Origin of the sequence: Pararhizobium sp. (genome assembly GCF_035497515.1) — a bacterium.
Classification (GTDB): Bacteria; Pseudomonadota; Alphaproteobacteria; order Rhizobiales; family Rhizobiaceae; genus Pararhizobium.
This window is the reverse complement of the sequence record NZ_DATJDJ010000071.1, coordinates 1-45,558: the sequence shown is the minus strand read 5'-3', so window position 1 is coordinate 45,558 and position 45,558 is coordinate 1. Positions and strand designations below refer to the sequence as shown.

Annotated in this window: 49 protein-coding genes; 31 read left to right on the top strand and 18 right to left on the bottom strand. The window is 62.0% G+C overall.

Going from position 1 to position 45,558, the window contains the following annotated elements; all coding sequences use genetic code 11:
• From VL202_RS08360 to VL202_RS08335, 6 genes are all read left to right on the top strand, one after another.
• A partial coding sequence (locus VL202_RS08360) for a TIM barrel protein (RefSeq protein ID WP_325463666.1) occupies nucleotides 1-571 on the top strand: 571 nt, incomplete at its 5' end.
• 254 nt (nucleotides 572-825) lie between these two features.
• Nucleotides 826-1,626, top strand: a complete 801-nt coding sequence (iolB, locus tag VL202_RS08355) for a 5-deoxy-glucuronate isomerase (RefSeq protein ID WP_325463665.1) — start codon at nucleotides 826-828, stop codon at nucleotides 1,624-1,626.
• Nucleotides 1,627-1,662: 36 nt separating this feature from the next.
• Nucleotides 1,663-2,067, top strand: coding sequence for a GFA family protein (locus VL202_RS08350; RefSeq protein ID WP_325463664.1), 405 nt, complete (start codon nucleotides 1,663-1,665; stop codon nucleotides 2,065-2,067).
• Between the two features lie 9 nt (nucleotides 2,068-2,076).
• A complete protein-coding gene (locus VL202_RS08345) occupies nucleotides 2,077-2,874 on the top strand; it encodes an AraC family transcriptional regulator (protein WP_325463663.1) in 798 nt (265 codons plus the stop codon).
• Between the two features lie 79 nt (nucleotides 2,875-2,953).
• Nucleotides 2,954-3,565, top strand: a complete 612-nt coding sequence (locus VL202_RS08340; protein ID WP_325463662.1) for a LysE family translocator — start codon at nucleotides 2,954-2,956, stop codon at nucleotides 3,563-3,565.
• A gap of 103 nt (nucleotides 3,566-3,668) precedes the next feature.
• Nucleotides 3,669-4,343 (top strand): HAD-IA family hydrolase, encoded by a 675-nt coding sequence (locus VL202_RS08335; protein ID WP_325463661.1) that lies wholly within the window; start codon nucleotides 3,669-3,671, stop codon nucleotides 4,341-4,343.
• Nucleotides 4,344-4,355: 12 nt separating this feature from the next.
• Here the strand turns inward: VL202_RS08335 and VL202_RS08330 are convergent, their stop codons facing one another.
• The 3 genes from VL202_RS08330 to VL202_RS08320 form a co-directional block, all read right to left on the bottom strand.
• Entirely contained in the window at nucleotides 4,356-4,712 is a 357-nt protein-coding gene (locus VL202_RS08330) for a VOC family protein (protein WP_325463660.1), read from the bottom strand.
• 3 nt (nucleotides 4,713-4,715) lie between these two features.
• The gene (locus VL202_RS08325; RefSeq protein ID WP_325463659.1) at nucleotides 4,716-5,765 is read right to left on the bottom strand and encodes a 2-dehydropantoate 2-reductase; all 1,050 of its coding nucleotides are present in this window, start codon (nucleotides 5,763-5,765) and stop codon (nucleotides 4,716-4,718) included.
• A 196-nt stretch (nucleotides 5,766-5,961) separates the two neighbouring features.
• Nucleotides 5,962-7,545 (bottom strand): peptide chain release factor 3, encoded by a 1,584-nt coding sequence (locus VL202_RS08320; RefSeq protein ID WP_325463658.1) that lies wholly within the window; start codon nucleotides 7,543-7,545, stop codon nucleotides 5,962-5,964.
• Nucleotides 7,546-7,643: 98 nt separating this feature from the next.
• On the opposite strand from VL202_RS08320, the gene dut reads away from it, so the two are divergent.
• The gene (gene dut, locus VL202_RS08315; protein WP_325463668.1) at nucleotides 7,644-8,114 is read left to right on the top strand and encodes a dUTP diphosphatase; all 471 of its coding nucleotides are present in this window, start codon (nucleotides 7,644-7,646) and stop codon (nucleotides 8,112-8,114) included.
• Nucleotides 8,115-9,002 carry a GNAT family N-acetyltransferase gene (locus tag VL202_RS08310; RefSeq protein ID WP_325463657.1) on the top strand — a complete coding sequence of 296 codons (888 nt, stop codon included), beginning with the start codon at nucleotides 8,115-8,117 and terminating at the stop codon, nucleotides 9,000-9,002.
• A gap of 4 nt (nucleotides 9,003-9,006) precedes the next feature.
• Here the strand turns inward: VL202_RS08310 and VL202_RS08305 are convergent, their stop codons facing one another.
• The gene (locus VL202_RS08305; RefSeq protein WP_325463656.1) at nucleotides 9,007-9,450 is read right to left on the bottom strand and encodes an Lrp/AsnC family transcriptional regulator; all 444 of its coding nucleotides are present in this window, start codon (nucleotides 9,448-9,450) and stop codon (nucleotides 9,007-9,009) included.
• A 134-nt stretch (nucleotides 9,451-9,584) separates the two neighbouring features.
• On the opposite strand from VL202_RS08305, the gene VL202_RS08300 reads away from it, so the two are divergent.
• Both VL202_RS08300 and VL202_RS08295 read left to right on the top strand, forming a co-directional pair.
• Nucleotides 9,585-10,487, top strand: coding sequence for a DMT family transporter (locus VL202_RS08300; protein ID WP_325463655.1), 903 nt, complete (start codon nucleotides 9,585-9,587; stop codon nucleotides 10,485-10,487).
• Between the two features lie 15 nt (nucleotides 10,488-10,502).
• Entirely contained in the window at nucleotides 10,503-10,808 is a 306-nt protein-coding gene (locus VL202_RS08295; protein WP_325463654.1) for an NIPSNAP family protein, read from the top strand.
• A gap of 1 nt (nucleotide 10,809) precedes the next feature.
• Here VL202_RS08295 and VL202_RS08290 read toward each other — a convergent pair whose 3' ends face one another.
• Complete coding sequence (locus VL202_RS08290; RefSeq protein ID WP_325463653.1) at nucleotides 10,810-11,367, bottom strand: cysteine hydrolase family protein; 558 nt, start codon at nucleotides 11,365-11,367, stop codon at nucleotides 10,810-10,812.
• Between the two features lie 227 nt (nucleotides 11,368-11,594).
• Between VL202_RS08290 and VL202_RS08285 the strand changes: the two genes are divergently transcribed.
• Entirely contained in the window at nucleotides 11,595-12,212 is a 618-nt protein-coding gene (locus tag VL202_RS08285) for a LysE family translocator (protein WP_325463652.1), read from the top strand.
• A gap of 132 nt (nucleotides 12,213-12,344) precedes the next feature.
• Nucleotides 12,345-13,313 carry a cysteine synthase A gene (gene cysK / locus VL202_RS08280; RefSeq protein ID WP_325463651.1) on the top strand — a complete coding sequence of 323 codons (969 nt, stop codon included), beginning with the start codon at nucleotides 12,345-12,347 and terminating at the stop codon, nucleotides 13,311-13,313.
• 427 nt (nucleotides 13,314-13,740) lie between these two features.
• Here the strand turns inward: cysK and VL202_RS08275 are convergent, their stop codons facing one another.
• The 3 genes from VL202_RS08275 to VL202_RS08265 all read right to left on the bottom strand — a co-directional run bounded on the left by VL202_RS08275 (nucleotide 13,741) and on the right by VL202_RS08265 (nucleotide 17,551).
• Entirely contained in the window at nucleotides 13,741-15,273 is a 1,533-nt protein-coding gene (locus VL202_RS08275; RefSeq protein WP_325463650.1) for a YifB family Mg chelatase-like AAA ATPase, read from the bottom strand.
• Between the two features lie 252 nt (nucleotides 15,274-15,525).
• Nucleotides 15,526-16,473 (bottom strand): glutathione synthase, encoded by a 948-nt coding sequence (gene gshB, locus VL202_RS08270; protein WP_325463649.1) that lies wholly within the window; start codon nucleotides 16,471-16,473, stop codon nucleotides 15,526-15,528.
• Nucleotides 16,474-17,023: 550 nt separating this feature from the next.
• Nucleotides 17,024-17,551, bottom strand: coding sequence for a dihydrofolate reductase family protein (locus VL202_RS08265; protein ID WP_325463648.1), 528 nt, complete (start codon nucleotides 17,549-17,551; stop codon nucleotides 17,024-17,026).
• Between the two features lie 283 nt (nucleotides 17,552-17,834).
• Between VL202_RS08265 and VL202_RS08260 the strand changes: the two genes are divergently transcribed.
• On the top strand, nucleotides 17,835-18,539 hold the full coding sequence (locus tag VL202_RS08260) for an SDR family oxidoreductase (protein ID WP_325463647.1): 705 nt from the start codon (nucleotides 17,835-17,837) through the stop codon (nucleotides 18,537-18,539).
• Nucleotides 18,540-18,909: 370 nt separating this feature from the next.
• Here VL202_RS08260 and VL202_RS08255 read toward each other — a convergent pair whose 3' ends face one another.
• The 8 genes from VL202_RS08255 to VL202_RS08220 form a co-directional block, all read right to left on the bottom strand.
• On the bottom strand, nucleotides 18,910-20,019 hold the full coding sequence (locus VL202_RS08255) for a sn-glycerol-3-phosphate import ATP-binding protein UgpC (protein WP_325463646.1): 1,110 nt from the start codon (nucleotides 20,017-20,019) through the stop codon (nucleotides 18,910-18,912).
• A gap of 11 nt (nucleotides 20,020-20,030) precedes the next feature.
• Complete coding sequence (gene ugpE / locus VL202_RS08250) at nucleotides 20,031-20,873, bottom strand: sn-glycerol-3-phosphate ABC transporter permease UgpE (protein ID WP_325463645.1); 843 nt, start codon at nucleotides 20,871-20,873, stop codon at nucleotides 20,031-20,033.
• A gap of 13 nt (nucleotides 20,874-20,886) precedes the next feature.
• Nucleotides 20,887-21,711 (bottom strand): ABC transporter permease subunit, encoded by an 825-nt coding sequence (locus tag VL202_RS08245; RefSeq protein WP_325463667.1) that lies wholly within the window; start codon nucleotides 21,709-21,711, stop codon nucleotides 20,887-20,889.
• Between the two features lie 339 nt (nucleotides 21,712-22,050).
• Complete coding sequence (locus VL202_RS08240; RefSeq protein ID WP_325463644.1) at nucleotides 22,051-23,349, bottom strand: extracellular solute-binding protein; 1,299 nt, start codon at nucleotides 23,347-23,349, stop codon at nucleotides 22,051-22,053.
• A 104-nt stretch (nucleotides 23,350-23,453) separates the two neighbouring features.
• A complete protein-coding gene (locus VL202_RS08235; RefSeq protein ID WP_325463643.1) occupies nucleotides 23,454-23,822 on the bottom strand; it encodes a YraN family protein in 369 nt (122 codons plus the stop codon).
• Nucleotides 23,812-24,756, bottom strand: a complete 945-nt coding sequence (gene rsmI, locus VL202_RS08230) for a 16S rRNA (cytidine(1402)-2'-O)-methyltransferase (RefSeq protein WP_325463642.1) — start codon at nucleotides 24,754-24,756, stop codon at nucleotides 23,812-23,814. The genes VL202_RS08235 and rsmI overlap by 11 nt, the downstream gene beginning before the upstream one ends.
• A gap of 114 nt (nucleotides 24,757-24,870) precedes the next feature.
• Complete coding sequence (gene arsC, locus VL202_RS08225) at nucleotides 24,871-25,302, bottom strand: arsenate reductase (glutaredoxin) (RefSeq protein ID WP_325463641.1); 432 nt, start codon at nucleotides 25,300-25,302, stop codon at nucleotides 24,871-24,873.
• Nucleotides 25,299-25,634: a metalloregulator ArsR/SmtB family transcription factor gene (locus VL202_RS08220; RefSeq protein ID WP_325463640.1), complete on the bottom strand. Its 336-nt coding sequence runs from the start codon at nucleotides 25,632-25,634 to the stop codon at nucleotides 25,299-25,301. Before VL202_RS08220 ends, arsC begins: the two co-directional genes overlap by 4 nt.
• Nucleotides 25,635-25,676: 42 nt before the next feature.
• On the opposite strand from VL202_RS08220, the gene VL202_RS08215 reads away from it, so the two are divergent.
• The 8 genes from VL202_RS08215 (at nucleotide 25,677) to VL202_RS08180 (ending at nucleotide 31,708) form a co-directional block, all read left to right on the top strand.
• Nucleotides 25,677-26,198: a DUF6428 family protein gene (locus tag VL202_RS08215; protein WP_325463639.1), complete on the top strand. Its 522-nt coding sequence runs from the start codon at nucleotides 25,677-25,679 to the stop codon at nucleotides 26,196-26,198.
• A gap of 320 nt (nucleotides 26,199-26,518) precedes the next feature.
• Nucleotides 26,519-27,637, top strand: coding sequence for a DNA polymerase III subunit beta (gene dnaN / locus VL202_RS08210; protein ID WP_325463638.1), 1,119 nt, complete (start codon nucleotides 26,519-26,521; stop codon nucleotides 27,635-27,637).
• Nucleotides 27,638-27,901: 264 nt separating this feature from the next.
• Nucleotides 27,902-28,498 (top strand): phospholipid N-methyltransferase PmtA, encoded by a 597-nt coding sequence (pmtA, locus tag VL202_RS08205; protein WP_325463637.1) that lies wholly within the window; start codon nucleotides 27,902-27,904, stop codon nucleotides 28,496-28,498.
• Between the two features lie 8 nt (nucleotides 28,499-28,506).
• Entirely contained in the window at nucleotides 28,507-29,097 is a 591-nt protein-coding gene (locus tag VL202_RS08200; protein WP_325463636.1) for a histidine phosphatase family protein, read from the top strand.
• Nucleotides 29,094-29,792, top strand: coding sequence for an orotidine-5'-phosphate decarboxylase (pyrF, locus tag VL202_RS08195; RefSeq protein WP_325463635.1), 699 nt, complete (start codon nucleotides 29,094-29,096; stop codon nucleotides 29,790-29,792). Before VL202_RS08200 ends, pyrF begins: the two co-directional genes overlap by 4 nt.
• A 117-nt stretch (nucleotides 29,793-29,909) precedes the next feature.
• Complete coding sequence (locus VL202_RS08190; RefSeq protein WP_325463634.1) at nucleotides 29,910-30,197, top strand: DUF1330 domain-containing protein; 288 nt, start codon at nucleotides 29,910-29,912, stop codon at nucleotides 30,195-30,197.
• Nucleotides 30,198-30,318: 121 nt separating this feature from the next.
• Nucleotides 30,319-31,299, top strand: coding sequence for a complex I NDUFA9 subunit family protein (locus VL202_RS08185; protein WP_325463633.1), 981 nt, complete (start codon nucleotides 30,319-30,321; stop codon nucleotides 31,297-31,299).
• Between the two features lie 250 nt (nucleotides 31,300-31,549).
• A complete protein-coding gene (locus VL202_RS08180) occupies nucleotides 31,550-31,708 on the top strand; it encodes a hypothetical protein (RefSeq protein WP_325463632.1) in 159 nt (52 codons plus the stop codon).
• A 97-nt stretch (nucleotides 31,709-31,805) separates the two neighbouring features.
• Here VL202_RS08180 and VL202_RS08175 read toward each other — a convergent pair whose 3' ends face one another.
• Nucleotides 31,806-32,612 carry an undecaprenyl-diphosphate phosphatase gene (locus VL202_RS08175; protein WP_325463631.1) on the bottom strand — a complete coding sequence of 269 codons (807 nt, stop codon included), beginning with the start codon at nucleotides 32,610-32,612 and terminating at the stop codon, nucleotides 31,806-31,808.
• 178 nt (nucleotides 32,613-32,790) lie between these two features.
• Between VL202_RS08175 and VL202_RS08170 the strand changes: the two genes are divergently transcribed.
• From VL202_RS08170 to VL202_RS08125, 10 genes are all read left to right on the top strand, one after another.
• Nucleotides 32,791-33,483, top strand: a complete 693-nt coding sequence (locus VL202_RS08170; protein WP_112409262.1) for a glutathione S-transferase family protein — start codon at nucleotides 32,791-32,793, stop codon at nucleotides 33,481-33,483.
• Between the two features lie 60 nt (nucleotides 33,484-33,543).
• Nucleotides 33,544-34,704, top strand: a complete 1,161-nt coding sequence (queG, locus tag VL202_RS08165; RefSeq protein ID WP_325463630.1) for a tRNA epoxyqueuosine(34) reductase QueG — start codon at nucleotides 33,544-33,546, stop codon at nucleotides 34,702-34,704.
• The gene (locus VL202_RS08160) at nucleotides 34,704-35,576 is read left to right on the top strand and encodes an SDR family oxidoreductase (protein ID WP_325463629.1); all 873 of its coding nucleotides are present in this window, start codon (nucleotides 34,704-34,706) and stop codon (nucleotides 35,574-35,576) included. Before queG ends, VL202_RS08160 begins: the two co-directional genes overlap by 1 nt.
• Nucleotides 35,577-36,044: 468 nt before the next feature.
• Nucleotides 36,045-36,407: a septal ring lytic transglycosylase RlpA family protein gene (locus tag VL202_RS08155; protein ID WP_414692822.1), complete on the top strand. Its 363-nt coding sequence runs from the start codon at nucleotides 36,045-36,047 to the stop codon at nucleotides 36,405-36,407.
• A 232-nt stretch (nucleotides 36,408-36,639) separates the two neighbouring features.
• On the top strand, nucleotides 36,640-37,929 hold the full coding sequence (locus tag VL202_RS08150) for an RsmB/NOP family class I SAM-dependent RNA methyltransferase (RefSeq protein WP_325463627.1): 1,290 nt from the start codon (nucleotides 36,640-36,642) through the stop codon (nucleotides 37,927-37,929).
• A gap of 292 nt (nucleotides 37,930-38,221) precedes the next feature.
• Nucleotides 38,222-39,502 (top strand): imelysin family protein, encoded by a 1,281-nt coding sequence (locus VL202_RS08145; RefSeq protein WP_325463626.1) that lies wholly within the window; start codon nucleotides 38,222-38,224, stop codon nucleotides 39,500-39,502.
• Nucleotides 39,503-39,706: 204 nt separating this feature from the next.
• Nucleotides 39,707-41,212: a di-heme oxidoredictase family protein gene (locus tag VL202_RS08140; RefSeq protein WP_325463625.1), complete on the top strand. Its 1,506-nt coding sequence runs from the start codon at nucleotides 39,707-39,709 to the stop codon at nucleotides 41,210-41,212.
• Nucleotides 41,212-42,345 carry an imelysin family protein gene (locus VL202_RS08135; protein ID WP_325463624.1) on the top strand — a complete coding sequence of 378 codons (1,134 nt, stop codon included), beginning with the start codon at nucleotides 41,212-41,214 and terminating at the stop codon, nucleotides 42,343-42,345. Before VL202_RS08140 ends, VL202_RS08135 begins: the two co-directional genes overlap by 1 nt.
• 226 nt (nucleotides 42,346-42,571) lie before the next feature.
• The gene (locus VL202_RS08130) at nucleotides 42,572-43,558 is read left to right on the top strand and encodes a magnesium transporter CorA family protein (protein WP_325463623.1); all 987 of its coding nucleotides are present in this window, start codon (nucleotides 42,572-42,574) and stop codon (nucleotides 43,556-43,558) included.
• Between the two features lie 165 nt (nucleotides 43,559-43,723).
• The gene (locus tag VL202_RS08125) at nucleotides 43,724-44,821 is read left to right on the top strand and encodes a DUF1513 domain-containing protein (RefSeq protein ID WP_325463622.1); all 1,098 of its coding nucleotides are present in this window, start codon (nucleotides 43,724-43,726) and stop codon (nucleotides 44,819-44,821) included.
• Nucleotides 44,822-44,828: 7 nt separating this feature from the next.
• Here the strand turns inward: VL202_RS08125 and VL202_RS08120 are convergent, their stop codons facing one another.
• The gene (locus VL202_RS08120) at nucleotides 44,829-45,365 is read right to left on the bottom strand and encodes a GNAT family N-acetyltransferase (protein ID WP_325463621.1); all 537 of its coding nucleotides are present in this window, start codon (nucleotides 45,363-45,365) and stop codon (nucleotides 44,829-44,831) included.
• Nucleotides 45,366-45,558: the final 193 nt, after the last annotated feature.

The window sequence follows — 45,558 nt, the reverse complement described above, 5'->3', positions numbered from 1 at the left end:
GCCGCTTGCCACCAAGCCGCGCCTCGGCGATGACGAGATGAAGGCCTATGCCCGCCGCGTCACGGAATTCGGCGAATGGTGCGCCGATCAGGGCATGCCGCTCTCCTATCATCACCACATGGCCGCCGTCGTCGAAACCGAGCCGGAACTCGACGCCTTCATGAAGAATTCCGGCGAAGGCATTCCGCTGCTGCTGGACGCCGGCCATCTGTTCTTCGCCGGCGGCGACGTCCTGCGCGCCATCGACAATCACCACGCCCGCATCAATCACGTGCATGTGAAGGACATCCGCAAGTCGGTCATCGACGGGCTGGACCGCTCGAAACAGTCCTTCCTCGATGCCGTGGCGCTCGGCGCCTTCACCGTACCGGGCGACGGCTCGCTCGATTTCGGCGCGATCGTGAAGCGCTTCGCCGATTACGGCTATGAGGGCTGGTTCGTGGTCGAAGCCGAGCAGGATCCGCGCAAGGCCCCGCCGCAGAAAATGGCCGAGATCGGCTATGCCGAACTGATGCGCGTGATGACGGCGGCCGGGTATACGGTGGAGACGGAAGGCTTTCCGAAGGGGTGATCCCGTTCGTGGCTACCCCCTCACCAAGTTCGTCCAACCGATCGGCTGCGCCTCTCGGGGACGAACTATCCTCTCCCACAAGGGGAGAGGTGGGGCGCGCGATCTCCGTCCTTTCCATCTGGTGAGGTCGGTGCCGTGAGTTTTTTCCTCTCCCCTTTTGGGAGAGGATAGTAAGCCCGCGTGAGACGCAGTCGAAGGCATGGGCGCACTTGGTGAGGGGTTCAAACGCTCCTCGAACACATTAGGAGAACACCATGCCGAACCTGCTCGTAAAACCCAAGGGCGACCAAGGCCGCGTTACGCATGTGACGCCGGAAAACGCCGGCTGGACCTATGTCGGCTTCGATCTCAACCGGTTGAAGGCTGGCGAGACGGCTTCGGGCCAGACCGGCGCTCGCGAGGTCTGCCTCGTCTGGGTTAGCGGCAAGGGCGAGACGAGCGTCGACGGTCAGGATTTTGGCTTGGTGGGCGAACGCATGAGCCCGTTCGAAGGCGCGCCACATGCGCTGTACGTCGCACCGGGCGCGACATGGCAGGTAAAGGCCGTCACGGATCTCGAACTTGCCGTCTGCTCCGCGCCGGGTGGTGGCGACTTCAAGACCAAGCCCATTCCGGCAGGCACCCATCCGCAGATGACGCGTGGCAAGAATACCAACACCCGCTACGTGACCAACATCATGCCGGAAGACGACAATGCCGCGCATGCGCTGCTGGTCGTCGAAGTCATCACCCCAGGTGGCCATACCTCGTCCTATCCGCCGCACAAGCATGACGAGGACAATCTGCCGGCCGAAAGCTTCCTCGAGGAAACCTATTATCACCGCCTCAACCCCAGCCAAGGCTTTGCCATGCAGCGCGTCTATACCGACGACCGATCGCTGGACGAGACGATGGCTGTCGAGGACGGCGACGTGACGCTGGTGCCGAAGGGCTATCACCCGGTCGCCGCGATCCATGGATACGACCTCTATTACCTCAACGTCATGGCCGGGCCGTCGCGGGTCTGGAAATTCAACAACGCCAAGGAACATGCCTGGCTGTTCACCGGCGTCTGATGCGCTAGTTTCCTCTCTGAGTTGGGAGGAACGCATATGCATATTGATGGACATTGCCATTGCGGCGCCATCCGCTTTGAGGCTGATGTCGACCCGGAGCGGGTCGGCATCTGTCATTGTACCGATTGCCAGCACCTGACCGGCTCGGTCTATCGGGTCACGGTTTCTGTTCCGAAGCACAATTTCCACATCACCGCCGGCGAGCCGAAAACCTATCTCAAGACCGGTGATAACGGCCGGACGCGTTTCCAGATGTTCTGCGGCAATTGCGGCTCACCGATCTACACCACCGGCACCGATGAGGACGCGGAGATGATCGGCATCCGCTGGGGCAATATCCGCCAGCGCGCCGCGCTTGCGCCAAGGCATCAGATCTGGTGTTCTTCGGCAATGAACTGGTTTGGCGAGCGCGACGCTCTGCCGGGCCTGGAGCGGGATTGAGGAGCGACGATGAAGACCGGACAATTCCGGATGCGGTTATGCGTGCTTGCGGGCGTCGAGGCGGTGGAGGCCGACAGCGCCCACAGTTTCGGCCGGCACACGCACGACCAGTTCGGTATCGGCATCATCATTCGCGGCGCGCAGAAATCCGCAAGCGGACGGGGACCGGTCGAGGCCGGCCCGGGCGATGTGATCACCGTCAATCCCGGCGAGGTGCATGACGGCTGTCCGATCGACGAGGCCGGCCGGGCGTGGCGCATGCTCTATCTCGATCCGGCGCTGATCGGTCGCGCCAGTCTCGATATCAGCGACGGCCAGTCGGCGGATTTCGTCTTTTGTGATCCCGTCATGACCGATGCCGCGATGGCCCACAGGCTTCAATCCGTCTATTCCGCCATGCTGGCGCCGGAGGGCGGAGAAACGCTGCTGGCCGAGACGGAACTGCTCGACCTCGTCGCCTCGCTGCTCGGTGCGCGCGCCTCCAGAGCGGTTCCTTCTTCCATCTCTCGCGCCAAAAGCCTGATCGACGATGATCCGACTTCGGATGTGACACTGACCGACCTCGCCGAGGCAAGCGGGCTCAGCCGGTTCCAGATGCTGCGCGGCTTCACTCGGGCGACCGGCATGACGCCGCATGCCTATCTCATCCAGTGCCGCATCGGCATCGTCCGCCGGATGATCGCCAGGGGTATACCGCTGGCCGAGGCTTCGACCGCCGGCGGTTTCGCCGACCAGAGCCATATGACGCGCCATTTCGTGCGCGCCCATGGCGTCACGCCCGGCGCCTATGCGCTGGCCTTCGGCTGACATTCTGCAATTTCGTTCAAGACCCGGACGGTGCGATCCGCTTTGCTGCGGTTTTCCATGTCGTGAACGGAGCCATGTCTTGACCCTCGACTATCTGCTGACATCCATCATCGTCATCCTGCTGCCGGGCACCGGCGTCCTCTATACGCTGGCGACGGGGCTCAATTCCGGCGCCCGTGCCAGCGTGCTCGCCGCCTTCGGCTGCACGCTCGGCATCCTGCCGCATATCATCGCCAGCGTCGCCGGGCTCGCCGCCCTGCTGCACACCAGCGCCATGGCCTTCGAGGTCATCAAATATGTCGGCGTCGTCTACCTGCTCTACATGGCCTGGAGCGTCCTGAAGGACACCGACAGCCTGCGGATATCACAGGAGGCAAAGCCGATGCCGGCGCTGCGCATCATCGGGACGGCGATCCTGCTGAACAGCCTCAACCCGAAACTGTCGTTGTTCTTCCTCGCCTTCCTGCCGCAGTTCGTGCCGGCCGACACGACGGCACCAACCGTCTTCATGCTGGGCCTTGCCGCCGTCTTCATGGTCCTGACTTTCATCGTCTTCGTCATCTATGGTGTCTTTGCCTCCGCCACGCGACGCTATGTGATCGCCCGGCCGGGCGTGACGACCTGGCTCCGACGCGGCTTTGCCGGCGCCTTCGGGCTGATGGGGTTGCGTCTCGCCCTGTCGGCGCGCTGAACGGCAGGATTTACGGTATGTCCAGGAGCATATCCGTTTGATCTGAACAGGGAATCCGCCTATTCGAACGGGTATCGCTGCCAGACAATCAAAGGAGCCGCCCTTGTCTTCCGCCTCGTCGCCCGTCTTCGGCAAGAAATATTCCGCCTTCCTGTTCGACATGGACGGAACGCTGCTCAGCTCCATCGAAGCGGCCGAACGCGTCTGGGGCCGCTGGGCGGAAAGCCATGGCCTCGACGTCGCCACCTTCCTGCCGACCATGCACGGCAAGCGCGGCGTCGATACCATCCGCCAACTCGGCCTGCCGGGCGTCGATCCGCAGACCGAGGCCGACAAGATCACCCAGGCCGAAATGGAGGATGTCGAGGGCGTGAAGCCGCTGCCGGGCGCCATCGAATTCCTGAAGAGCCTGCCGCCGGAGCGCTGGGCAATCGTCACCTCCTCGCCGCGCGAACTGGCCAAGGTGCGCATCGCCGCCGCCGGCTTGCCGGAGCCGAAGTTCATCGTCATCGCCGAGGATGTCTCGCGCGGCAAGCCGAGCCCGGAATGCTACCTGCTCGGTGCCAAGCGCGTCGGTTTCGCCGCCAAGGACTGCCTCGTATTCGAAGACGTGGCTGCAGGCGTCATCGCCGGTGAATCGGCCGGATCCGACGTCATGGTCATCACCGCCACCCATACTCACCTCTTCGAGACGGCGCACCAGACGATTCCCGGCTATATCGGCATCGAGGTTTCGGTCGATGAAAACGGCGACCTCACCCTGACGGATCGCCGCTGAGAGGGACGGGCGTCAACCCGCTCGGTGCGAGAGGATGTTGACGACCGTGCCGAACGGATCGCGCACATAGAAGCGGCGCACGCCCCACGGCTCGTCGGTGATATCGTAGACGATGGCAAAGCCCATCTCGCGCGCTTTCGCGTAGACCCCGTCGACATGATCGACTTCGATCGAAAGCTGCGGCACCGGCGTGCCGGAGCCGCCTTCGCTGGCAATGGAAACCTGTGCGGCGGTCTGTTCACCCGATGCAAAAGTGACGATCCAGCCGTGATCCATGGCGAGATCGAGACCGAGCAGATCACCATAGAAGGCCCGTGCGGCCTTCGGGTCGGGCGCATGCAGGTTGGCGACGATCCGACGGACGGTCATCGGTCAGGCCTTGTCCGCACGTGCCTGCGCCATCGACTGATCGAGTTGCGAGATCAGCAGGAGCAGCATGTCGTTTGCCGGCGTCGGCACGTCGGCCATGCGCGCCAGCTGGGTGATCGCGCGGGTGAGCGGCATGATCTCCATCAGTCTTCCCTGTTCGAGGTCCTGCAGCATCGACGTCTTTGCGCTGCCCAGCGTGCGGGTATGCTCCAGCCGCTGATCGATCGTCGATTCGACATGGCAGCCAAGCCGTTCGGCAACGGTTTTGGTCTCGATCATGATCGTGCGCACGAGGGGTTCCAGAGGCCCGTCGACAATCTCGCCGATCCGGGCGCGGGTAAGGGCGCTGATCGGATTGAGGGCGGCGTTGCCAAGCAGCTTCAACCAAAGCTCGTCGCGAATCCGGCCTGTCGTCTTGATGGCCCAGCCGCTCGCCTCGAAGAGACCGGCGATTTTGGTTAAGGCCGGAGATAGCCCGCCAGAGGGCTCGCCCAGATGGAGGAGGCCGCCGCTGGTCAGGCGGATATGGCCCGGCTCGATCATCTGCGCGCCCTGATAGATGACGCCACCGATCACCCGTTCGGGGCCGATCCGCTGCCAGATGAGGCCGCCCGGATCGAGCGCCTCGATCTGCCGGCCTTCAAGGCCGCTCGCCGTGTCGCCATGGAAATACCACCACGGAATGCCGTTCTGGATCATCACCACCCGGCCGTCCGGCTTCAGCAGGCGGGCAATGTCGGCGCTGGCCGAGGTCAGCTGGTGGCCTTTCAACGTGACGATCACCAGATCCTGCGGCGGCAGGTCGGCGGCGGTATCGGTGGCGGCAAACCTGGCGATCAGTGGCCCGGTCTTGTCCGGCTCGTGCAGATGCAGGCCGTTTTTCCGGATTGCCTGCAGATGCGCGCCGCGGGCGATCGCCGAAACCGTCGAGCCTGCAAGGGCCGGGGAAGCGGCAAGCCGTGCTGCCAGCGCACCACCGATGGCGCCGGCGCCGAAAATGCAGATGCTCCGGAACTGCGCCGAAATATCCGTATCCTGTGCGGCATGTTCCATGAAATCTCCTCCTCTGGGCTTTCGAATGACCGTGACGTTAGTAGCAATGCCGACGGTCCGGGGCCAGAAGAGTCGCTTGGGGAGCTGGATATTTCATCGCTTCAGGAAGAACTGGGGCGGCCGGGGGCACGGATCCGATAAGGCATGCGGCAAGCTCCGACTTCTTCCCGCTGGGGAGAAGTCGGACAGCCCCTCATCACGCCGCCTTGGCGACGTGATATTCCTTGATGGCGATCATCTTGATGGCCGGGTAGCGTTCGGCCTCATAGCGCAACGAAAAACTGTCCTGCGCCAGGAAGACCGGGTCGCCATCGAGATCGCGGGCGATATCGCCGCGCCGCGCGGTGATGAATTTGTCGAGATCAGCCGGGTTGTCGGCAGAGATCCAGCGGCAGACGGAGAAGCGGGCCACGTCGAATGAAACCGGCAGCCCGTATTCGGAGCTCAGCCGTTCCTTCAGCACGTCGAGTTGCAGCGCGCCGACGACGCCGACGATCGCCGGAGAACCGTCTTCCGGCGAGAACAGCTGCACGACGCCTTCCTCGGCCATCTGCTGCAGGGCTTCCTTGAGCTTCTTGGCCTTCATCGCATCTTCCAGGCGCACGCGGCGCAGGATTTCCGGCGAGAAGTTCGGCACGCCCTGGAACACCAGCTGTTCGCCTTCCGTCAGCGTGTCGCCGATGCGCAGCGTTCCGTGGTTGGGAATGCCCACCACGTCGCCGGCATAGGCGGTGTCGGCCAGTTGGCGCTGCGAGGCGAAGAAGAACTGCGGCGCCGTCAGTCCCATCTGCTTGCCGGTGCGCGCCAGCCGCGCCTTCATGCCGCGTTCCAGCTTGCCGGAGCAGATGCGGGCAAAGGCGATGCGGTCGCGATGGTTCGGGTCCATGTTCGCCTGGATCTTGAAGACGAAGGCCGTCATCTTGTCATCTGTCGCGTGAACCGTGCGGGTGTCGGCCACCTGGTCGCGCGGCGGCGGGGCGAAATCGCCCAGCGCATTGATAAGATCGCGCACGCCCAGATTTCGAAGCGCCGAACCGAAGAAGACGGGCGTCAGATGGCCTTCGAGGAAAGCCTTCCTGTCGAACGGCTTGCAGGCCTCGATCGCCAGCGAGGTTTCCTCGATGAAGGCTTCCCGCTCGTTTTCGGGCAGGCGGTGGGCTGCCATTTCCGGGCCGTTCACCTTGGTGGGGATTTCCTGCGTATCGGCGCCGCGCACCGTATTGTCGGCGAGATTGTAGGAACCGCAGAAGGTCTTGGAACGTCCGATCGGCCATGTGATCGGCGCGCAGTCGAGCGCCAGCTTCTCCTCGACTTCATCGAGAATTTCAAACGGATCGCGGCTTTCGCGGTCCATCTTGTTGATGAAGGTGATGATTGGAATGTCGCGCATGCGGCAGACTTCGAAGAGCTTCAGCGTCCGCGGCTCGATACCCTTGGCTGCGTCGATGACCATGACGGCGGCATCGACTGCCGTCAGCGTGCGATAGGTATCGTCGGCGAAATCTTCGTGACCGGGCGTGTCGAGAATGTTGAAAACATTGCCGTGATACTCGAACGTCATCACCGAGGTGACGACCGAGATGCCGCGCTCGCGTTCGATCTTCATCCAGTCGGACCGCGTCTGGATCCGGTCCTTCTTGGCCTTGACTTCACCGGCAAGCTGGATCGCGCCGCCGAACAGCAGCAGCTTTTCGGTCAGCGTGGTTTTACCGGCATCCGGGTGCGCGATAATAGCAAAGGTGCGGCGGCGGGAGACCGCCTCGGCGAGACTTTCGGCCATATGTCGAGATTCCTGTGAGTTGCCGCGTATGTAGCGGAGCCGTGGATAACTTGCAATTCGCATTGGCCATGTCGGGCCTCGAATTGCTAATGAAAGGCATGACCCTTCATGCCAAGACCAGACCGTCCCTCAGCCTTGTCCGCCTGCCGCATGGTACGGATATTGCCCTGCCATCCTACGAGACGGCGGGAGCCGCCGGCATGGATCTGCGCGCCGCCGTTGCCGCGGACCGGCCGATGATCCTTTCGCCGGGCAAGCGAGCCCTGGTGCCGGCCGGCTTCATCTTCGAGATCCCGGCCGGATACGAGGCCCAGATCCGCCCGCGCTCCGGGCTCGCCTTCAAGCATGGCATCACCTGCCTCAACACACCCGGCACGATCGACAGCGACTATCGCGGCGAGGTCAAGGTGCTGCTGGTCAATCTCGGCGACGAGGATTTCGTCATCGAGCGCGGCATGCGCATCGCCCAGATGGTGATTGCCCCGGTGACGCAGGTCACGGTCCACGAAGTCCGGGAAACGAGCGAGACAGCGCGCGGCGCTGGCGGGTTCGGCTCGACGGGCATCTAGGTGATTGCCGTCTCTGGCCAGCCGGTTTTCCGCCAGGATTATTTCGGCGATTCTGCCGCCTGGTCGGCGCTGGTTTCACTGTTGCAGGACACGTTCGATATCGATGTCGGCATTCAGGATCGCTTCGGTGGCCCGGACCCGACAAGCATGCCGTTCGGCTATTTCGACGCCGATGGTAAATGTGTCGCCAATTTCAGTGTTTTCTCCATGCCGGTCGTTATTGGCGGGCGGTCCGTGAAAGCGGCGGGCTTTCAGTCCGGCGCGGTGCGGCCCCAATGGCGGGGGCGGGGTCTTTATCGCGACCTGATGAACCGTGCGTTTGCATGGAGTGACGCACAGGGTTTCGAACTTGGTCTGCTTCTGACCGACAAGCCTGCACTTTACGAGCCGTATGCTTTCCGGGTTCTTCCGCAGTATCGGTTCGTGGGTGCGCCGCCGGAGGCGAAACCCTGGACAACGGCGCGGCGTCTCTCGCTGGAGAACGATGGCGACATCGCCCTGCTCAAGGAATTGCTGCGGAACAGGACACCGGTTTCGGAGCGTTTCGCCGTCCTTTCCCAGATGGAGATGTTCCTGCTGAACGGCGTCTTTGATGGTGACATCAGGCTCCACCATCTTGAAGCATCCGATGTGGTCGCCGTTTGGAAAGAGAATGGCAAGACTGTTCAACTGCTTGATATCGTTGGGCGGGCGATCCCATCGCTTGCGGATATCCTCGCGGCGCTACGGTTGACGCCGGATCGCGTCGAGGTCTGCTTTCCGCGGGATCGGCTGGGCTGGCAGGGGATACCGGAAATGTATCCGTCCGGTACGAGCCTGATGGTGCGGGGTGCGGCGATCGAGGCCTTCGGCAACCACGTCATGCTGTCGCCGATGGCCGAGTTCTGACGTCCTATTTGCCCAGCAGCGGCGGCAATCGCCGCTTCACCGGGGTCGACTTGACGATCGAGGTGTTGGTCTGGGCGCGTTCGGCGACCTTGTCGAGGATCGTGTCGAGTTGTTCCATGTCGCGCACCAGAAGCTTGGCGATGAAGCAGTCGTCGCCGGTTACCTTGTCGCATTCAACGAATTCCGGCGTCTCCTGGATGAGTTTTTCGACGATATGCAGCATGCCCGGCATGGGCCGGACGCGGACGACAGCCTGCAGCGCATAGCCGAGTGCGACGGGATTGATGCCGACGGTAAAGCCGGTGATCACACCGCGATCCTCCAGACGGCGCAAGCGGTCGGCGGTGCTGGGCGAAGACAGGCCTGCTTCCTGCGCCAGTTCCTTCAGCGAGATCCGGGCATTGAGGGAGAGGATGTCGAGAAGCCGGCGGTCGAGATCGTCGAGCAAGGAAGCCTCCGTTAGGGAAGATGGCTGTAATACCTTTTTCAGTAAGGCAATATACGGCAATCACCTCTGATAATCCATATTTTTGCACCTGTTGTCGCGATATTCTCCGTTCGCGTTCAATGGAGTGGATGAACATGGACAAGGATATCAAGACCGGCAGTCTCGAAATGACCGCGGCGATGCTGATTTCCGGCACGATCGGCTGGTTCGTGCTGATGTCCGGGCAGCCGGTGGTCGATGTCGTGTTCTGGCGATGCCTGTTCGGCGCGCTGACGCTGCTCGTGATCTGCGCGGCGCTCGGGGATTTCCGTCGCGATATCCTGGCCTGGCGCCTGCTGGGGCTTGCTGTGCTGGGCGGCGTGGCGATCGTCGTCAACTGGCTCTTGCTGTTCGGCGCCTATTCTCGTGCCTCGATCTCGATCTCAACCATGGTCTACAACACCCAGCCGTTCATGCTGCTGGCGATTGGCGGGCTGTTCTTCAAGGAGAGGATCACCGCGATCAAGTTCGTCTGGCTCGGCGTCGCCTTTGCCGGCATGATTGCCATCGTCGAGGCGAAGCCGGCGGGTGAGTTTACCGGCGCTGCCTATTTGACGGGCATCGCGATGGCGCTCGGCGCCGCCTTGTTCTATGCGCTTGCCGCCATGGTCGCCAAACAGCTCAAGGGAACGCCACCGCATCTGATCGCGCTGATCCAGGTCGTCACCGGCCTCCTGATGCTGGCACCGCTCGCCGGCGGATCCGGCCTGCCGGCCGAGCCACGTCAATGGGCCTTGCTGATCGCCATGGGCGTCCTCCATACCGGGCTGATGTATGTACTGCTCTATGGCGCCATCCAGAAGCTGCCGACGCATCTGACCGGCGCCTTGTCCTTCATCTATCCGGTGGCCGCCCTTGCCGTCGACCGGATCGCCTTCGGCCATCAGTTGCAGCCGGTCCAGATCATAGGCTCGGTCGCGATCCTGATTGCGGCGGCGGGCATGACATTCGGCTGGACATGGCCCCGTCCGGTGCGGCATCAGGCAAGCAAGACCTGATCCAGGGAGACCCGCATGATCACCTGCACCCTTCGTTACGTCATCGATCCGTACAAGCTGGCGGACTTCGAGGACTATGCCCGGCTCTGGATCCCGCTGGTCAACCGGCTGGGCGGCACGCATCACGGCTATTTCATGCCGCATGAAGGCGCAAACAACATCGCGCTTGCCCTCTTCAGCTTTCCGAGCCTGGCGGCCTACGAGACTTATCGCGAGCGCATGGCCAGGGACGCCGAATGCCAGGCGGCTTTTGCGCTTGCCGAGCGCACGCGCTGCATCCTCAGCTATGAGCGCAGCTTCATGCGCCCGGTCTTCGAATAGCTCAGAAGCTGATTTCGTTGGCGCGGCGCAGTTCGACGTGATGGGCGCCGGCATCGAAACCGCTCAGGAGCCGGTTGTGATGGGCGATGATCTGCGGGAAGGTCAGTTCGCCCATGTCACCGGTCGCGTGACCGTCCGATAGCAGCGTGACGTGGTAACCGAGCGAGACGGCACGGCGCACCGTGGTGTCGACGCAGAACTGCGTCATGCAGCCGCCAATGACGAGGTGGGTAATGGAGCGTTTTGCCAGTTCGTCCTGCAGGTCTGTCTGGAAGAAGCTGTCGCAGGCCTTCTTGTGGACGACGGTTTCGCCGGGAACCGGCGCGATCTCGTGGCGCAGGCCCCAGCCGTGCGACGAACGCGCCAGCCGGTCTCCGGGGCCGCCATCATGCTGCACCAGGATGACCGGGATATGGGCGGCACGGGCGCGGGCCTGGAGCGACTGCAGGCGGCCGACCGTCTCGGTGAGCGCGGCGTCGATGGCCGGCTGACGATCCGGCGTCCCTTCGTTTTCGAGGATGGCATTCTGGACGTCGATGATGAGCAGGGCAGTGGTCATGTTTGTCGCCGATCGATGTTTGGAAGAGCGTTGACCTCTTCGAGGACAGGGGCGGTGATACCGCGCCGGGTCATGCTGAGCCGGACGTTATCGAAGCGCCGCCGTTCGCACAGGCGGCCTGATTAGACCGATCGATGCAGCCGATCAATACAGTCGATCAATACAAGGAAAATTGCCTCGATCAGAAAAAGCCGATACATGTCGGCGGCACAAATTCCGGAGCTCCAATGACGATCGCCACCCTTCTTGCCTATTCCACGGCGCTTTTCATCGCGGCCGCGATCCCGGGGCCGGGAATGACGGCGATCGTCGCGCGCGCTCTCGGCTCCGGATTTCGCGAAACCTTCTTCATGGGGCTTGGTCTCGTGCTCGGCGATCTCGTCTATCTGACCGCCGTCATCCTCGGCCTCGCCTTCGTCGCGCAGACGTTCACCACCGCCTTCCTGGTCATCAAGATCCTTGGCGCGCTCTATCTGGTCTATATCGCCTGGAAGCTGTGGACCGCCGGCCTGCTGCCGCAGGATATCCAGGCGCGCAAGAGCACCAGCCTTGGTCTTTCCTTCCTCTCCGGCCTGCTGATCACGCTTGGCAATCCGAAGACCATGCTGTTCTACGTGGCGCTGGTGCCGACGCTGATCGACCTGCACGCCATCGGCATCAATGACTACGCGTTGCTGGTCGGCGCCACTTTCATCGTGCTGATGTCGGTTTTGATCCCCTATATCCTGCTTGCTTCCCGCGCCCGGCTGCTGCTCAAGCAGCCCCGCGCGCTGAAATCTCTGAACCGGGCCGCAGCCAGCATTCTGGGTGTCACGGCCGCCTATATCGCCGCTCGCGCAACCTGAAAAAATCATCCTGCGCTTGGTAGTTCCGCAACAGTTTATTCCAATGGAACACGGCGCGCGGTCGGCATCACTCTGGCCAGTGCGCTGCTTTGCCCCTATTGTTCACGCAACTGAATGAAACGGGAGAACACCATGTCTGAACAGCGCAAGCCCGGCCGCGGCCGTATCTATTCCTCGATCACCGAGACGATCGGCGATACCCCGATCGTGCGCCTGGACAAGCTCGCCAGGGAGAATGGCGTGAAGGCCAATCTTCTGGCCAAGCTCGAGTTCTTCAATCCCATCGCCTCCGTCAAGGACCGCATCGGCGTGGCGATGATCGAATCGCTGGAAGCGCAGGGCAAGATCACCCCCGGCAAGACGACACTGGTCGAGCCGACCTCGGGCAATACCGGCATCGCGCTCGCCTTCGCCGCCGCTGCCAAGGGCTACAAGCTGATCCTCACCATGCCGGAGACCATGTCGGTCGAGCGCCGCAAGATGCTGGCGCTGCTCGGTGCTGAACTGGTGCTGACGGAAGGTCCCAAAGGCATGAAGGGCGCGATCGCCAAGGCTGAGGAACTGGCGTCTTCGCTTCCCGACGCGATCATCCCACAGCAGTTCGAGAACCCGGCCAATCCGGAAATCCACCGCAAGACGACGGCCGAGGAAATCTGGAACGATACGGACGGCAGCGTCGATATCCTCGTGTCGGGTATCGGCACCGGTGGCACGATCACCGGTGCCGGCCAAGTGCTGAAGGCGAAGAAACCGTCGATCAAGGTCGTGGCCGTCGAGCCGGTCGAATCCCCGGTCCTGTCAGGCGGCGCTCCCGGTCCGCACAAGATCCAGGGCATCGGCGCCGGCTTTGCCCCCGCCGTCCTCGACACCAAGATCTATGATGAAGTCGTCACCGTCTCCAGCGCGGAATCAATCGAGACCGCCCGCCACGTCGCCCGCCTCGAAGGCGTCCCGGTCGGCATCTCCTCTGGCGCGGCCCTGGCGGCGGCGATCAAGGTCGGCCAGCGCCCGGAAAACGAAGGCAAGACCATCGTCGTCATCATCCCGTCCTTCGCCGAGCGCTATCTTTCGACGGCTCTGTTCGACGGGTTGGGCGGTTGAGGTTGGCATGAGGTCATTCGGGGCCGATTTTGCCGGCCTTGGACTGCCGACGAGGTCATTTGGGTGGTCATTTTGGACATGATACAGGCGCCAGATTTCCCGTCATTCCTCTGCTCGTCACAGGAATCCATTCAGATCACGTCTTTGATCTGAATGGATCTTTTGACCCGACGAATGTCGGGTCGCTGGATTCCCGCCACAAGGGCGTGGAAGACGGAGAGTGGGATGTCGACCTTGCCCGGCATCCGGGCCGGAACGGTCGGCTTCATTCCTTATAGATGCTGAAAACACAGGCCGCGTGTTCGATCTCCCGGCCAAAATACAGTGATAAAACCACGGTATCAAAAATCCTGTCAAAGAACTGCCAGCACCTTTTCCGAGACACTCGCCCTCACATAATAGCCCATCCGGAATGGCCGGGGAAATCTCACGCGGCCGCCGTCAGCCGTTCGCTGGCGATGCGGTAGGAGATGGCTTCGGCCAGATGGATGCGGCCGACGGTCGGTTTTTCGTCGAGATCGGCGAGGGTGCGGGCGACCTTCAGGATGCGGTGATAGCCGCGCGCTGAGAATTTCATCTTTTCGGCGGCATCGCGCAGCAATTGCAGGCCACCGGCATCGGGCTCGGCCATCTTTTCGATCATCGCCGTCGAGCAGCGGGCATTGGACAGGACCCGCGGCGTGCCGAAGGCGATGAAACGGTCCATCTGGATTTCGCGGGCCTTCGCCACCCGCCGGGCGACGACGGCACTGGTCTCTGCCGGCGCCGGGCGGATGAGGTCGGCGGCGGTGACGGAGGGCACGTCGATACGGATATCGATCCGGTCCATCAGCGGGCCGGAAATGCGGCCCTGATAATCGGAAACACAGCGCGGGCCACGGGCGCAGCTATGGCCGGGTTCTCCAGCCATGCCGCAGCGGCAGGGATTCATGGCGGCGACCAGCTGGACGGCAGCGGGATAGGTGACGCGGTGATTGGCGCGGGCGATGATGCATTCGGCCGTTTCCAGCGGCTGGCGCAGCGCGTCGAGCACCTGCGGCGTGAATTCCGGGAACTCGTCGAGAAAGAGCACACCGTTGTGTGCGAGGGACGCTTCGCCCGGCTTGGCGCGCATGCCGCCCCCGATCATCGCCGCCATGGTGGCGGAATGATGTGGCGTGCGGAACGGCCGACGGTCCGACAGCTTGCCGCCGGCGAGCTGTCCGGCGATCGAATGGATCATCGAGACCTCGAGCAGTTCCGATGGCGACAGCGGCGGCAGGATGGAGGGCAGGCGGGCAGCCAGCATCGACTTGCCGGAACCGGGCGGGCCGACCATCAAGAGGTTGTGATTGCCGGCGGCGGCGACTTCCAGCGCCCGCTTGGCGCTTTCCTGCCCCTTGATCTCGGCGAGATCGGGCATGTTGGCGGCAGTGGCGCGCACCGAGGCCTCCGGCCGCGACAGGACCTGCGTGCCGCGAAAATGGTTGGCGAGCGCGATCAGGCTGCGCGGCGCGAGAATATCGATCTCGGAACCGGCCCATGCGGCTTCCGCGCCGCTGTCGGCGGGGCAGATCAGGCCCTTGCCGAGCCCGTTGGCGCCGATGGCGGCGGGCAGGGCGCCGGCGACGGCGGCGATCGTGCCGTCGAGATTGAGTTCGCCAATGACGACATAGCCGTCCAGCGCATCGCCGGGAATGGCGCCGAGCGCCGCCATCAGGCCGAGCGCGATAGGGAGGTCGAAGTGACTGCCCTCCTTGGGAAGATCGGCAGGCGCGAGGTTGATGGTGACCTTCTTGGCCGGCAGCGACAGGCCGGAGGCGTGCAGCGCGGCCTGGACACGTTCTCGGCTTTCGGCCACCGCCTTGTCCGGCAGGCCGACGATCTGCATGCCGACCTTGCCCGGAGCGACCATGACCTGAACATCGACCGGAACGCCTTCTATGCCTTGAAATGCAACCGTACTGACACGCGCGACCATGATTGCCCCTCTTGCCGCGCGACGGGCTGATAACCCGCCGCCACAACCTTCATCGGTTGTGACGGGAAATCTTGCACGAATACCGGAATAAAACAAGAACAATCATCGAACATAACGGACGATGTCAAACGCCTGGGTTGCGATTGGTTGTATTGTGTGAACGAAGCAGAACAACCGCGAACATCCGGAGCGCGAAATGGGTTGTATACGCAGCGGGCCGGGACGGCGAAGCCCCGGCCGCGGGTGTGGCGATCAGGCGCGCTTGCGCTCGATCGCATCCCAGAGAAGTGCCGCGATATCGGCACCGCCGAATTTCTTCACTTCGCGGATGCCGGTTGGCGAGGTGACGTTGATCTCGGTCATGACGTCGCCGATCACGTCGATGCCGACGAGCAGGAAGCCGCGTTCACGCAAAGCCGGGCCGATGCGGGCGCAGATTTCCCTTTCGCGCGGCGTCAGTTCCGTCGGCGTGGGTGTGCCACCGGCATGCATGTTGGAGCGGGCGTCATGTTCGGCGGGCACGCGGTTGATCGCGCCGACCGGCTCACCATCAACGAGAATGATGCGTTTGTCACCCTTGCGCACCGCCGGCAGGTATTCCTGGGCGATGAAGGGTTCGCGGAACATCTGGCCGAACATTTCCAGGAGTGACGACATATTGCGATCGTCGCGGGTCGAATGGAACACGCCGGCGCCGCCATTGCCGTAGAGCGGCTTCAGGATGATATCGCCCATTTCGGCGCGGAACGCGGCGATTTCGGCGGGATCGCGGGTGATCAGCGTTTTCGGCATCAGGTCCGGGAATTCGGTGACGAAGATCTTTTCCGGCGAATTGCGCACCCAGGCGGGATCGTTGACCACCAGCGTCTTCGGGTGGATGCGCTCAAGCAGATGCGTCGAGGTGATATAGGCCATGTCGAAGGGCGGATCCTGGCGCAGCAGCACCACGTCCATGGTCGACAGGTCGATGCGCTCGGCGTCACCCAGGGTGTAATGATCGCCCTTGACGTCGCGCAGCGTCATCGGCTGGACGGTGGCATAGACCTTGCCGTCTCGCAGCGACAGCTGGTTGGGCGTATAGTGGAAGAGCTTGTAGCCGCGGCCTTGAGCTTCCAGGCTCATGGCGAAGGTACTGTCGCCGGCGATGGTGATGCCGGAGACATGGTCCATCTGGACCGCGACATTGGTGATCTTCGCCATGGGTGGTTTCCTGTTGATCGTGGGCGTCATGATATGCAGGCCGTTGTATAGCAATCGGGCCGGCGGGAGCCTACAGATTTCTATCCGCGCTGCGCCCGAAATGCGGAACGGTTTTCTCTCTTCATATCGAGGGCACGCGGCGGCCTTCACGCGGCGCGGTGCGTCCGTGGTTTGAACACTGAACTCGGCGGGGACACATCGGGTGCCTGGTTGAGTTGGTCAAAAATGACACGCGATGTGTCCCGTCTCGGTGGTTTTTACCTGCAACTCCGGTTTCTCTGCCAGAACGGAGAACCCACGGGATCAGGGGCAATTGCGCCACCAGCCGTTCTGTTGTGTGCCTCGCCGGCAACGCTTTCCGGTGTATCCGATGGCGGGACGGGAGGATTGTGGCATGAGATTCTGACGCGGGGATTCTGGTTCGGAGCGGAGATCCCCTCACCAACAAAATCTGACACTGAACCTTGGCTAAGATGTTGATTTCGTGTCCTCTCCCACTGGGGGAGAGGTAAGGGTGTCGAACCTTCCGGATAAGGCCACGTCCCCGTTTTCAGGCGGGGACATAGGTCAGGCGGACGACATCCTCGATCCGGTCATGGGCGACGAGCTTGAGCGGCGGGCGAGGGCCGGCAAAGTATCGTTTGCCGTGGGCGATCACGACGGGGCAGAGATAGAGCCTGTATTCATCGATCAGGCCGAGATCGGTGAGGCTTTTGGCGATATCCGGGCCGGCGACCTCGATCTCGCCATCGAGCCGGGCTTTCAGGTCGCGTATCTCGGCCTCCAGGTTCTCGCCCAGGATCGAGGCATTGGGGCCGGCCTCCGTCAGCGTGCGCGAGGCGATCCATTTATGCTGCCGGCGCCAGGCTTCGGCGAATTCCCGCTCGGCGTCACCCCATTCCGGATGTTCGTCGTCCCAGTAGCGCATGACCTCGTACATACGGCGACCATAAAGGCTGCCGGTCTGACCGCGCGCTTCCTCGATGAAATGGCGGAAAAGCTTTGGCGTCGGCGCGAATTCCATATGGTCGACATAGCCATCCAGCGACACCAGCATTCCGAAGACGAGTTTTGCCATGCCTCATTCTCCTCCCATGTCATTCCGATTGCATTTTGCAATCGGTTTAAGTGGTAATTGAACTGCTCTTCGATTGCAATCAGTTTTCGGGTGCCCGAACCTGATGACGCGGCAGCCGGCAGGCCGTTGAGGCAGGGAAGCACGCCGAGCGTGGCGGGTAATCCAACAGATTTTCTATTGGCGGATCATAGGAGAACGGTGTCGATATCGAATGATTTCGGTGATATTTCAAGCCACACGATAGACGGCAGTTCGAAGCCAAAACCACAGGAAGGAAGAGATGATGACGATGGAAAAGGTAGCGATCGTGACGGCGGGCGGCAGCGGCATGGGGGCGGAGAGCGCGCGGCGTCTGGCGGCCGACGGCTTCAAGGTGGCGATCCTGTCTTCGTCCGGGAAGGGCGAGGCGCTTGCCCAGGAACTCGGCGGCATCGGCATTACCGGCTCCAACCAGTCGAACGATGACCTGCAGCGGCTTGTGGACGCAACGGTGGAGAAATGGGGACGTATCGACGTGCTGGTCAACAGCGCCGGCCACGGACCGCGCAAGCAGATCCTCGAACTGACCGACGAGGACTGGAAGGCCGGCCTCGATGTCTACTTCCTCAATGCAGTGCGGCCGACCCGTCTCGTCACGCCGATCATGCGGAAGCAGAAGGCAGGCGTCATCATCAACATCTCGACGGCCTGGGCTTTCGAGCCGTCGTCGATGTTTCCGACCTCGGCGGTGGCGCGGGCGGGCCTTGCATCCTTCACCAAGATCTTCGCCGACACCTATGCGGCGGAAAATATCCGCATGAACAACGTCCTGCCCGGCTGGATCGACAGCCTGCCCGCCACCGACGAGCGCCGTCAGGGCGTGCCGATGCAGCGTTACGGCACCAGCGCCGAGATCGCGGCAACCGTCGCGTTTCTTGCCTCGGAAGGGGCTGCCTATATCACCGGCCAGAACATCCGCGTCGATGGCGGCATTACCCGCTCGGTGTGAGCGCGCCGTAAGGCTCGATTGCCTTGCCGCTCCGGGCCTGATCCGGGGCGGCCGTTATCGCTTGCCGCACAGTGTCGTTTCCGGCCTTCAAGAGGCCCCTGATTTCCCTGTGGTGAATATTTACTTCTGGCGCCGCATGAATTCGGCGAAAACAGGCTCGGTAAAATCCAGATAGCTCAAGTCCTTGAGCTGAAATGGTCTTTTGACCCGACGGATGTCGGGTCGCTGGATACCCGCCCCAAGGGCGGGTATGACGGAGAGTGAGGATTCCACGCCCTCAAGCAACCACCTTGAGCCAAATTTCCAAGACTTGTCGGTCCGAAATGCCAACTCGGAAGGCTGCTTCACGAACGCGGCCTCGCGTTCGGAGCTATCCAGCAACTGCTTCCAGCACCTCCGCCACCTCGCGTTTGCCAACTGCGCCGCCCTGCGCCAACCGCTTGCCCGTCGTCGTGTCGAAGAAGTGCAGTCGCGACGGGGCGATGGTGAGCGCGATCGTATCGGTGATTTCGATCTCCGGCGAGAGGGCGGCGGTGAGGGCCTTGCCGTCGATCGTGCCGTGGACAAGGCGCTGGGCGCCGAGTTCCTCGACATAGCCGACCTTCAGGCTGAGCGCCTGTTCACCGGGATTGGCGAGGCGCAGGTCCTCGGCGCGGATGCCGACGGTGAGATCGGTAGGGAGCGACGAGAGGCGGGCGGCCTCGATGATCTGCGAGCCGAAATGCAACTGGTTGCCTTCGCGATTGGCGCGCAGCAGATTCATGGCCGGTGAACCGATGAAGCTGGCGACGAAGGTCGAGGCCGGTTTGTGGTAGACGTCGAGCGGCCGGCCGATCTGTTCGATCTCGCCGCCGTTCAGGACCACGAGCCGGTCGGCGAGCGTCATGGCCTCCAACTGGTCATGGGTGACGTAGAGCGAGGTCGTGCCGAGGCGTTTCTGCAATTGCTTGATCTCGCCGCGCATCGAGACGCGCAGCTTGGCGTCGAGGTTGGACAAGGGTTCGTCGAACAGGAAGGCGGCGGGTTTGCGGACGATGGCGCGGCCCATGGCGACACGCTGGCGCTGGCCGCCGGACAGGGCGCGGGGCTTGCGGGTGAGATACTGCTCGATCTCCAGCATGCGGGCGGCTTCGGCGACGCGGGCGTCGATCTCGGTTTTCGGCGTGCCGCGGTTTTTCAGGCCATATGCGAGGTTGTTGTAGACGGTCATGTGCGGATAAAGCGCATAGTTCTGGAAGACCATGGCGATGTCGCGCGCGGCGGGCTCGATATCGTTGATCACCCGGTCGCCGATTTCCACGGTGCCCTTTGAGATCGCCTCAAGGCCGGCGACCATGCGCAGTAGCGTGGACTTGCCGCAGCCGGACGGGCCGACGAGCACGATGAACTCGCCATCGGCGATGTCTATGGAGACGGATTTGACCGCCTCGACGCCGCCTGCGTAGATCTTCGAAACATTGGTGATGTTGATTGCTGCCATGGCGCGCTCCTCTACTTGTCGCTTTCGGTGAGACCCTTGATGAACCAGCGCTGGAAGACCATGACGATCATCACTGGCGGCAGCATGGCGAGGATCGCCAGGGCAAAGGCTTCGTTGTAGTCGGGAATGTTGGAGCCGACCCAGACGAGCAGGATCTGCTTGATGCCGCGAACGAGAGTGAAGAAGCTCTCGTCGGTGGTCATCAGCGTCGGCCAGAGATACTGGTTCCAGCCATAGACGAACATGATGATGAAGATCGCCGCGATCATCGTCTTGGACAGGGGCACGATCACGTCGATGAAGAACTTGAACGGCCCGGCCCCGTCGATGCGGGCGGCCTCCAGCAGTTCGTCGGGGATCGATTTGAAGAACTGGCGGAAATAGAAGGTGCCGGTGGCCGACGCCAGCAGCGGCACGATCAGGCCGGTATAGGTGTTGGTCAGCTTCAGCGTGTTCATCACCTCGTAGGACGGCAGGATGCGCACTTCGAGCGGCAGCAGCAGCGTGGTGAAGATCATCCAGAAGGTGATGGTGGCGAAGCGGAAGCGGAAATAGACGAGCGCGTAGGCCGCCAGCATCGACAGGACGATCTTGCCGGCGGCGAAACCGAGGCCGAGGATGAGGGAATTCATCATCATCCTGAGCCCGGTGATCTTGCCGGTGAAGCCGCCCTGCTTGGTCAGCACCTTGGTGTAGGTATCGACGAAGTGCCCGCCGGGCAGGATGGACAGGCCGTTGCGGTGGATATCGGCGGCTTCGTGGCTGGAGGTCATCAGGGCGACGACCAGCGGGCCGACCATGATGAACACGCCCAGCATGAGAATAAAATGATCGAAGAGTTTGACGCGCTGCATGGTTCGGCTCCGCTCAGGTGTAGTGGACGCGCCGCTCGATGAAGCGGAACTGGAAGATGGTGAGCACGAAGACGATGATCATCAGGATCACCGACTGGGCCGACGAGCCGCCGAGGTCGTTGCCGCGGAAGCCGTCCATATAGACCTTGTAGACCAGCGTGATCGGATTGTTGGCGGCCTTGTCCTTCACCATCACGTCGATGACGCCGAACGTATCGAACAGGGCGTAGGTGGTGTTGATGATCAAGAGGAAGAAGGCGGTGGGGGCAAGCAGCGGCAGGATGACGGTCCAGAAGCGACGCAAGCCCGAGCGGCAATCCATCAGCGCCGCTTCGCGCACCGAGGCCGGAATGCCCTGCAGGCCCGACAGGAAGAAGATGAAATTGTAGGGGATCTGCTTCCAGACGGAGACGACGATCACGGCGATGGCTGTGTCGTTGTAGTTCAGCCCGACCTTCATCTCCCAGCCGAAGAAGCCGACGAATTTCACCAGCGGGCCGATATGCTGGTCGAACAGCATCATGCCCATAAGGCCGGCGACCGGCGGGGCGATAGCGTAGACCCAGATCAACAGCGTCTTGTAGGTGGCGTTGCCGCGAATGATGCCGTCAGCCTTGACGGCGAGCAGCAGGCCAAGCGCCAGCGAAAAGAAAGTGACGAGGGCGGTAAAGACGGCCGTGAAGCGGGCAATGCCGAGATATTCGCCGGATTTCAGCACGTCGGTGTAATTGGCAAGGCCGACGAAGGTGGAGCCGAAGCCGAAGGGGTCCTCGAGATAGAAGGACGACTGGATCGCCTGGACCGAGGGCCAATAGAAGAAGATGACGATGATCGCCATCTGCGGGGCGAGGAAGAGATAGGGCAGAAGGGGCGAGGAGAACTGCACGCGCTTGGCGAAATGCGGCTCGGATGGAGCGGAGCGAAAACGCCGGTGGAAGCCGCCGGCGGTGGAGACCGCGGGGCTCGCCGGGGAGAGCGATGGTGCGTGCGTCATGGTCGGGACCCTTGGGGAGCGCAGGAAGGATGACCCGGTGTTTGCCGCATCCCCCCCTCTGTCACTTCGTGACATCTCCCCCTCAGGGGGGAGATTAGTTCATTTCCCTCGCCACGTTCGTGATTGAGACGAGAAGATGCGTCTTGTGATCTCCCTCCCCACAAGGGGGAGGGAGATCAGAGATCAGCCAGCCGTCTTGGCAAACCGGGCGAGGAGGTCGTTGCCTTCCTTCTCGATCGTTTCGAAGGCGTCCTTCACGGAGACTTCGCCGGCGAAGATGCGGCCGTATTCGCGTTCCATGATTTCGCGGATCTGCGGATAGAAGCCGAGGCGGTAGCCCTTCGACCATTCGCCGGCCTGCAGCAGCAGCTGCTGGATGCCGACTTCGGCAGCGGGCTTCTCGTTGTAATAGCCCTGGCTCTTGGCCAGCGCGTAGGCAGCCTTGGTGATCGCGACGTAACCGGTGGCTTCATGGTAGAAGACCTGGATTTCCGGCGAGGTCAGGAACTGGAAGAAATCGGCAACGCACTTGTTTTCTTCATCCGACTTGCCGGCCATGGCGAACAGGGCAGCGCCGCCGATGAAGGACGAGGTGCCTGCACCCTTGATCGAACCCCAGTACGGCAGGAAGGTTGCCGAGAACGGCATCTGTGCCGTCTTCTGCAGACCGCCGAACGAGCCCGACGAACCGATCCAGAGAGCCGCCTTGTTCTCTTCGAACATTTTCTGGTTATCGTTCCAGCCGGCGCCGTAATAGGCGAAATAGCCTTCGTCGGCCCAGGCCTTCAGCTTGTCGAACATCATGATCAGGTTCGGGTCGGTGACCTTCAGCTGGGTGTCGGTAACGCTGTCATAGCCGTTGTTGTTGGTGGCGAACTGGATGTTGTTGCGCGAGAAGAAGTTCTCGGTGAACTGCCAGGTCAGCTGCGACTGGACGAGCGGGATGAAACCGGCTTCTTTCAGCTTCGGAGCGGCGGCTTCGAATTCTTCCCAGGTCTTCGGAGCTTCGACGCCAGCCTTCTTCAGGGCTTCGTCGTTGATGTACATGATCGGCGCCGAGGAATTGAACGGCATGCCGACGAACTTGCCTTCGCTATCGGCGTAGAAATAGCGCACGCCGTCGATGAAGGCGTCGCGGTCGAATGTGTAGCCGGCGTTGTTGATCAGGTCTTCAGCCGGAATGACGGCGCCCTTGGCATTGATGATCGTTGCTGCGCCAGCGTCGAAAACCTGCAGGATGTTCGGCTGTTCGCCCGAACGGAAGGCGGCGATGCCGGATGCCAGCGCTTCCTCGTAGGTGCCCTTGGAAACCGGGGTCAGCGCGCAAGCGCTCTGGGCGGCGTTGAACTTGGTCGCAACTTCGTTGATGACCTCGCCGTTGCGGCCGGCCATGCCGTGCCACCAGGTGATGTTGGTTGCAGCGAGTGAGGAGGTGGCGGAGAAAACCAGCGCGAGGCCGGTCATCGTGAATTTCCTGATCATGGCAGTTCCTTTCACCAGGGTTAAGGTGAGGAACCGGCTAAAGCCCTTTCATGACGTGCGGATAACGCTTTTGTGTCGGAACGATTACAAGGATGCACAGCTGTTCAAAAAGCATCCGGCAAATGGACAGGCCAGCGCCAGGGCATGACGGAGACGATGTCGTAGCGGATTGAGAGTCGGGATGAATCCCTTTGTTTCGCAAGCCAGATGTCGCTTGCGGCACGGATACGGCGCTGTGCAAAATCGGAAACCGCAAAAACGGAATCCTCCAGCGAGCGGCGGGCTTTCACCTCGACGCAGGCGATCAGATTGCCCTTGCGTGCAATGATGTCGATTTCACCGAGCCTGGTTCGGTAGCGGAAGGCGACGATGCGGTAGCCTTTCAGAAACAGGAACAATGCGGCGCGATATTCGGCGAGCGAACCGCGCCGGACCGCTTTTCGCCTGTTGCTGTCGGGCGCCTCAGGCTTCATCCCTATCCCTGGATTCGCGCTCCTTGAGTTCGAGCAATCGGTCGTAGAGATCCTTGCGGTTGAGGCCGGTCTGCTTGGCGGCTTCGGTCGCGGCCTTGCCGGTCGACATGTCCTTGACGAGTTTCAGGAGGATGGCGTCGACATCGTCGGCTTCCGGGGCTGCCGGTGCGTCCGGCGGGCCAATCACCAGGACGATCTCGCCCTTGACGGTGGCGCCCTCGTCATAGAACGCCTTGAGTTCGGCCAGCGTGCCACGGCGGAATTCCTCGAAGGTCTTGGTCAGTTCCCGGCAGACGGACGCGCGGCGCTCCGGCCCGAGCACGTCATGGGCCGCCACGATAGTCGCTGCAATCCGGTGCGGCGATTCAAAGAACATCAGCGTGGCGGGGATGGCGGACAGCTCGGCAAACCGGTCGCGGCGCGCCTTGTCCTTGGATGGCAGGAAGCCGGCAAAGAGGAAGGCGTCGTTCGGCAGGCCTGAGCCGACAAGGGCGGCGAGCGGCGCGGAAGCGCCCGGAATGGGCACGACCCGATGGCCGCCCTCGATGGCGAGTTGCCCCAGGCGATAACCGGGATCGGAGACCAGTGGCGTGCCGGCGTCGGACACCAGCGCTACGGACTTTCCCTCGTCGAGCGCCGCCAGGAGCTTCGGACCGACCTCATTGGCATTGTATTCGTGATAGGCATAGGGGCGGTTGACGATGCCGTAGCGATCGAGCAGCACGCGGGTGACGCGCGTGTCCTCGCAGGCCAGCACATCGGCGCCGGCCAGCGTTTCCAGTGCGCGCAACGTGATATCGGAGAGATTGCCGATCGGGGTGGCGACCAGGTAGAGCGCCGGCTCCAGCGGCCGTGCGGGGACGACGACATTGTGCAGGCGGTAGCTCTTCTGCCGCTCGCCCGCTCCGCTTCTGCCGTCTGCCTGATGTTCCACGATGTATTCTTTCCTGCATGCCTTTACCGGCCTTTATGGGCGAGCGGCGGGCCGGGGGCAAGGGCGGTCAACGAAACTGGGCACAGCTCCCATCTGGCCTGTCGGGATATTCCTTCAGGCGATCCGCCTGCCGGTGGCGTCAAGCACCGGCTCGCCGTCTTCCTTGATGAATTCCGATGTGAACAGTTTTGCCGGGATGATCTCGAGCACAGCCTCAGAGGGGCGGGACAGGCAGGTGCCGAGCGGCGTGATCACAAATGGCCGGTTGATCAGAATGGGGTGTTCGAGCATGGCCTCGAGCAATCTGTCGTCGCTCACTGAAGGATTGTCGAGGCCCAGTTCGGCATAGGGCGTACCCTTCTCGCGGATGGCCTCGCGGACGGTCAGTCCGGCGTCATTGATCATCTTTGCAAGCTCGGTTTTCGCCGGCGGCGTCTTGAGATAGTCGATGACGACAGGCTCTATGCCTGCGTGCCGGATCAGGGCGAGCGTGTTGCGGGAGGTGCCGCATTGCGGATTATGATAGATCGTGACGGGAAAGGTCATTCTACCCCCTTGGGATTGGCGGCACCGGTGGGCGCGCAGATTTTCGGGTGCCCGGCGCAGCAGTCTTCCATCAGGAACCGCACGAGTTCGCCCAAAGCATCGAAGCTGGCCGTGTAGATGATCGAGCGCGACGCCCGTTGCTGGCTGACCAGCCCGGCCTGTTCGAGCGCCTTGAGATGGAAGCTGACATTGGTGGCGGAGACACCGGCTTCTTCGGCAACCGCGCCTGCGGCCAGACCGTCCGTCCCGGCGATCACGAGTATCCGGATGATCCGCAGCCTGGTTTCCTGCGAGAGCGCACCGAATGCGGAGAGGGCTTGACGTTCTTCCATATTTCAATAATCCTAAAAGTATGAAAATAAGGAATAGCGCAAATGGCAGTGCTCGACAATACCCTCTCGACATCCGACGATATCAGCCTCGGTTTCCTGCTGGCGGCGCTGGACGCCAGCCCGGATGCTCCCCTGGTGTTTTCCTACGACGGCGCCGATATCAAGCCGGGCTACCACATCACCGAGGTCAAGGCCGGGCGCTTTTCCGCGCTCGATTGCGGCGCCAATCCGGAGGCCTGGTCGGAGATTTTCGTGCAGCTCTGGGATATCGAGGAGGGCGATCGAACCCATATGCCGGCGCGCAAATTCGCTTCGATTGTCCGCAAGGTCGCCGAACATGTCGCCCTTGACGGATCAGCCCGGCTGACATTCGAGGTTTCCGATGGCGTCGCCCCGATGCAGCTCCACAAGGCCGCGTCACCGGTTGTGCGCGGCGGCGCCCTTCACGTGAACCTCTGTCCCCGGCCGGCGAGTTGCAAGCCCCGCGACCGGTGGTTGGCTGAAACGGTCAAGCAAGCATCGTCCTGCTGTGGGCCGACTTCGGGCGCCAGGTGTTGTGCCTGACATTGTGAAAAGGGGCAGGATGATGCACTTCGCGCCGCAGAACGGGGAAGAGGCAGTCAAACCCGGCAAGGCCTCTCTTCCGGCCTTCGGTCACCTTCTCCCCGTGGGCGGGCGGAAGGGATATGTTGCACCTTCCAAGGTATACTGGGGACTATCCACCCATCCCGCCGACAATCGTGCCGACTCGCAGGCGATAGCGCTTGATTTCCGCGACCTCTTTCTGCCATTTTGCCCGTCCACATCTCAGTGGGCCCGATCGGGCGTCAAAGGTAAAGGCCGGGAGCCCTGTTTCCCGGCGATGGTTGAAAGCGGTAGCATCCATGCGCATTACTCTAGAGCGGTCCAATCTCCTGAAGTCGCTGAACCACGTCCATCGCGTGGTCGAACGTCGCAACACCATTCCGATCCTCTCGAACGTGCTTCTGCGCTCGGATGGCGCCAGCCTCGACATGAAGGCGACCGACCTCGATCTCGAAATCACCGAGGCGACGCCGGCCCAGGTGGAGACACCAGGTGCGACGACGGTTCCGGCGCATCTGCTCTATGACATCGTCCGCAAGCTGCCTGACGGCTCGGAAGTGGCGCTCGCCACCAATGCCGAGGGCACGGCGATGACGGTGCAGTCCGGCCGCTCGAAATTCTCGCTGCAATGCCTGCCGCAGTCGGATTTCCCGGACCTGACCGCCGGTGCCTTCACCCATACGTTCAAGATGAAGGCGACGGACCTCAAGATGCTGATCGATCGCACCCAGTTTGCGATCTCGACGGAAGAGACCCGTTATTACCTGAACGGCATCTATATCCACACGATCGAAAGCAAGGGCCAGCTGAAGCTGCGCGCCGTGGCGACCGACGGTCATCGTCTCGCCCGCGCCGACCTCGAAGCGCCGTCGGGTTCCGAAGGCATGCCGGGCATCATCATTCCGCGCAAGACCGTCAGCGAGTTGCAGAAGCTGGTCGACAATCCCGAAGTCGTCGTCACCGTCGAAGTGTCCGACGCCAAGATCCGCCTCACCATCGGCTCCATCGTCATGACCTCGAAGCTGATCGACGGCACCTTTCCGGATTACCAGCGCGTCATCCCGGCCAACAACGACAAGGAACTGAAGATCGACTGCCAGTCCTTCGCCCAGGCCGTCGACCGCGTCTCGACCATTTCCTCCGAGCGTGGCCGTGCGGTGAAGCTGGCACTCAACGACGGCCAGCTGACGCTCACCGTCAACAACCCGGATTCGGGCAGCGCGACGGAAGAACTGGCGGTCGGCTATGACAGCGACCCGCTGGAAATCGGCTTCAATGCCAAGTACCTGCTCGATATCACCGCCCAGCTCTCCGGCACCGATGCCGTGTTCATGCTGGCCGATGCCGGCTCGCCGACGCTGGTGCGCGACATGGCGGGAGACGATGCGCTCTATGTTCTGATGCCGATGCGGGTTTAGTCGCAATCGCCATGATCGCAGAAAGGCCGGACTTGATCCGGCCTTTTGTATATAAGGGCCATCGAAAACATGATGTGCCGCGCTGCGGCAAGGACGTGCCTGGAGGATGAAACAGCTTCCTGTTGGTAGCAACAGTTGGTGGCGCGAAATGACTTGTTTTTGTCGTATTGAGCGACACATAATCATTTCGTAATGGAGGCGCTGCGTTGCAACAGGCAGGCATGATGTGCTGCCCGAACGCAGGCGATGTTGCTGGAGATACGCATGAATTTTCGTCTGAAAGAGCGTCTTGGCAAGAAATTCGATGAGGAAATCCGTTTCTTCAAAGGATGGAAGAGCAACATGAAGGCGGTCGGCTCGATCGTGCCGACATCGGGGTTTGCCGCCCGCAGGATGGCCAGCGTCGTCAATCCACATTCGGGCCTGCCGGTCCTGGAACTCGGACCCGGCACCGGCGTCATCACCAAGGCGATCCTGCAGAAGGGCGTTCAGCCGGAAAACCTCGTTTCCATCGAGTTCTCCACCGATTTCTACCAGCATCTCGTGAAGACCTATCCCGGCGTCGAATTCATCAACGGCGATGCGTTCGATCTCGACAGGACGCTGGGCCTGCGCCGCGACCAGACGTTCGACAGCGTCATCTCGGCCGTGCCGCTTCTCAATTTTCCCATGCACATGCGGGTGTCGCTGATCGAAGACCTGCTGTCGCGCATACCCGTCGGGCGACCGGTCATCCAGATCTCCTACGGCCCGCTGTCGCCGGTCGTGGCCATGCCCGACCGCTACCAGATCGCGCATTATGACTTCGTGGTGCGCAACATTCCGCCGGCACAGCTCTGGGTCTATCGCAAGACGCACTGAGCCGCGCGATGTTCGGGATCTACCTCACCCATCCACAGGTCCGCATCGATCCGGATGTGCCGGTGCCGCGCTGGGGCCTGTCCGGGATCGGCTCCGCGCGGGCCGAGAAGGCCGCGTCGTGCGGCTGGGCGAGGGAGCTTCGGCGCATCCTGTCCAGCGACGAGACCAAGGCGCTGGAAACCGCCGCGATCCTGGCGCAGGCAAGCGATTGCGATGTCGAGGTGCTGGAACATTCCGGTGAAAATGATCGCTCGGCCACCGGCTTTCTTGTGCCCGAGGAATTCGAAAAGGCGGCCAACCGGTTCTTTGCCCATCCGCGGGAGAGTTTCCACGGATGGGAGCGGGCGATCGACGCGCAACGGCGCATCGTGTCCGCGGTTTCTTGCGTGCTCGACAGGCATGATCCGTTGCAACCGATCGCCTTTGTCGGCCATGGCGGTGTCGGCACCCTGTTGAAATGCCATCTGGCCGGATTGCCGATCGCGCGCAGCCATGACCAGCCGGCCGGCGGCGGAAATCTGTTCGCATTTTCCCTTGCAGACCGCTCCCTTGCATGCGACTGGACCGGCATGGAGCTCTGGCAAGGATGGCAACAATGACTGCGACCGCGCGCGACCGGCTGATCGTCGGCCTTGATCTTCCCACCATCGGCGAGGCCGAAACCATCGTCAAAGCGCTTGATGATGACGTGCTGTTCTACAAGATCGGTTACCAGCTGGTCTTTGCCGGCGGTCTGGAATTTGCCCGCGACCTGGCGAAGGACGGCAAGAAGGTCTTTCTCGACATGAAGTTGCTCGATATCGACAACACCGTTGCCAAGGGTGTCGAGAACATCGTCAAGATGGGCATGTCGATGCTGACGCTGCATGCCTATCCGAAAGCGATGCGGGCGGCGGTCGAGGCGGCGAAGGGATCTGATCTCTGCCTGCTCGGCGTGACCGTTCTGACCTCGATGGACGAGCAGGATGTCATCGACGCCGGTTATGAATATGACCCGCATACGCTGGTGCTGCGCCGCGCCGAACAGGCGCGCAATGCCGGCATGGGTGGCATCGTCTGCTCGGCCGAGGAATCGGCGGCCGTGCGCAAGATCGTCGGCCCGGACCTTGCCATCGTCACCCCCGGCATCCGGCCGGCCGGCAGCGACAAGGGCGACCAGAAGCGGGTAATGACGCCTGCCGACGCGCTGAATGCAGGCTCGAGCCACCTCGTCGTCGGCCGCCCGATCGTCAAGACCGCCGATCCCAAGGCTGCGGCACGGGCCATTCTTGACGAAATGAGCGGCGTTCTCTGATCAGTCACCGGTATCCCTGATGACGTTGCTCGAAGGGAGCCTGCCTTGACCGGTCAAATGATTTGACGGAAGAAGCGGGGAAACGATGCCCGATTGCAGCGAACAAAGGAGACGATCATGGCCAAGGGATACTGGATTGCGCGGGTCGATGTGCGCGATGCCGAGCGTTACAAGGATTATGTCGCCGCGGCAAAGCCGGCCTTTGAAAAATACGGGGCCAGCTTCCTTGCCCGGGGCGGGGCCTTTCACCGTCTCGAGGGCGATGTGCGTGCGCGCAATGTCGTGATCGAGTTTCCCTCGCTGCAGGCGGCCGTCGATTGCTACAATTCCCCGGAATACCAGATCGCCGCCGTGATCCGCCAGGAAGTGGCGGATGCGGAAATGGTCGTCGTCGAAGGTATCTGACGATCATTTGCGGCTGCGGCGGAAAGCGGCAGCAAAGCCGGCGCGATAAGCCTTCACCTCGCCGGGTGATTGGGCTATGTAGCTCACATATATCTTGCAGAACATCAGGAGTGCCTGCGCCATGACCTTGTCCAATCTCCCGCCGCTCGTCACCGTTTTCGGCGGCTCCGGATTTGTCGGCCGTCATGTCGTACGGGCGCTGGCCAAGCGCGGCTTCCGCATCCGCGTCGCCGTCCGCCGCCCGGATCTTGCCGGTTTCCTGCAGCCGCTGGGCAATGTCGGGCAAATTTCCTTCGTCCAGGCCAACCTGCGTTACCGCAAGTCGGTCGATGCGGCGGTGCAGGGCGCAGATCACGTCGTCAACTGCGTCGGCATCCTGTTCGAGGCCGGGCGCAACACCTTCGACGCCGTTCAGGATTTTGGCGCGCGCGCGGTTGCCGAAGCGGCGCGTGGCGTCGGCGCGACCTTGACGCATGTCTCGGCACTCGGCGCCGATGTGAACTCCGAATCGGTTTATGCCCGCAGCAAGGGCCGCGCTGAAACGGCCATCCTCGATATCGTTCCGGATGCGGTGATCCTGCGTCCCTCGATCGTCTTCGGCCCGGAAGACGGCTTCTTCAACAAGTTCGCGGAAATGTCGCGCTTCTCGCCGGTCCTGCCGCTGGTCGGCGGCGGCAATACGGCGTTCCAGCCGATCTATGTCACGGATGTCGCCGAAGCGGTCGTCCGCTCCGTCGAAGGCAAGGTCGCCCGCGGCAGGATCTACGAGATCGGCGGCCCAGACGTGCTGACCTTCAAGGACTGTCTCGAGATCATGATGAAGGTCATCGACCGCAAGCGCATGCTCCTGCCGCTACCCTTCGGCATCGCCTCGATGATCGGCTCGGTTGCCTCGATGATCCCGTTCATCACGCCGCCGCTGACGGTCGACCAGGTCACGCTCCTGAAGGCCGACAATGTCGTGTCCGATGCCGCGCAGTCGGAAGGCCGCACGCTGAAGGCCTTTGGCATCGAGGGCACGTCGGTCGAATCCGTGCTGCCGTCCTACATGGTTCGCTACCGTCCGCAGGGCCAGTACAGCCGCTCCGGAAGCGCCGCCTGAGGGCGATTTTCACCCCTTTAACTCGGGTTGCAATCACGACCGCCGGCCTCCACCGGCGGTTTCTTTTTGTCCGATTTGAAAAAGCGTTGCGTTTCTGCCTCACTTAAAAAAGCGATTGGCATTTACCGTCGATTCAACATGTCTCGATATTGATAACGACGGTGCCAGCGCCTAGACAGCAGCCGCGCCGCATCGTTCGGTTGAGAGACCGGCCGGCGCCATCACATTCATCTTGAGAGGCACTTTTTCCATGGGTAAATCGATCGCGATTTTCTTTGCGTGCGCGGCACTTATCGTTCTGGCTGGGTCGTTCGCCGCACCGAAGACGGTTGCCAGCAACCACAGCTGCGCGCCGGCCTATGGCGTCGATCCCTGCACGACCGCGTCGATCGGATCACTCGACAAGTAAGACATTTCCGTCCTTCACCGGGACGGTTCTCCTTTATGGCGGGGGCCAGGAACCGCGTGCATCCTTTCATCGGGATGCGCGCGGTTTTTTATTGCGCTCAGCCAAGCAACCAGAGGCCGACCAGGCCCGCCGTGCCGACAAGGATACGCCAGATGGCGAACGGCGCGAAGCCGCGGCTGGAGACGAAGTTCAGAAGCGAGCGCACGACGAACAGGGCCGAGACGAAGGCGGCGATGAAGCCTATGGCGATCAGCGAAACGTCGTCGAAGCTGAGCGCATCGCGGTTCTTGTAGAGATCGAGCGTGAATGCGCCGAGCATGGTGGGCATGGCGAGGAAGAAGGAGAATTCGGCCGCAGAACGCTTGTCGGTACCCATCAGAAGCGCGCCGGCGATGGTGGCGCCGGAGCGCGACGTGCCGGGGATCATCGCCAGGCACTGGAACAGACCGATCTTCAGGGCCAGCGAGGGTGGATAATCCATCACGTCGCGATAGATGGGTTTCAAAGGCATGCGATCGATCGCATAGAGAATGATGCCGCCGACGATGAGGACGACGCAGATCAGCATCGGCGTTTCGAACAACACGCTCTTGATGAAATCATGGGAAATGGCGCCGATCACGGCGGCCGGCAGGAAGGCGATGAGGACCGAGAGCACGAAGCCCCGTGCCTTGGCGCTGGACGGCAGGGCAAGCGCGATCGACAGCAGCCGCTGGAAATAGACGAGCAGGATCGCGAGGATCGCGCCGAGCTGGATCAGGACGGCGAATGTGTTGCCGGGCGATTTGAAGCCGAGGAAATGACCGGCGAGCAGAACATGCGCCGTCGAGGACACTGGGATGAACTCCGTCAGGCCTTCGATGAGGCCGAGGATAAGCGCGCTGATGATCGATTGATCGGCCATGAAATTAAGTATCCCTGAAGCATTGGAGGTTAGGGTCTGGACCACCGAAGGGCGTTGGCTGATTCGCTTGTGTTTGCGGCAGCAACTTCCTATAGCTTTTTCAAACGCGCCGTGGCCAGACGAAACCTGTGCGCCATAACCGTTCCCTCCCAATCGAACTGACGAAAACCGATATCCGATGCCGACACTCTATCACCACCCCATGTCCACAGCGTCCCGGTTCGTTCGCCTGATCCTTTCGGAATACGGCTATCAGACGGAACTGGCCGAGGAGCAGCCCTGGGAGAAGCGGCGCGATTTCCTGACCCTCAACCCGGCCGGAACGCTGCCCGTCTATGTCGATGACAGCATGCGCGCGCTCTGTGGCGCCACGGTGATCTCCGAATATCTCGACGAGACCAACGGCGTCCTGAAGCGCGATCGCCGGCTTCTGGCCGAGGATCCCTTCCAGCGTGCGGAAATCCGCCGGCTGGCTGAATGGTTCCTGCAGAAGATGGAGGCCGACGTGACGCGGCCGCTGGTGCGGGAGCGCATTTTCAAGCTGCAGATGACGCCGGATCAGGGCGGCGGCGCGCCGGATTCGAAAGTGCTGCGCACCTCACGCTCGAACATCCGCCAACATCTGAAATATCTCGGCTGGCTTGCCGGCTCGCGGACCTATCTGGCTGGCGACCGGCTTTCCTATGCCGATCTCGCCGCCGCCGCAGCCATCTCTGTGCTGGATTATCTCGGCGAGATCGACTGGTCGGAAGTGCCCTCCGTCAAGGATTGGTACCAGCGGCTGAAGTCGCGCCCGTCCTTCCGTCCGCTCCTGGCCGAGCGCGTGCGCGGCGTGACGCCGGTGTCTCACTACGCCGATCTGGATTTCTAGGACATGATGCCGAAAGACGCCGAGGCGCTTTCGACTCTTGCTCAGTTTTAGGAGATGTCCGTGCCTGGCGATGCCCTCCATGAGGAGAAGCAGGACAAGAAACGGCGGACGCTGACCAGCTTCCTGAAGGACGAGGCCCGGCAGAAGGGGTTCGACGTCTGTCGCGTCACGCTGCCTGATTCCATTCCGCGCGCGCCGGAGCGGTTGACCGATTTTCTCGCGCAGGATTTCCACGGGACGATGGACTGGATGGCCGAGACGGCGGAGCGCCGGGCCGATCCGCGCGTGCTGTGGGGCGATGTCCGCTCCATCGTGCTGTTCGGCATGAACTACGGGCCGGACGAGGATCCGCGGGCGCTTCAGGATCGGCCGGACCGTGGCGCCATTTCCGTCTATGCCCGCAACCGCGATTATCACGATCTGATCAAGGGCCGGCTGAAGGAGATCGCGACGCGTTTTGCGGCGCGGGCGGGCGAAGATGTCAAGGTCTTCGTCGATACGGCACCGGTGATGGAAAAACCGCTCGCCGAACAGGCGGGTCTCGGCTGGCAGGGCAAGCACACCAATCTCGTCAGCCGCGAATTCGGTTCCTGGCTGTTTCTCGGCAGCCTGTTCACTACCGCCCAACTGCTGATCGACACGCCTGAGCGGGATCATTGCGGCTCCTGCCGCGCCTGTCTCGATGCCTGTCCGACCGATGCTTTTCCAGGCCCCTACCGGATCGATGCGCGCCGCTGCATTTCCTACCTGACGATCGAGCACAAGGGGTCGATCGACCCGGAGTTGCGCCCGAAGATCGGCAACCGGATCTATGGCTGCGACGACTGCCTGGCCGCCTGTCCCTGGAACAAGTTTGCTGCCACCGCTTCGGAAATGAAGCTGCAGGCGCGTGACGACCTGAAGGAGCCGCAGCTCTCCGATCTGCTGGGGCTCGACGATGCGACGTTCCGGACGTTCTTCTCGGGCTCGCCGGTCAAGCGCATCGGCCGCGACCGCTTCGTTCGCAACTGTCTGATCGCGGCGGGAAATTCGGATGACACCACGCTGCTTGAGCCATGCCTGGCGTTGGCGCAGGATGCGTCCCCCGTCGTCCGGGCGATGGCGATCTGGGCTCTGTCGCGCCTTATGCCCTCTGGCGATTTCAAGCAATTTGCGGCAAGACGGCAAAGCGAGACCGATTTGGACGTGCTCGCCGAATGGAAACTGGCAGGGGTGGTCTGATGCATGTTCTGGTTCTCGGTGCCGGTTTTTCCGGCAAGGCGATCGCAAAGGCTTTCTTGCCGCTGGCGCAGTCGATCATTGGCACCACCCGCTCGGCCGACAAGTGCGCCGCCATCGAGTCCACGGGGATCGATGCGCTCGTCTACGATGGCGTGACCATTTCGCCGGAGCTTGCGGCTGTCATGCAGCGCACGACACATCTGATCCAGTCGATCGCGCCCGGCCGCGACGGCGATCCGATCATGCGTGCGGACGCGCCGCCGCTGCTCGACCTGATGCCGAACCTGGAATGGGCGGGTTATCTCTCGACTGTCGGCGTCTATGGTGATCATGGCGGCGCCTGGGTGACGGAGGATGCCTCGCTGGAACCGGTCTCGGCCCGTTCCGTCGAACGCGTCGCTGCCGAACAGGCATGGCTTGCTTTCGGGCGCGACAACAATATCCCGGTCGCCGTCCTGCGCCTCTCCGGCATCTATGGCCCCGGCCGCAACGCTTTCTGCAACATCGCCGCCGGCACGGCGCGCCGGCTGGTCAAGCCGAACCAGGTTTTCAATCGCATCCGCGTCGAGGATATTGCCGGCGCCGCGCTGTTTCTGTCGGAACGGTCGATGGGCGGGATCTTCAATGTCACCGATCACGAGCCGGCGCCGCCGCAGGATGTGGTGCTGGAAGCATCTCGGCTGATGGGTGTCACGCCGCCTCCGGAAATTCCCTTTGAAACCGCCGAGCTTTCGCCGATGGCGCGCTCCTTCTATGGCGAGAACAAACGCGTCTCCAACGCCCGACTGCGAGACGCCGGCTATGTCTTCCGTTTCCCCGACTATCGGATTTCGCTAGAGGATTTGTGGGGGAATGACAGCTGGCGGGGATGATCTGTCAAGTAAATCGGCGCTGGAATAGTGTCCGGTTTTTTCACGAAAGTCTCGTGCATTCGCCTGTTAATATAACCGGACTTCTCCAGTTCTTGCCTGCCCGCAACGGAAGATCATCCGTTTTTATTCTTCTTTTAGAATGCAACCTATGCGCGACTGGCTGTTTCTTTAGCTTCCAAATCCGCCGGATTTAGCCAATTTCAAAAAATTGAATCGCTTTTTATATGCGCGTGCCCGTTCGGGAAAGTGTCGGCTGGCCGTTTTCGGTTAACGACTGATTCCAAAGCACTTCTGCGGATTTGTGACAGTCATTGAAGATTTCGTAATTTTAATTTTTTGCAGATCGTCAATAATTCCTAATCCAAGGTTAAAGGTTGAAGCACTTTTTCGCCATTTTTGACGGTGACAAGCACACCCTTCGTAAGACTTGACTAAATTTCAAACGAAGGGGTCATCTGTTTGATCAAGATGAAAATCACTTCTGCTGCGCTGGCAGCAGCGTTTGCCGTGGGGGCAACTCTTACATTCGTGACACCAAGCCAGGCAGCCGGAAAAGGCTGTGGCGGCGCTTCCTGGTACGCCCTGTCGTCGCGCACGGCATCGGGTGAGCGCATGAATGCTTCCTACCTGACCGCCGCCCACCGCAATCTCAAGTTCGGCACCAAGGTCGCCGTCACCAACAAGCGCAACGGCAAGACGGTTGTCGTTCGCATCAACGATCGTGGCCCTTTCATTCGCGGCCGTGTCCTCGATCTCTCCAAGGCCGCCGCTTCCCATATCGGCATGATCCGTTCGGGAACCGCCAGCGTCTGTTATCGCGTTCTCGGCTAAGCTGAAACACGTTCGTCTGGATCTTGTTCCGGCCGACTTCGATCTGGGTGATCGGAAGACCACCGGTTTTCCCTACTGCATAATTGTTACAGCGGCCTTTGCGGGTCATATTTGACGCGCGGCGCTGTAGCGCTCACGCCTCGCAACTGGTCAGCAATCGTCAAGCGCCGGCACTGCCGGCTTGCTCTTGACGTCCATCACCGCTACCACGGCGGAAAATGGAGTTTGAAAGATGCGACTGGGTGGCAGGCTCGCCGGAGCCATTGAGGTTCTTGCCGATATAGAGACGCGCAAGCGTCCCGTAGCCGATGCCCTCAAGGATTGGGGGCTGGCACACCGCTTCGCGGGGTCCGGCGACCGGGCGGCAATCGGCAATATCGTCTATGACGCGCTGCGGATGAAACTGTCGCATGCCTTTCTGATGGACAGCGACAGCGCCACGGCGCTCGGCCACGCGGTGATGTTCCGCCAGTGGGGCGTTTCGCCGGACCGGCTGGCAAAGGAACTGGAGGGCGACAGGTTCGCCCCCGAGCCCCTGACCGAGGCGATGATTACAGCTTTTTCCAGCCGCAGGCTCGAGGATGCGCCGCCGCATATACAGGGCGACATCCCCGAATGGGTGCAGCCGTCCTTCGAGGAGAATTTCGAGGATGAGTGGCTGGCCGAAGCACAGGCGCTGGCTGGCCGGCCGGCGCTCGACCTGCGCGCCAATACACTCAAGGCATCTCGCGACAAGGTGTTGAAGGCGCTCGACCGCAGTGGCGTCCAGCCGACCGCGATCGCCCGCAACGGCGTGCGGGTACAGGCGGGCGAGGGGGCTTCGCGCCTTCCCAACGTTACCGCCGAAATCTCCTTTGAAAAGGGCTGGTTCGAAGTCCAGGACGAGGGGTCGCAGATCGTCGCCGATCTCGTCATGCCGAAGGAAGGCGACCAGATCTTGGACTATTGCGCCGGCGGTGGCGGCAAGACGCTGGCCATGGCAGCCGCCATGAACAACAAGGGCCAGATCCACGCCTATGACACCGACCGCAAGCGGCTTGCCCCGATCATCGAACGCCTGAAGCGGGCGGGCACGCGCAATGTCCAGGTCCACGACCGGCTGGAAGGCCTGAAGCCGCTTGCCGGACGCTGCGACCGCGTTCTCGTCGATGCGCCCTGCACCGGCACCGGCACCTGGCGCCGCCGCCCGGACACCAAATGGCGGCTGACGCAGAGGAATCTCGACGAGCGGCTTGGCCAGCAGCGGGAGGCGCTTGCCGGTGCCGCAACCTTCGTCCGTCCCGGCGGTCACCTGATCTATGTCACCTGTTCGATCCTGCCGCAGGAGAACGAGGCGCAGGTCTTTGCCTTCTGCGAGGAAAACCCCGAATTCGAAATCCTGTCGGCCGCCGACGCCTGGGCCGACCTGTTCGGCACCGACAAGCGCCAGCCCTGGTCGGCGGACATGAAGAGCGTGACGCTGACGCCGGCCTCGACCGATACGGATGGCTTCTTCTTCTGCATGATGGGCCGCAAGGGCTGACAGGGCTTTTCGTATACGATTTCGGATTTATGAGTCCGAAATCACCGCAGCCCAGATTTCCGCTGGAAAGTGCGCGGTCATCCGGTGGGTAAAGATGGGCTCCGGCATGAGGGGGGCCTGCCCTCCCACATTGAAAATGTTCTAAACTATACGCTTTGACACAAGTTTAGTTTTGGTTCATGAAAACCGGGCTGAATAGCCACGCCCACATCCCGGGCAGCGCGGCTCGCGCGACGGGGATTTCGGGCGGCGGGGAACACCGAATCCATTCGGAAAGACATCAGGAGAGGTCATGACCACATCATTCCTTCGCAGTGCCGCACTGGCGCTGGCCACCGCGACGTCCTTGCTGGCCTTGCAGCCGGCGCAGGCGGCCACCGACGCGGCCGCCGTCGTCAAGCATTATGCCGAGGTCGCGCATGCGAAATACAGCGATGCGCTATCGACGGCGGAAGCGCTCGACAAGGCAATCGAGGCGCTGATCGCGACACCGAGCGAAGCGACGCTGAAGGCTGCGCGCGACGCCTGGCTGGTTGCCCGCAACCCCTACCAGGAGACCGAAGTCTACCGTTTCGGCAACCCGATCGTCGACGAATGGGAAGGCAAGGTCAATGCCTGGCCGCTGGACGAAGGCCTGATCGATTATGTCGATCCGAGCTATGGTGCCGAAAGCGACGAGAACGCGCTGTTCACCGCCAATGTCATCGCCAACACGTCGATCAAGATCGATGGCAAGGATGTCGATGCGACCAGCATCACGCCGGAATTCCTGTCGGGCACCCTGCAGGAAGCCGGCGGCATCGAGGCGAACGTCGCCACCGGCTATCACGCCATCGAATTCCTGCTCTGGGGCCAGGACCTGAACGGCAACGGCCCGGGCGCCGGCAACCGCCCCCATACCGACTATGACACCAAGGCCTGCACCAACGGCAATTGCGACCGCCGCGCCGCCTACCTGAAGGCTGCCAGCGCTCTCCTGGTTTCCGACCTCAAGGAAATGGCCGCCAACTGGGCGCCGGATGGCGCCGCCACCAAGAATGTCGAGGGTGACGCCAAGGCCGGCATCGCCGCCATCCTGACCGGCATGGGCTCGCTGTCCTATGGCGAACTGGCCGGCGAGCGCATGAAGCTCGGCCTTCTGCTGCATGATCCGGAAGAAGAGCATGATTGCTTTTCCGACAACACCTACAACTCGCATCTGCACGACGCGATCGGCATCCAGGCCGCCTATCTTGGCGACTATACCAAGGTCGACGGCACCAAGCTGACCGGCCCGTCGCTCTCCGAACTCGTGGCCGCCAAGGACCCGGCGCTCGACAAGGAAATGAAGGAGAAGCTGGCGACGACAGTCGCTGCGATGCAGGCAATGGCCAAGCGCGGCGACACGGTCGAAAAATACGATCAGATGATCGCCGAGGGCAATGCCGAGGGCACCGCTGTCGTCCAGGCTGCCATCGACGGCCTCGTCGCCCAGGCCAAGACGGTCGAGCGCGTCATTGCGTCGCTGGATCTCGGCACGATCGAGCTTGAAGGTTCCGACAGCCTGGATGATCCTAACGCTGTCTTCCAATAAGCACGCAAAGGCGGGCTGCCACGAAATGGTGGCCCGGTTTTCTGAATGAAAACTTGGGGCTTTCCCCGTCTGGTCCTGCCGCTCGCCGCCGCACTCTGTTGCACGGCGGGCGGCTTTTCCGTTTGGGCTTCGGGGGCGAGTATCGAGTTTGACGCGGCTCACACCCATCTGTCACCGCGTGACATCTCCCCCCTCGAGGGGGGGATGCGCGACAGGGCAGAGGGGGGTAAAGCCCCCGCAAGCACCGAAAGCCGCGTGGACGATCTGGAATTCTCGCGCACCGACCTGTCCGAAATCGACCGCAAGCGCGTCGCCGCCGTCACCCGTCCGACGTCCAATTTCACCAGGGCGGAAAAGTTCGAGGCCATGGCGGGTGGGGCCGGCACGTCGATCGCGTCGGCCAATCAGGACAGCTTCTCCCAGTTTTCCGCCAATATCAGCTTTGCCGAGGAAGAAAGCTTCAAGCTCGGCAATGCGCTGTTTCGCAAGCTCTGGGTTTCCTCGCCTTCCTCGACACAGGCATCGGACGGGCTGGGGCCGCTCTACAATGCCCGCGCCTGCCAGACCTGCCATCTGAAGGATGGTCGCGGTCATCCGCCGGAAGGGGCAACTGACGCGACGTCGATGTTCCTGCGGCTGGCCCGGCCGGCGGCGACGGAAGCCGAGCGGCAGGCGATCGTTTCGCATACCGTGCTGAACTTTCCTGACCCCGTCTATGGGGCACAGTTACAGGATAGCGCGGTGCCCGGCCTTCCCGCCGAAGGCCATATGACGATTACCTATACCGAAAAGACGGTGACGCTCGCCGGCGGGGAGGCAGTGTCGCTGCGCCAGCCGCAATATGCGATCGAGGGGCTGGGCTACGGGCCGCTCGATACCGCAACGACGCTGTCGCCGCGTGTGACGCAGGCAATGGGCGGGCTTGGGCTGGTCGAGGCTATTCATTCCGCCGATATAATCGCCAACGCCGATCCCGATGACCGGGACGGCGACGGGATCAGCGGCAAGGCGTCGGTGGTGCGTGATCCGCAGTCCGGACAGTTGGTGCTGGGGCGATTTGGCTGGAAGGCGCAGACGGCCTCGGTTCGTCAGCAGGCGGCGGAAGCTTTGGCCGGCGATATCGGTATTTCCTCGCCCGCTGTCGAGCGCAATCATGGCGACTGCACGGCTGCGCAGGCCACATGTCTGTCGATGGCCGATGGCGTCCAGGCGCGGCTGGGGGATACGGAGGCGCCGGATCCGGTGCTTGGCCTCATCACCTTCTATTCGGAAAACCTGGCAGTACCCGCCCGCCGCAAGGCGAGTTTTCCGGAGACGCTTGATGGCAAGAAGGTCTTTTATGATAGCGGCTGCATTTCCTGCCATGTCCCCAAATTCGTCACCCGCCGCGATGCCGGCAACAAGGCGCATGCGTTCCAGTTGATCTGGCCCTATTCCGACTTTCTGCTGCACGACATGGGCGAGGGGCTTGCCGATGGCCAGCAGGTGGGCGAAGCCTCTGGCAGGGAATGGCGCACGCCGGCGCTTTGGGGTATCGGTTTGACGAAGGTGGTGAGCGGGCACACGTTCTTTCTGCATGACGGCCGTGCGCGCAACCTCACGGAAGCCATTCTCTGGCACGGTGGCGAGGCGCTAAAGGCCCGCGACCGCTTTGCCGCTCTCGAAAAAGCCGATAGGCAAGCCTTGATCACATTCCTGGAGTCCCTTTGATGCGCCATCGGCCCACAGTGCTTCTAAGCCTCATCCTGTCCGCCACGCTGTCCTTTTCCGCTTTTGCCGAGGATGCCGAAGACGCTCCACCGCCGCGCGCCAGCCTGAAGCAGGAAGCCGTGCCCGGCGTCATGGAAAAGGCCGTCGACGATTTCATCCGTCCTGGCTACCGCGACCTGATGGAAGGGGCCGAATCGCTCGCCGAGGCCGCGCATATGCTGTGCGAGAAGCCGTCGGAGGAGACGCTGGGCGATGTCCAGATGACGTTCGACGAGGTGGTGCAGCAATGGTCGACGATCGAGATCGTTCGCGTCGGGCCGGTCACCGAGGGCAATCGCTTCGAACGCTTCCTGTTCTTTCCCGACCGCAAGAGCACTGGTCTGAAACAGGTTCAGCGCATTCTGGCGGCGAGCGACGAGACCGCGACATCGGCGGAAACGCTGAAGGGCAAAAGCGTCGCGACGCAGGGGCTGGGTGCGCTGGAATATGTGCTCTACGGCACCGGGGCGGAAGTCTTGGCCACGGAGAAGAATGGCTTTCGTTGCCGCTACGGCACAGCCATCGCCGACAATCTGAAATCCATCGCCACTGAGCTGAGCGCCGAATGGGAAAAGCCAGATGGCATCCAGGCGGCCTGGAAGAAACCCGGTCCGGACAATCCGCTCTACCGTGACGGCAAGGAAGCCGCGACCGAACTCCTGGGCATCCTCGTCCACGGCGTCGAAAGCATTCGCGACCAGCGGTTGCGACCGTTCTATGCCGGCATCATCAAGGGCGAGCCGGACAAGGGCCATCCGAAGCTGGCGATCTACTGGCGCTCGGGCAACACGATGCCGGCTTTGTCGGCGAACTTCCTGGCGCTGCAGACGCTGTTCAATACCGCCGACATGCAAGCGCTGCTCCCGAAGGAGGACCAGTCGGTGGTCGGCGCGGTCAACTACGTGCTGCAGGCGATCGTCGATGATGCCGACCAGATCGATCTGCCGATCGATGAGGCCATCGCCGACGATGAACAGCGGGCGCTTTTGAACCGCATTTTGCAGAACACCAACGATGTGTTGCAGCGCCTGAACCTCGATTTCGGCGCGGCGATCGGGCTGACTTCGGGCTTCTCGTTTGCGGATGGCGACTGAGCGGGCCAGGCCATGGCGGGGCGACATTCCGCGCTGGTCAAGCGGTTGACAGGACAGTGATATTGGCGCAATGGGTCGGTCGTGTTCCCAGCGAACACGGCCAAACAAGGATCACCTGATCATGAACCCCGACAGTCGAAGTATCTCTTCGATTTTTTCGACCGTCTGGCCCTGATAGCAAGGGGTGCCGCTGGCGGTCGATAGACTTGCCAGATTGGAACCCGATATGCTGCGCATCTACAAAAGCCAGAGCAACCAACTCGTCCTCATCGACGCCATGGAATTGGCCGAATCCTCTCCGGTCGTATGGTTCGATCTGTTCAATCCCGCCCAGGACGAAACACGCGTCGTCGAGCAGCATCTCGGCATTGAAATCCCGACCCGTGACGAAATGCAGGAAATCGAGCTTTCCGCCCGCCTCTACCAGGAGGACGGCGCCGAGTTCATGACCATGACCGCCGCCACCGAGCTGGACGGCGATTACCCGGTCAAGGTTCCCATCACCTTCATCCTGAAGGGCACGATGCTGGTGACGGTGCGCCATGCCGATCCAAAGCCGTTTCACATCTATGCGGCCCGGATGCAAAAGCTGAACGGTGCCTCCTGCGAAACCGGCGAGTTGACCATGATCGGCCTGCTCGAAGCCGTGATCGACCGGACGGCGGATGCGCTCGAGCGCGTCGGCAACGAGGTCGACGGCATCTCGCGCGAGGTGTTCCGCAAGACCAATGCGACGGTGACGAAGAAGACCCGCGACCTGCAGTCGCTGATCGAACAGATCGGCCAGAAGGGCGATCTGCTGACAGTCATCCGCGAAAGCCTGGTCAGCGTCAGCCGCCTGGTTGCCTATCACACGGCGCTCGACGGCATCGGCACCCGCAAGGCGATCAAGGAAAGCCGCCAGCGCGTCAAGCTGATCCAGCGCGATGCGGCGTCGCTCGGCGATCATGCGCTGTTCCTGTCGAACAAGATCAACTTCCTGCTCGACGCGACGCTGGGGCTGATCAACCTCGAGCAGAACCAGATCATCAAGATCTTTTCGGTGGCTGCCGTCGTCTTTCTGCCGCCGACGCTGGTTGCATCGATCTACGGCATGAATTTCGAGATCATGCCGGAACTGAAGTTTCAGTTCGGCTATCCGATGGCGCTTGGGATGATGGTGCTGTCGGCCTTCCTGCCGTTTCTCTATTTCAAGCGGCGGGGCTGGCTGTAGCTCTGAAAAGAAGATGTGCTATAGGGGCACCGTGGCGCTTCTTCTTGCGCCGCCAAAGACTGAAGTTCACGCGAAGGACTTCGCGTGGCTGGGTTCCTGTGACGAGCACAGGAATGACGGAGGACGAGTAAGGCGCCGCGGCCCCGCAAAGACGGTATCTTCATCATGAAGCAAAGCACATCGATAGGCCCGATCCTGACCGACCGTCGGGATTTCCTGAAGATGGCCGGGGCTGCCTGGGTTGCGACGCTTGCACCGCAGGCGGCTTTTGCGCTGTCGCGCGCCCAGGCCATCTATGCTTCCGGGTTCCGGTCGCCCGATGGCGCCTATGGCGTGGCGATGCTGAGCGAGGAAGGTGCGATCATTGACCGCGTCGCGCTGCCGGCCCGCGCCCATGGTTTGACCTATAGCCCGGTTTCCAATCGTGCCGTCGCCTTTGCCCGCCGTCCGGGGACGTTCGCGATGATCCTTGCGCCGGATGGCAGCATAGAGCCGGTCGTCATTACCTCGGTCGAAGGTAGGCACTTCTACGGGCATGGCTGCTTTTCCGCCGACGGGCGTCTGCTCTATGCGACGGAAAACGACTTCGACGACAATCGCGGCATGATCGGGGTCTATGATGCGACTGATGGCTTTGCGCGGATCGGTGAGTTCCCGTCCTACGGCATCGGGCCGCATGACATGACGCTTGGCGCCGATGGACAGATGCTCGTCGTCGCCAATGGCGGCATCGAGACGCATCCGGATTTCGGCCGCACCAAGCTCAATCTCGACCATATGGAGCCGTCGCTGGCGCTGATCGATACGCGGGCCGGCAGCCTGATCGAACGGCATGTCATGCCGGCCAGATTGCGCCAGCTCTCGACTCGCCATGTCGATATCGACGCTGACGGCAAGATCTGGTTTGCCTGCCAGTACGAGGGCGCGCGCAACGACCTGCCGCCGCTTGCCGGTTCCTTCTCCGTGGGCGAGGATATCCGTTTCCTCGACCTGCCCGAGGAGGTGACGCTGGCGCTTGCCAATTATGTCGGCGCCATCGCCGTCAATCGTCGCGACGGGCTCATCGGCCTGACATCGCCGAAGGGCGGGTCGGAAGTGACGGTCGATGCGAGGACGGGCAAGGTTTTGCGGCAGGCAATCTTGGCGGATGCGGCTGGGATCGCGCCGGCGGAAAACGGCTTCGTCGCCTCGTCCTATGACGGACGGTTTGGCGGGACGAGGAGCGACGTGGCCTGGGACCAGCATATTGTCCGCCTCGGCTGAGCGGGGATCAGATGTCGAGAAGCCGTTCAAGGTCTGGCCAGACATAGGCAACCTGCTCATGATCGCGACTGCCGACGCGGATCGTTGACCGGGCAGCCGCAGTGGCACCGAGATGTTCGTAAAATCCCCGATTGGCGTTTTCCGCAAGCACCCAGGCGAAAAGGCCATCTGCGCCCTGGTTCCGGCAGTCCGTGGCGGCTGCCTTGACCAGTGCCTTGCCGAGGCCGATTCCCTGAGCGGCCGGGCGAATGTAGAGTGAATAGAGTTCCATCGTGGCGGACGACGCCGACCCTCGGGCAGGCCCATAATTGGCAAACCCGATCAGGCCGTCGGTATCCACGCCAGCCTGATAGCCAACACCTGCAATGCCCATGCGGCGCGTGTGGCGCATCATCTGATCCTGCTCGCTCATGCCGGCAAGAAAGGCGTCATCGATGATGCCGCGAAAGGTGTGCCGCCAGGTTTCGACGAGAATTTCGCCGATCATGGGCAGGTCCTCGGCGTCGGCAAGGCGAATGCGGAAGTTCTGGTTCATGAGGGTCATATGGGGGCGAAGGAGTGCCTGCGAAAGGCAGGCGGATGTTGCAGACTGGACTTGGGAGCGTCCGGCTCTACCTCCGTCGCATGAACCGTATCGTCATCCATATTCTCTTCGTCGCCGGCGTTCTGGGCTGCGGCCTGCTCATCGGCATCAACAACATCCCCGGCGAATGGTACCAGTCGCTGGCCAAGCCCTC

What these genes read in the sequence shown, in the direction of transcription:
- iolB (WP_325463665.1), top strand. Translation starts at nt 826, where the DNA reads ATGCCGAACCTGCTCGTAAAACCCAAGGGCGACCAAGGCCGCGTTACG.
- VL202_RS08350 (WP_325463664.1), top strand. Translation starts at nt 1,663, where the DNA reads ATGCATATTGATGGACATTGCCATTGCGGCGCCATCCGCTTTGAGGCT.
- VL202_RS08345 (WP_325463663.1), top strand. Translation starts at nt 2,077, where the DNA reads ATGAAGACCGGACAATTCCGGATGCGGTTATGCGTGCTTGCGGGCGTC.
- VL202_RS08330 (WP_325463660.1), bottom strand. Translation starts at nt 4,712, where the DNA reads ATGACCGTCCGTCGGATCGTCGCCAACCTGCATGCGCCCGACCCGAAG.
- VL202_RS08325 (WP_325463659.1), bottom strand. Translation starts at nt 5,765, where the DNA reads ATGGAACATGCCGCACAGGATACGGATATTTCGGCGCAGTTCCGGAGC.
- VL202_RS08320 (WP_325463658.1), bottom strand. Translation starts at nt 7,545, where the DNA reads ATGGCCGAAAGTCTCGCCGAGGCGGTCTCCCGCCGCCGCACCTTTGCT.
- dut (WP_325463668.1), top strand. Translation starts at nt 7,644, where the DNA reads ATGACCCTTCATGCCAAGACCAGACCGTCCCTCAGCCTTGTCCGCCTG.
- VL202_RS08300 (WP_325463655.1), top strand. Translation starts at nt 9,585, where the DNA reads ATGGACAAGGATATCAAGACCGGCAGTCTCGAAATGACCGCGGCGATG.
- VL202_RS08295 (WP_325463654.1), top strand. Translation starts at nt 10,503, where the DNA reads ATGATCACCTGCACCCTTCGTTACGTCATCGATCCGTACAAGCTGGCG.
- VL202_RS08290 (WP_325463653.1), bottom strand. Translation starts at nt 11,367, where the DNA reads ATGACCACTGCCCTGCTCATCATCGACGTCCAGAATGCCATCCTCGAA.
- VL202_RS08285 (WP_325463652.1), top strand. Translation starts at nt 11,595, where the DNA reads ATGACGATCGCCACCCTTCTTGCCTATTCCACGGCGCTTTTCATCGCG.
- cysK (WP_325463651.1), top strand. Translation starts at nt 12,345, where the DNA reads ATGTCTGAACAGCGCAAGCCCGGCCGCGGCCGTATCTATTCCTCGATC.
- VL202_RS08275 (WP_325463650.1), bottom strand. Translation starts at nt 15,273, where the DNA reads ATGGTCGCGCGTGTCAGTACGGTTGCATTTCAAGGCATAGAAGGCGTT.
- gshB (WP_325463649.1), bottom strand. Translation starts at nt 16,473, where the DNA reads ATGGCGAAGATCACCAATGTCGCGGTCCAGATGGACCATGTCTCCGGC.
- VL202_RS08265 (WP_325463648.1), bottom strand. Translation starts at nt 17,551, where the DNA reads ATGGCAAAACTCGTCTTCGGAATGCTGGTGTCGCTGGATGGCTATGTC.
- VL202_RS08260 (WP_325463647.1), top strand. Translation starts at nt 17,835, where the DNA reads ATGACGATGGAAAAGGTAGCGATCGTGACGGCGGGCGGCAGCGGCATG.
- VL202_RS08255 (WP_325463646.1), bottom strand. Translation starts at nt 20,019, where the DNA reads ATGGCAGCAATCAACATCACCAATGTTTCGAAGATCTACGCAGGCGGC.
- ugpE (WP_325463645.1), bottom strand. Translation starts at nt 20,873, where the DNA reads ATGCAGCGCGTCAAACTCTTCGATCATTTTATTCTCATGCTGGGCGTG.
- VL202_RS08245 (WP_325463667.1), bottom strand. Translation starts at nt 21,711, where the DNA reads ATGGCGATCATCGTCATCTTCTTCTATTGGCCCTCGGTCCAGGCGATC.
- VL202_RS08240 (WP_325463644.1), bottom strand. Translation starts at nt 23,349, where the DNA reads ATGATCAGGAAATTCACGATGACCGGCCTCGCGCTGGTTTTCTCCGCC.
- VL202_RS08235 (WP_325463643.1), bottom strand. Translation starts at nt 23,822, where the DNA reads ATGAAGCCTGAGGCGCCCGACAGCAACAGGCGAAAAGCGGTCCGGCGC.
- arsC (WP_325463641.1), bottom strand. Translation starts at nt 25,302, where the DNA reads ATGACCTTTCCCGTCACGATCTATCATAATCCGCAATGCGGCACCTCC.
- VL202_RS08220 (WP_325463640.1), bottom strand. Translation starts at nt 25,634, where the DNA reads ATGGAAGAACGTCAAGCCCTCTCCGCATTCGGTGCGCTCTCGCAGGAA.
- VL202_RS08215 (WP_325463639.1), top strand. Translation starts at nt 25,677, where the DNA reads ATGGCAGTGCTCGACAATACCCTCTCGACATCCGACGATATCAGCCTC.
- dnaN (WP_325463638.1), top strand. Translation starts at nt 26,519, where the DNA reads ATGCGCATTACTCTAGAGCGGTCCAATCTCCTGAAGTCGCTGAACCAC.
- pmtA (WP_325463637.1), top strand. Translation starts at nt 27,902, where the DNA reads ATGAATTTTCGTCTGAAAGAGCGTCTTGGCAAGAAATTCGATGAGGAA.
- VL202_RS08200 (WP_325463636.1), top strand. Translation starts at nt 28,507, where the DNA reads ATGTTCGGGATCTACCTCACCCATCCACAGGTCCGCATCGATCCGGAT.
- pyrF (WP_325463635.1), top strand. Translation starts at nt 29,094, where the DNA reads ATGACTGCGACCGCGCGCGACCGGCTGATCGTCGGCCTTGATCTTCCC.
- VL202_RS08190 (WP_325463634.1), top strand. Translation starts at nt 29,910, where the DNA reads ATGGCCAAGGGATACTGGATTGCGCGGGTCGATGTGCGCGATGCCGAG.
- VL202_RS08185 (WP_325463633.1), top strand. Translation starts at nt 30,319, where the DNA reads ATGACCTTGTCCAATCTCCCGCCGCTCGTCACCGTTTTCGGCGGCTCC.
- VL202_RS08180 (WP_325463632.1), top strand. Translation starts at nt 31,550, where the DNA reads ATGGGTAAATCGATCGCGATTTTCTTTGCGTGCGCGGCACTTATCGTT.
- VL202_RS08175 (WP_325463631.1), bottom strand. Translation starts at nt 32,612, where the DNA reads ATGGCCGATCAATCGATCATCAGCGCGCTTATCCTCGGCCTCATCGAA.
- VL202_RS08170 (WP_112409262.1), top strand. Translation starts at nt 32,791, where the DNA reads ATGCCGACACTCTATCACCACCCCATGTCCACAGCGTCCCGGTTCGTT.
- VL202_RS08160 (WP_325463629.1), top strand. Translation starts at nt 34,704, where the DNA reads ATGCATGTTCTGGTTCTCGGTGCCGGTTTTTCCGGCAAGGCGATCGCA.
- VL202_RS08155 (WP_414692822.1), top strand. Translation starts at nt 36,045, where the DNA reads ATGAAAATCACTTCTGCTGCGCTGGCAGCAGCGTTTGCCGTGGGGGCA.
- VL202_RS08150 (WP_325463627.1), top strand. Translation starts at nt 36,640, where the DNA reads ATGCGACTGGGTGGCAGGCTCGCCGGAGCCATTGAGGTTCTTGCCGAT.
- VL202_RS08145 (WP_325463626.1), top strand. Translation starts at nt 38,222, where the DNA reads ATGACCACATCATTCCTTCGCAGTGCCGCACTGGCGCTGGCCACCGCG.
- VL202_RS08140 (WP_325463625.1), top strand. Translation starts at nt 39,707, where the DNA reads ATGCGCGACAGGGCAGAGGGGGGTAAAGCCCCCGCAAGCACCGAAAGC.
- VL202_RS08135 (WP_325463624.1), top strand. Translation starts at nt 41,212, where the DNA reads ATGCGCCATCGGCCCACAGTGCTTCTAAGCCTCATCCTGTCCGCCACG.
- VL202_RS08130 (WP_325463623.1), top strand. Translation starts at nt 42,572, where the DNA reads ATGCTGCGCATCTACAAAAGCCAGAGCAACCAACTCGTCCTCATCGAC.
- VL202_RS08125 (WP_325463622.1), top strand. Translation starts at nt 43,724, where the DNA reads ATGAAGCAAAGCACATCGATAGGCCCGATCCTGACCGACCGTCGGGAT.
- VL202_RS08120 (WP_325463621.1), bottom strand. Translation starts at nt 45,365, where the DNA reads ATGACCCTCATGAACCAGAACTTCCGCATTCGCCTTGCCGACGCCGAG.